At 45.4% G+C, this 41,319-nt stretch carries 41 protein-coding genes and 7 tRNA genes (1 of these 48 only partly in view); 39 read left to right on the top strand and 9 right to left on the bottom strand.

The features are described from left to right. Window position 1 precedes the first annotated feature (1 nt). The 11 genes from EC604_RS14125 to EC604_RS14075 all read left to right on the top strand — a co-directional run bounded on the left by EC604_RS14125 (window position 2) and on the right by EC604_RS14075 (window position 4,156). Window positions 2–87 (top strand) — tRNA-Tyr (locus tag EC604_RS14125). A gap of 6 nt (window positions 88–93) precedes the next feature. Next, window positions 94–167 (top strand) — tRNA-Trp (locus EC604_RS14120). Window positions 168–193: 26 nt separating this feature from the next. Continuing rightward, a tRNA-His gene (locus EC604_RS14115) sits at window positions 194–266 on the top strand. 14 nt (window positions 267–280) lie between these two features. Further along, window positions 281–355 (top strand) — tRNA-Gln (locus EC604_RS14110). A gap of 4 nt (window positions 356–359) precedes the next feature. After that, a tRNA-Gly gene (locus EC604_RS14105) sits at window positions 360–434 on the top strand. Between the two features lie 6 nt (window positions 435–440). After that, window positions 441–514, top strand: a tRNA-Cys gene (locus tag EC604_RS14100). A gap of 32 nt (window positions 515–546) precedes the next feature. Beyond that, window positions 547–625, top strand: a tRNA-Leu gene (locus EC604_RS14095). 393 nt (window positions 626–1,018) lie between these two features. Continuing rightward, entirely contained in the window at window positions 1,019–1,597 is a 579-nt protein-coding gene (locus EC604_RS14090; RefSeq protein ID WP_161556929.1) for a cupredoxin domain-containing protein, read from the top strand. A gap of 49 nt (window positions 1,598–1,646) precedes the next feature. Beyond that, window positions 1,647–2,222 (top strand): RNA polymerase sigma factor, encoded by a 576-nt coding sequence (locus EC604_RS14085; protein ID WP_123064751.1) that lies wholly within the window; start codon window positions 1,647–1,649, stop codon window positions 2,220–2,222. Between the two features lie 155 nt (window positions 2,223–2,377). Then, on the top strand, window positions 2,378–2,989 hold the full coding sequence (locus EC604_RS14080) for an anti-sigma factor (protein ID WP_161556928.1): 612 nt from the start codon (window positions 2,378–2,380) through the stop codon (window positions 2,987–2,989). Between the two features lie 264 nt (window positions 2,990–3,253). Next, window positions 3,254–4,156 carry a class I SAM-dependent methyltransferase gene (locus EC604_RS14075; RefSeq protein ID WP_151458077.1) on the top strand — a complete coding sequence of 301 codons (903 nt, stop codon included), beginning with the start codon at window positions 3,254–3,256 and terminating at the stop codon, window positions 4,154–4,156. Between the two features lie 145 nt (window positions 4,157–4,301). Here the strand turns inward: EC604_RS14075 and EC604_RS14070 are convergent, their stop codons facing one another. Beyond that, window positions 4,302–6,722, bottom strand: a complete 2,421-nt coding sequence (locus tag EC604_RS14070) for a helix-turn-helix domain-containing protein (protein WP_151458076.1) — start codon at window positions 6,720–6,722, stop codon at window positions 4,302–4,304. 508 nt (window positions 6,723–7,230) lie between these two features. Here EC604_RS14070 and EC604_RS14065 point away from each other — a divergent pair. The 12 genes from EC604_RS14065 (at window position 7,231) to EC604_RS14010 (ending at window position 17,785) form a co-directional block, all read left to right on the top strand. Continuing rightward, window positions 7,231–7,539: a LiaF transmembrane domain-containing protein gene (locus EC604_RS14065; protein ID WP_123064747.1), complete on the top strand. Its 309-nt coding sequence runs from the start codon at window positions 7,231–7,233 to the stop codon at window positions 7,537–7,539. A gap of 38 nt (window positions 7,540–7,577) precedes the next feature. After that, entirely contained in the window at window positions 7,578–8,249 is a 672-nt protein-coding gene (locus tag EC604_RS14060; RefSeq protein WP_123064746.1) for a PspA/IM30 family protein, read from the top strand. A gap of 4 nt (window positions 8,250–8,253) precedes the next feature. Beyond that, on the top strand, window positions 8,254–8,490 hold the full coding sequence (locus tag EC604_RS14055; RefSeq protein ID WP_123064745.1) for a PspC domain-containing protein: 237 nt from the start codon (window positions 8,254–8,256) through the stop codon (window positions 8,488–8,490). Window positions 8,491–8,507: 17 nt separating this feature from the next. Next, entirely contained in the window at window positions 8,508–9,002 is a 495-nt protein-coding gene (locus EC604_RS14050; protein WP_123064744.1) for a PspC domain-containing protein, read from the top strand. 1 nt (window position 9,003) lies between these two features. After that, window positions 9,004–9,711, top strand: coding sequence for a PspA/IM30 family protein (locus EC604_RS14045; RefSeq protein ID WP_090919700.1), 708 nt, complete (start codon window positions 9,004–9,006; stop codon window positions 9,709–9,711). Between the two features lie 162 nt (window positions 9,712–9,873). Continuing rightward, on the top strand, window positions 9,874–10,521 hold the full coding sequence (liaF, locus tag EC604_RS14040) for a cell wall-active antibiotics response protein LiaF (protein WP_123064743.1): 648 nt from the start codon (window positions 9,874–9,876) through the stop codon (window positions 10,519–10,521). A 36-nt stretch (window positions 10,522–10,557) separates the two neighbouring features. After that, on the top strand, window positions 10,558–11,673 hold the full coding sequence (locus EC604_RS14035) for a sensor histidine kinase (protein ID WP_123064742.1): 1,116 nt from the start codon (window positions 10,558–10,560) through the stop codon (window positions 11,671–11,673). Further along, complete coding sequence (locus EC604_RS14030; RefSeq protein ID WP_123064741.1) at window positions 11,615–12,283, top strand: response regulator transcription factor; 669 nt, start codon at window positions 11,615–11,617, stop codon at window positions 12,281–12,283. The genes EC604_RS14035 and EC604_RS14030 overlap by 59 nt, the downstream gene beginning before the upstream one ends. Before the next feature lie 195 nt (window positions 12,284–12,478). Further along, a complete protein-coding gene (locus tag EC604_RS14025; RefSeq protein ID WP_123064740.1) occupies window positions 12,479–13,309 on the top strand; it encodes a YwmB family TATA-box binding protein in 831 nt (276 codons plus the stop codon). A 178-nt stretch (window positions 13,310–13,487) separates the two neighbouring features. Beyond that, window positions 13,488–15,038 (top strand): glucose-6-phosphate dehydrogenase, encoded by a 1,551-nt coding sequence (zwf, locus tag EC604_RS14020; RefSeq protein ID WP_123064739.1) that lies wholly within the window; start codon window positions 13,488–13,490, stop codon window positions 15,036–15,038. Between the two features lie 368 nt (window positions 15,039–15,406). After that, window positions 15,407–15,805: a DoxX family protein gene (locus EC604_RS14015; RefSeq protein ID WP_053783291.1), complete on the top strand. Its 399-nt coding sequence runs from the start codon at window positions 15,407–15,409 to the stop codon at window positions 15,803–15,805. Between the two features lie 396 nt (window positions 15,806–16,201). Further along, complete coding sequence (locus tag EC604_RS14010) at window positions 16,202–17,785, top strand: peptide chain release factor 3 (RefSeq protein ID WP_123064777.1); 1,584 nt, start codon at window positions 16,202–16,204, stop codon at window positions 17,783–17,785. Between the two features lie 161 nt (window positions 17,786–17,946). Here EC604_RS14010 and sspI read toward each other — a convergent pair whose 3' ends face one another. After that, complete coding sequence (gene sspI / locus EC604_RS14005; protein ID WP_123064738.1) at window positions 17,947–18,180, bottom strand: small acid-soluble spore protein SspI; 234 nt, start codon at window positions 18,178–18,180, stop codon at window positions 17,947–17,949. A gap of 168 nt (window positions 18,181–18,348) precedes the next feature. Between sspI and EC604_RS14000 the strand changes: the two genes are divergently transcribed. The 5 genes from EC604_RS14000 (at window position 18,349) to EC604_RS13980 (ending at window position 22,149) form a co-directional block, all read left to right on the top strand. Further along, on the top strand, window positions 18,349–19,011 hold the full coding sequence (locus EC604_RS14000) for a potassium channel family protein (protein WP_123064737.1): 663 nt from the start codon (window positions 18,349–18,351) through the stop codon (window positions 19,009–19,011). Window positions 19,012–19,053: 42 nt separating this feature from the next. Further along, the gene (locus EC604_RS13995; RefSeq protein ID WP_123064736.1) at window positions 19,054–19,842 is read left to right on the top strand and encodes a TrmH family RNA methyltransferase; all 789 of its coding nucleotides are present in this window, start codon (window positions 19,054–19,056) and stop codon (window positions 19,840–19,842) included. 276 nt (window positions 19,843–20,118) lie between these two features. Next, window positions 20,119–20,367, top strand: coding sequence for a hypothetical protein (locus EC604_RS13990; RefSeq protein ID WP_123064735.1), 249 nt, complete (start codon window positions 20,119–20,121; stop codon window positions 20,365–20,367). A 440-nt stretch (window positions 20,368–20,807) separates the two neighbouring features. Beyond that, a complete protein-coding gene (locus EC604_RS13985; RefSeq protein ID WP_123064734.1) occupies window positions 20,808–21,395 on the top strand; it encodes a sigma-70 family RNA polymerase sigma factor in 588 nt (195 codons plus the stop codon). Beyond that, complete coding sequence (locus EC604_RS13980; protein WP_123064733.1) at window positions 21,382–22,149, top strand: DUF3600 domain-containing protein; 768 nt, start codon at window positions 21,382–21,384, stop codon at window positions 22,147–22,149. Before EC604_RS13985 ends, EC604_RS13980 begins: the two co-directional genes overlap by 14 nt. A gap of 62 nt (window positions 22,150–22,211) precedes the next feature. On the opposite strand, the gene EC604_RS13975 is transcribed toward EC604_RS13980, so the two are convergent. Further along, on the bottom strand, window positions 22,212–23,096 hold the full coding sequence (locus EC604_RS13975) for an AraC family transcriptional regulator (RefSeq protein ID WP_123064732.1): 885 nt from the start codon (window positions 23,094–23,096) through the stop codon (window positions 22,212–22,214). A 115-nt stretch (window positions 23,097–23,211) separates the two neighbouring features. Here EC604_RS13975 and EC604_RS13970 point away from each other — a divergent pair, with 115 nt between their 5' ends. Together EC604_RS13970 and EC604_RS13965 are read left to right on the top strand one after the other, a co-directional pair. After that, complete coding sequence (locus tag EC604_RS13970; protein WP_123064731.1) at window positions 23,212–24,372, top strand: Gfo/Idh/MocA family protein; 1,161 nt, start codon at window positions 23,212–23,214, stop codon at window positions 24,370–24,372. 326 nt (window positions 24,373–24,698) lie between these two features. Next, window positions 24,699–27,161 carry an S-layer homology domain-containing protein gene (locus EC604_RS13965; RefSeq protein WP_161556927.1) on the top strand — a complete coding sequence of 821 codons (2,463 nt, stop codon included), beginning with the start codon at window positions 24,699–24,701 and terminating at the stop codon, window positions 27,159–27,161. Between the two features lie 126 nt (window positions 27,162–27,287). Here the strand turns inward: EC604_RS13965 and EC604_RS13960 are convergent, their stop codons facing one another. Next, a complete protein-coding gene (locus tag EC604_RS13960) occupies window positions 27,288–27,608 on the bottom strand; it encodes a winged helix-turn-helix transcriptional regulator (protein WP_090919666.1) in 321 nt (106 codons plus the stop codon). A gap of 425 nt (window positions 27,609–28,033) precedes the next feature. Here EC604_RS13960 and zwf (EC604_RS13955) point away from each other — a divergent pair, with 425 nt between their 5' ends. From zwf (EC604_RS13955) to yunB, 3 genes are all read left to right on the top strand, one after another. Beyond that, a complete protein-coding gene (gene zwf, locus EC604_RS13955; RefSeq protein ID WP_123064729.1) occupies window positions 28,034–29,488 on the top strand; it encodes a glucose-6-phosphate dehydrogenase in 1,455 nt (484 codons plus the stop codon). A 371-nt stretch (window positions 29,489–29,859) separates the two neighbouring features. Then, entirely contained in the window at window positions 29,860–30,753 is an 894-nt protein-coding gene (gene gnd, locus EC604_RS13950; RefSeq protein WP_123064728.1) for a phosphogluconate dehydrogenase (NAD(+)-dependent, decarboxylating), read from the top strand. A 251-nt stretch (window positions 30,754–31,004) separates the two neighbouring features. Further along, a complete protein-coding gene (gene yunB / locus EC604_RS13945) occupies window positions 31,005–31,961 on the top strand; it encodes a sporulation protein YunB (protein WP_123064727.1) in 957 nt (318 codons plus the stop codon). A 128-nt stretch (window positions 31,962–32,089) separates the two neighbouring features. On the opposite strand, the gene EC604_RS13940 is transcribed toward yunB, so the two are convergent. Continuing rightward, on the bottom strand, window positions 32,090–33,163 hold the full coding sequence (locus tag EC604_RS13940; protein ID WP_430538779.1) for a M23 family metallopeptidase: 1,074 nt from the start codon (window positions 33,161–33,163) through the stop codon (window positions 32,090–32,092). A gap of 200 nt (window positions 33,164–33,363) precedes the next feature. On the opposite strand from EC604_RS13940, the gene lipA reads away from it, so the two are divergent. After that, entirely contained in the window at window positions 33,364–34,263 is a 900-nt protein-coding gene (gene lipA, locus EC604_RS13935; RefSeq protein WP_123064726.1) for a lipoyl synthase, read from the top strand. A 14-nt stretch (window positions 34,264–34,277) separates the two neighbouring features. After that, window positions 34,278–34,700 carry a YutD family protein gene (locus tag EC604_RS30520; protein ID WP_240036864.1) on the top strand — a complete coding sequence of 141 codons (423 nt, stop codon included), beginning with the start codon at window positions 34,278–34,280 and terminating at the stop codon, window positions 34,698–34,700. A gap of 58 nt (window positions 34,701–34,758) precedes the next feature. Here EC604_RS30520 and EC604_RS13925 read toward each other — a convergent pair whose 3' ends face one another. Beyond that, window positions 34,759–35,562 (bottom strand): NAD kinase, encoded by an 804-nt coding sequence (locus tag EC604_RS13925; RefSeq protein WP_123064725.1) that lies wholly within the window; start codon window positions 35,560–35,562, stop codon window positions 34,759–34,761. Window positions 35,563–35,665: 103 nt separating this feature from the next. Further along, window positions 35,666–36,907: a sporulation integral membrane protein YlbJ gene (gene ylbJ / locus EC604_RS13920; protein ID WP_123064724.1), complete on the bottom strand. Its 1,242-nt coding sequence runs from the start codon at window positions 36,905–36,907 to the stop codon at window positions 35,666–35,668. 556 nt (window positions 36,908–37,463) lie between these two features. Here ylbJ and EC604_RS13915 point away from each other — a divergent pair. Further along, window positions 37,464–37,841: a globin gene (locus tag EC604_RS13915; protein WP_090919642.1), complete on the top strand. Its 378-nt coding sequence runs from the start codon at window positions 37,464–37,466 to the stop codon at window positions 37,839–37,841. Between the two features lie 42 nt (window positions 37,842–37,883). Then, entirely contained in the window at window positions 37,884–38,615 is a 732-nt protein-coding gene (locus tag EC604_RS13910) for a DUF2225 domain-containing protein (protein WP_123064775.1), read from the top strand. Between the two features lie 17 nt (window positions 38,616–38,632). Here the strand turns inward: EC604_RS13910 and EC604_RS13905 are convergent, their stop codons facing one another. Together EC604_RS13905 and EC604_RS13900 are read right to left on the bottom strand one after the other, a co-directional pair. Further along, window positions 38,633–38,863, bottom strand: a complete 231-nt coding sequence (locus EC604_RS13905) for a hypothetical protein (RefSeq protein ID WP_090919639.1) — start codon at window positions 38,861–38,863, stop codon at window positions 38,633–38,635. Continuing rightward, window positions 38,860–39,030: a YycC family protein gene (locus tag EC604_RS13900; protein ID WP_090919636.1), complete on the bottom strand. Its 171-nt coding sequence runs from the start codon at window positions 39,028–39,030 to the stop codon at window positions 38,860–38,862. Before EC604_RS13900 ends, EC604_RS13905 begins: the two co-directional genes overlap by 4 nt. 114 nt (window positions 39,031–39,144) lie before the next feature. On the opposite strand from EC604_RS13900, the gene EC604_RS13895 reads away from it, so the two are divergent. Both EC604_RS13895 and EC604_RS13890 read left to right on the top strand, forming a co-directional pair. Continuing rightward, window positions 39,145–40,944: a M3 family oligoendopeptidase gene (locus EC604_RS13895; protein WP_123064723.1), complete on the top strand. Its 1,800-nt coding sequence runs from the start codon at window positions 39,145–39,147 to the stop codon at window positions 40,942–40,944. Between the two features lie 287 nt (window positions 40,945–41,231). Then, on the top strand, window positions 41,232–41,319 hold the beginning of the coding sequence (locus EC604_RS13890) for an O-methyltransferase (RefSeq protein WP_123064722.1). 323 nt of this gene lie beyond the right edge of the window; only the first 88 of its 411 coding nucleotides appear in the window; the start codon lies at window positions 41,232–41,234; its stop codon lies off the right edge, out of view.

The raw sequence follows: 41,319 nt of genomic DNA, 5'->3' as shown, positions 1-41,319 counted from the left end.
TGGAGGATTAGCGAAGTGGCCAAACGCATCAGACTGTAAATCTGCTCCCGTACGGGTTCGGTGGTTCGAATCCATCATCCTCCACCAGTTTTTAGGGGCATAGTTTAAAGGTAGAACAACGGTCTCCAAAACCGTTGGTGTGGGTTCAATTCCTGCTGCCCCTGCCAATTAATTTTAATAGTAGTTTTATATGGCGATCGTGGCGAAGTGGTTAACGCACCGGTTTGTGGATCCGGCATTCGGGGGTTCAATTCCCCTCGATCGCCCCTTTGTTATCTAATGGGGATTAGCCAAGCGGTAAGGCAACGGACTTTGACTCCGTCATGCATAGGTTCAAATCCTATATCCCCAGCCATTATGCGGACGTGGCTCAGCGGTAGAGCATCGCCTTGCCAAGGCGAGGGTCGCGGGTTCGATTCCCGTCGTCCGCTCCATAATAAGGCGCCATAGCCAAGTGGTAAGGCACAGCTCTGCAAAAGCTTTATCCCCAGTTCGAATCTGGGTGGCGCCTCCAGCATATTTTTACTATATGCTATAATCAAATAAGCCGGCGTGGCGGAATGGCAGACGCGCTCGACTCAAAATCGAGTGGGAAACCGTGGAGGTTCGAGTCCTCTCGCCGGTATTTATTTAAAGAGTTCATTAGAGTTTATCTCTAGTGAACTCTTTTTTGTATTAAGTTTTTTGAGTTTTAATACTGTACTCGTAATTTAAGTTGAAAATACGTCAAAACTGCCTAAAGATTTATTCTAAAGATAACGAATTATTTTAAAACAGTGCTTCCCAAGTAAATAAGAAATGATTGGTTAGTTAGGGGCCTGGGTTTCATTTACGCCCACTTCAATTCGATATGTAAGTGTATCTTGTATTCTGCGTATTAAGTACTTTTCAAGAAAATCAGCATGATGACTCTTTAAAATAAAAATTCAAGGATATCAAACCGATTAAGGATATAACTCGTTTCTTATGATTGGATACATTTATGCGACTATTTTTTATTCTAGGGAGGAAAGCAATAATGAACAAATCAGCAAAATATTTATCCTTACTTTTGGTAATGGGCCTATGTTTAACATTGCCACAGTTAGCGGGTGCAGAAGTATCAGCTCACCATCACATGACAGGAACAACAGAGCAAAAGGACGTAAAGCCATCGTCCAAGCAAACGGGTTCTACAGCTAACAAAACGACCAAACCAACTAAGCCAACCCAACCAACCAAACCAAAGAAATCAGCGCCTGCAACTACTACAGATAAGAAAAAGTCTACAAAGAAGAAGAGTGATGCATCCAAATCTTCTAAAGATACTAAAAAACCTACGGGTACCCAAGCAGAGAAAAGCAAGACTTATGTAATTGAAATTGCTGATTTTGCATTTCAAACTGCAGAGCTGAAAATCAAGGTTGGTGATCGTGTTGAATTTGTAAATAAGGATCAAGTTAAGCATTCCGTTGTTGCAGAAGATGATTCTTTCGATACAGGACTACTGGGCGAGGGAGAGAAGTCAGTGATTACGTTTAAGAAGGAGGGCGAGATCAATTATCACTGTGGGCCTCATCCAAGTATGAAAGGGGTAATTAAAGTTCTCTCCAAGTAGTCCTGTGATTGAAATTGCTCTACCTGACAGGAGAGGGGAAGACTTTTGAATGCAGGAGTATTCCGATTACCAGCTCATTTTGCTGATTAAACAAAAAAAGCAAGAAGCATTATCAGAATTATATGATCGGTATGCTTCTCTCATATACTCATTCGCCTGGAAGGCTCTTCAACAGGAGGACGGTGCTCGGGAAGTGGTGCAGTCCGTTTTTGTCAGGATATGGACAACAGAGGCGGAATTTGATCCCAATAAGGGCCATTGCCGGAACTGGATCATCACGATCACACGTCATTTGGCTATTGATTGGCTACGTAAGCAACGAAGTCTGTCGAGCCAGGTAGTGTCTTATTATACAGCCGAGAAGCTGGAGAGAATTGCAGAGCTTGCTGAACTATCGGTCGAAAGCCAAGTTGAAAAACAAATGTTGAAGGAGCAGATTAAAGGAATGCGTGAATTCCTGTCTCAGCAGCAACTTCAATTGCTCGAACATTTTTATTGGCAAGGATACAGCTTGAGTGAGTTAGCTGCGCACTACCAGGAGCCTTTGGGAACAGTTAAAAGCCGACTGCACCAGACACTGAAAATACTGCGTAAGCATTTGCTTGCGGGAGGGGAAGAGTGGTAATGTCGTCAATACCCGTCTGCTCATACATGCTGGAATACCTATCGGATCCTTGCTCAGAAGAAGGCAAAGCTTTCGAAAGGCATCTTAGTGACTGTGCATCATGTAAGCTTGAAGTAGAACAATTACGGCTAGGTTGGGAGGCGATTCCAACGCATATGAATCAAGTGGAGTTGCCATCTGATTTAAAACAACAGGTGATGGAAGCGGCATGGGGGAAAAGCAACGAAAGCACCTCGCCAGATCTTGTAGAACATCATCGAAGAAGTAGCAGATTCAAGCGGCTTACGAAGCGTTATAACAATCCAAAAGTGAATCTTGCAGTAGCTTCTTTACTTATCCTTCTTGGGGCCAGTTTGATAGGAAATGTAGTTTTAGTTCAAGAACGCATCGAACAACCTGTAACTTTAATGAATTCGATGGATTTGCCAACTTCTGAGATACAAAAGGTTATGAAGTTGAAATCACTTACTTCTGGAACGAGTTATGGAGTAGCTTGTATTGTAGGCACCGGAAAAGATCAGCAGTTTGTCGTCTACCTGTTCAATCCTCCACAGACGGAGAAGAACGAGGTTTATCAGGTATGGTTAAACAAGGAGCAGGCATACCATAACGCAGGCAAGCTGAAAGTAGAAAATCAGATGGGGCTTGCTGTGCTCGCAATTCCAATGGGCAACCAGGCATGGAGCTATGATTCCATTGCGATTACGCTGGAACCTGATTCAACGGGACTTGTTCCGCGTGGTCCACAGATGTTTCGTTCAAGTTAACAGATTACAGCGTGATACAGCTTTCTTTTCGCAATACATTGCTGGACACTGCCCCTCTAGAGGTTAGATAAGAGATCGTAGTCATTGAGTTGCCAGACTGTTAAAAAAACAACACAGAAGAGAGCTTCACATCCTTCTGTGTTGTTTTTCCGTTTGAACATAAGTAACATAAAGGTTGACGTGCGATTACATTCAATATATTGTAGATATATTAAGTCTATAATATGAAAGGACGTGAAGAAGCTGACAACTCAACCGAGTACAGTGAACGCAGCATTATTATTTGACCTGGGTGTCTGGGAAGAAGCATGGAGAAACCGCCCGAGAAGTTCAAGATATAAGCAAAAAAGTGCCCCTTTTGATACAGAGGAAGCATTCGAACGTTGGGCCCGGAATTATCATGCTCAGTCGTTTACGGAGGAAGGCAAGAACCGCTCGGCACGTATTATGGGCTGGATTGAAAATCAGGGTGTAACATTTGAAGGAGCCTCGGTGCTGGACGTGGGTGCGGCCTCTGGTATATTTACGATCCCTTTTGCAGAAAAGGGAGCCACGGTCACTGCAGTTGAGCCTTCTGCTCTGCTTGTCTCGTTAATGCAGGAAACCATTCCTGCTGAACTGGAGAATAACATTACGATTGTATCCGAGCGATTTGAAGAAATCTCTATACTGGATAAAGGTTGGGAGAAACAATATGATATCGTATTTGCCTCAATGTGCCCGGCGATGTCTGATTGGGAAACGATTGAGCAAGCCATTCACTGTGCCCGAAAGTATGTTTATGTTAGTACGATTGCCGGTGCCAAAGAGCATACACTGATGGATGAGCTCAGAACAGTGCTTGGCGTGGATGCTCCTTACAAGGCAGGGGACATGGCATACCTCCAGCAGTTGCTTTACCTCAAGGGATATTCATATACAATGATTATTACAAAAGAAGTGAATGATTTTGAGATTGAGACAGAAGAATTGATTCAAAAGCTCCCTGAGTGGCTTCACACCTATGAAATGCCTACCGATGCGGCAGCATTAAGTAAAGCTGAAACGTACATTCGTGACACCTATACGAACGGCGTAATTCCCTTTTCTCGCGGAGCAAGATTTGGTAAAATGCTGATTCAGCTAGAGCAAGCTCATATGAAAACCGTGTCAGCAGTCAAAAAGTAAACATGGAAACTAAACGAGAGTTACTTCGAAGATTAGATAAATCATGCTACAGGCAGGCCCAGTTATAGCAAGGCAGGCACTTTAGGTACCGTGGGCAAGCTGGCAGCCTACAAAAACGTCCTAAAGTAGCATCTGCATCTTAAACCTATCTTTTAACAGCCCGCTCGTGGTGCCTCTTACGCTCCCGGTATCTTCCGGGAGTCATACCCTCCCATTTTCGAAAAGAACGGATAAAATTTTGCGGATTAGTATAACGAAGCCGTTCAGCGATTTCTTTTACCGTCCAATCCCTCTCGTCCAGCCATCTTTTGGCGATATTCAGCCGGTACCTTGTCAAATACTCACTAAATGAAGCGCCAGTTTCTTTACGGAAAACGCTGCTTAAATAGTTAGCATTGTAATGAAGCCGCATCGCACATTCGTCAAGCGTTAGGTCTTTGTCGTAATCTTGCTGGATAATAGCAATCACTTTCTCTGAAATATGCTGAGATTGTGCCAACTGTCTTTCTTTAAAAATGTGAATCACAGGCAGAATCACCCGCTGGCTGAACCAATGCTCCACCTCAGCAGCGGATTGTAAAATATGAAGTTCTTGAAAAAGAGAGCGGTGGCTCTGACTGATCTGTGCAAGTCGAATGCCAGAGTCTTGTACGAGCTTCAAGATTTGTGTTAATAGCCGCATGAGAGCGTACTGATACTCTTCTGGAGTGCACTCCAGTGAAAATAGAGTCTCTAGCAGTTCGATCAGCTGTTGGGTAGCAACAGCCTCGTCTGCTTGCTGAATAGATTGAAGCAGAGAGTACTCTATTGCCTCGGGATAGGTCATGGCCCACGCTGCTGAAGTCAAATCATGTTGCTGGTATTGTACGATAATGCCTGTCCCAAGCCGCATCCGATGTTTAAGCGCATCTATGGCTTCGTTGTACGCCTGTGGAATATGATTCATGAATGGATGTGGCTGACTTAGACCGATACTGACCTTCAAATCCAAAACCTCATGGATCTGTTGCTGTAATCGTTCTGTTAATCGTGAAATGTGCTCCGAAAACAGCATTAGATCTCCTTCCGTACTGCCAATCACGGTTACAACATGTTGTTCCAATACAATGGGAAGTAGTTGCTGATCAGGCTGAAGCGTTTCTTCAAGCATGTTCTGGATGGCAAATAAGAGCAGAGAACGATCTTCCATTTTATATTTAGAGTGGTTTATTAGTTCAGGCTGTAGCGCAATGACGGCAATTAGTTGCCACGTAGAAGCGTGTGTGACGTACCCCTGTTCTCTTAATGTGCTGTGTAATGTTTTAAAGCTGGTTTTGCCTTGAAGCAACTGCATCATAGCGTAGGTACGTATCTGGTTCTGATGCTGATTTAAAGTGGATTCCAGTTGAGAATGTGCATCGGATAACTGAGAAACACCCATTCGAATCTGCTCCAGTTCATCAGGCATAATCATAGACTGTTTTGGTACCACGGAATAGCCTTTGTGGATGATATGATCGCCTAATTGAGTAAGAATCCGTCTGATAGGGGCGAGCATTCGTTGGGAGCCCAGCCACGCGAGCAGCAGCGAAAGCAAGAGTATGGCCATACTGATATATAGCGTATGGAATCCGATTTTAATATAGTCTTGAGTCAATGTATTCTCCGGAGAAATGAGAATATATGTCCATCCTTTTAATGTAGAAGGACTATAAGTTAACGAATAATCTGCATTGGCAAGTTGCACTTCACGCTCAGCATAAGCGTCTGAGTACATTACAGGTGGTAACGCCTGAATGTGTTCTCCGTTTTTCCGATCACGCAGGCCTATCGCAGACAAAGGTTGTCCAATAAAGGATGCATTCGGGTGGGCAATGATCCGTTGTTCCCGATTTATAATGATCAGACCTGAGGCTGAGGCTTCAGTTGTCGGGGATTGCGCCAGCGGATTTTGCATATAACATGCCGGAATTCCAGCGATCAGTGCTGCATTGGACGATGCACTTGCATCGGGAATCGTTCTTGCGAGCGTAATATGATAAATGCAGCCTTTATCTGAAAGACGCTCGCTTGAGATGCTTTGCTTGTCTTCATCTTCGTTACTAAATATGGTTGAGGGTGCGAGTTGCCATCCCGAGGTTAGTGTATCCGCAATTAGATCTTTCATGGGCAGTGATAACGGGAAGCGAGTGTTGGTATAAAAGCCGGCATGATTAATAAGCCAATCCTTGGATTGGTTCACCAAAATAATATCGAGCAGAGGTTCCCATGACTTCATATGCTGGAACTCTGTCTGCAGGTCGCCCGCTTGTAACTTGCTGACTCGTTGAAGTGAATTAGAGTCCGTAAGAGAACGAAGTGTAATCGGAGAGCGCACCGCTTGATCCAGCATGTAACTGACCGTAGCGAGTTTGTGCTCTACATTGGACTGGATTTGTTCGAGAAGCTGTTGATTCGCTTGTGTCCGGTGCAGCTCAGTCTGGTTGGAAGAATAAATAAAAGCAGCAATTCCCGTGAGCAGAATTGGCACTGTACTTAACAGAAGTCCGAAGATGATCATTTTATGTAGATAGCTTAGTGTTCGCACATGTCCACCCCTTGATGGAAAATAGATTTCATTACTTCTTTATTTTAGTAAACGCTTTCAATTAGAACAATCTAATTTTTGTTTATTTGGATAAAAAAGTAATTATAGAAACGAAAGCATGTAATTTACGTACTATAGAGATAACGGCTTTTTCCTATTAGACGGTGGGGCTTCCGTGAGATGTTTCCGTTATAAGGGTAATAACAGGTATCCGAATTGCGGTGTTTTGGTGAGAATGCCCTAAGTCCTGGCCGCGGACAGTCCAAGGTCCAAGCAGACCCCCGACCTGAGTCTAGGATCAAAAACCGTCCGCAGTCTGTTTTGAAAAGTTGCTGAATCCCCTAGAATAAGGACATAAGGTTAAACAAGAAACACGGAAACAAAAACAAGCAAGTTTTCAACAAACGAATTAAACGATTCATTGAACAAATGCAGGGATTAGGCTAACAGCGATTAAGTTGAAGTTCAAAACAAAAAAGTAAGTCGGGAAGGGCGGTGAACAACAATTATGAGAATGAACAAGGGAAATGGCTGGGCGATTGTGTTGATTGTACTTGGTGCATTGATGCTCTTCGGAAAGTTAACACCATTGCTTGGACATCTGATGGGTTATCTGATTCCGGTCCTGATGGTTGCACTGGGGTATTACGGAATTAAAAGAGGAAATGTAACGCTTGGATGGATCGTGCTTATCATCGGTATCGTATCTCTGATGGGCAAACTTGCTTGGATGATCGGGCCGATTATCGCAATCGGATTGATTATCTTCGGTATCTCGATGCTGAGCAACAATCGCAATTCACGTCGCCGTTATTAAGTAGGTTCACGATCAAGTAAAAGGAGGGACAGAACATAATGAGTGTATTTCGTCGAATGCGGGATATCACCGTAGCTAGTCTGAACGAACATCTGGAGCAAAGTCAGGACCCGGTTAAACTGATTGATCAGTTCCTGGTCTCGACCCGCCAAGACATTGGAGAAGCCGAGAAGCTTCGACACCAGTATGCAAGTCATACAAGACAAATGAAACAGCAGGCAGATCAAGCCGCCGCTATGGTTAACAAACGAGAGGAACAGGCATCTATGGCTTTGAAAGCCGGAGAGGAACATCTCGCCAAGCTGGCTCTGCAGGAGAAAATTCTCCACGAGGAAAAAATGGATCAATACACCGAATTGTACACACAAAGCGCTGCTGCACTGCAGGAACTCGATGAACAGATCAATCAGTTGAAGGCAGAGTATCAGAATGTGTATAGCAAACGCCAATATTACTATGCTCGAATGCAAACGATTCAGTTGCAACAACGAATGAATCAACGCGGAAACTACAGTGGTCAAAACGTACCCGGCATGTTTAACAAGCTTGATGACCAAGTCTCCGATCTCGAATATGAGGCGCAGAGTCTTCGGGAAATCCGGCGAATGGGTCAGGATGGTTCCGGCTTATCCGGTAACATGTCATCCTCTGCACTGGACAAAGAGCTGGAACGCTTGAAGCAAAAGCTCAATAACGATAAAAAGGAGTAGTCAAATGAATAAATTATACCGCTCAACGCGTAACCGTATGCTGACAGGTTTGATCGGCGGCATATCTGAAAATCTAGGATTTAGTACCACGCTGCTACGGATCATTTTCTTCATCAGTATCTTCGCAACGGGTGGTACATCTCTATTCATCTACTTCATCGCAGCGTTGGTTGTACCTAAGGAACCTAACTACGCAGATCCGTACGTATACGGTCCCGATCACAGTAGAGGTTACAAGTAAACGAAAGGAGCAAGCACATGAGCAAACTATACCGCTCAACGCGTGACCGAATGATGACCGGTCTAATCGGCGGCATATCCGAAGCAATTGGAATGGATTCTACGCTGCTACGGATCATCTTCGTCATCAGTATCTTTGCAACCGGGGGCACGACGTTGTTAATCTACTTCATCGCCGCTCTCGTCGTACCAAAAGAGCCTTTCACGCCATATGATCCATATGGTTACGGCCCGGGTGCTGGCAGAGGGTATGGTGGTTACGACCATCAGCCCCCAAGAGATCCTTTTAACAGCAACCCTAATCAACCGGGTCCCGGCTTTGGCCCTGGTCCAGGATACAACAGCAGACCGCAGTCCGGCCCGCGTTCCTATGACAACAACACGTATGGAACAGGAAGCCAGCACGAAAGTGAACTGGATTCCATGATGAAAGATATTGAGAAGAAGGCACTGAAAAAAGAAGTTGAAGAGCTTCGCCAAAAATTATCTCGTTACGAGAAGGGAGAAAAGTAAAATGGGAGTATTTAAACGGATTAAGGATATGACGAAGGCATCTGTAAATGATATGTTGGATAAAGTGGAAGATCCGATTGTAATGTTGAACCAGTACTTGCGTGATATGGAGGCCGAAATTCATGAGGCTGAGGTGACTGTAGCCAAACAAATGGCTAACGAGCGCCGCATGAAGCAACGTCTGGATGAGGCAGAACGTACTTCGGTACAACGGGAGTCCCAAGCTGAAGCTGCTCTGTCCAATGGTCAGGAAGAAGTAGCACGTAAATTGCTGGAAGAGAAAATTTATTTTGATCAAAAAATTGAGGAATACCGCGAACTGCACGCTCAATCTGAAGCACAAGCGAAAGATCTGTTGCAACAGTTGCATGATATGAAAGATGAATTCTACAAAATGCGCAACAAACGTAATGAGCTGGTATCCCGTGCACAGATGGCTAAAGCTAAGAAACAAATGTCTTCGATCAACAGCTTGCATTCCATTGAGAGCGGAAGTGCATCCCTTGGATTCCACCGCATGGAAGAGAAGATTATGCAACTTGAAGCTGAGGCAGATGTTGCCCGTGCACCATACCGCAATACTGGAGCTTCCTACACCAATCCGGTTGATCTGGAGAAACAATTCAAAGTAGATCAACAATTGCAGGCTCTGAAAAATAAAATGGGCAATGGTTCCAAGAACGAAGCAATCGATACTTCTAAAGAATAACTGTTCGCTTGCTGGACAATATGATATTCTATAGATCGTGTAACCTATACGATTCGTAGAGCAAAAGTTAAGCCATACAGGACTTCATTGCCTGCTATGGCTTTTCCGTCGAACGAAGAAAATCCAGATCGTAGTTGAACTTACAGAGGAGGTGCGGCAGAGATGAGTAAAAAAAGTCACTGGATTGCAGTCATTATTATTGTGGTTGGTTTTCTGATGCTCTTTAACCGGAATATGAACTTGCTGACGGCTGCCGCACTTATTTTGTTAACGGTCGGAATGCTTCAGATTCGAAAAGGAGAAACAAAAAAAGGGTATCGTTATCTTGGTGTTGGCGCAGCCTTGCTGCTCTTGGATAACTTGATGATTGTCTTTTTAATTGTACTCGCATCATTAGCTTATTTTTATTCCAAGAACAAAAAGATTCATCTACATGATGATGTCATGAAAAAACAAAATTTTATGGCCCGTTATTACTGGGATCAATCCTCCTGGAGGCTGCGCAGTATGAGTCTATGGCATGCCATTGGCGAGGTCAACGCGGATCTGTCCCTCTCTATTCCTGAAGAGAAGCAAACGATTGTGCTGTTGCAAGGGGTTATGGGCAATGTACGTCTAACGCTGCCTGAGGATTACGGGGTTGAGATTGAGGCATCTGTGCTGTTTGGCCGAATCAATCTGCTGGGCGAGCAGGATAGTGGCATGATGAATCGATTAGTATGGAGAACTCCTGGATATGAATCCAGTGAATATAAAGTAAAATTTGTTATTTCGTATATTGTTGGCGACTTAAATATTCATAATCCGTAGTACTAAGAAGTGGATGAGGAAAAGGAGGAGTCCCGGATGAAGGACAGAAAACATACCGATATGGTTACCCGAAGTATGCGTGAAGGGATCCTCCTTGTTTTCATTGTGTTTGCTGTTATTTTATATGTATTGTATACATATGGTTATCTGGCCCCATTTGCAGGCTGGCGTCATCTTATACAGTCCGGGCTGGCTCTGTTGCTGCTTCTGATCGGAATTGGGGCGGTATTTGGATTTTATCAGAGTTACAGGGTGAAAAGGCGGCTAGAATTGTTAACGGAAACGTTGCTGCAATGGGAAAAAGGTTCACTCTCCCGTACGGTACCCGACCTCGGTCAGGATGATGTCGGCCGGCTTAGTGAACAGCTGGGTCGCATCGGCAAAAAGTGGGAGGATCAGGTATCATCCCTGCAAAGGTTATCTACGAACAATGCACAGCTTGCCGAACAGGCCAGAATTACAGCCATTGTAGAGGAGAGACAAAGGCTCGCAAGGGAATTGCATGATGCGGTATCACAGCAGTTATTTGCGATCTCGATGACAGCAACGGCGGTAGGCCGGAAGATGGAGAAGGATTTTGAACGGGCACAGCGGCAGGTTGCTTTGATTGAAGAAATGGCTTCGGTTGCTCAGTCCGAGATGAGGGCACTGCTGCTCCATCTGCGGCCAGTCTATCTGGAGGGTAAACATCTCGAGCAGGGTTTGCGTGATCTGGTGATGGAATTAAAAACGAAAGTGCCGATGGAGATTGTACTGGAGATGGACGAAGATATTCATCTGGTAAAGGGAATTGAGAATCATTTATTCCGAATCATTCAGGAAGCGATGTCCAATACATTGCGTCACGCAAAAGCGGAGAAAATGGAGATCAGGTTGCAACGCCGAATGGATGCGGTGCGTGTACTGATTCGAGACGACGGGCAGGGCTTCGATCTGGATGAACAGAAGCAGGCTTCATATGGTTTGGCGAATATGCGTGAACGGGTTACGGAGATCGGGGGAGCCATCCAATTTGTGACGGCACCTGGCAAAGGAACACGGATTGAGATTACCATCCCTTTGATGAACGATGAAAGCGAGGTAGAACATGTCAATGGAACCGGAAGTCGAAACGGAGACGGAAGCGTCGATCAGAGTATTGCTCGTGGATGATCATGAGATGGTGCGTATAGGTCTTGCCGCGGTTCTTGATACGGAAGACGGCATTGAAGTAATCGGTGAAGCCGGAAGTGGAGAGGAAGGCATCCGGCTTGCACAGGAGTATAAGCCGGATGTTGTGCTGATGGACCTTGTCATGGAAGGTATGGATGGCATTGAAGCGACACGTCAGGTGCTCAAAATGAACCCGGAATGTAAAGTCATTGTGCTGACCAGTTATCTGGACGATGAGAAAATGTATCCGGTCATTGAAGCAGGAGCTTTCAGTTATCTGCTGAAAACGTCCAGAGCCAATGAGGTAGCTGATGCGATTCGTGCCGCTGCCCGCGGACAATCTGTTCTGGAATCACAGGTAGCATCCAAGATGATGAATCGGTTCAGACAGCCGCAAGCGGCAGCACCTTTACACGAAGAGTTAACCGATCGCGAGATGGATGTTCTGCGGTTGCTGGCGCAGGGCAAGTCCAATCAGGATATTGCGGATGAACTGATCATCGGTATTAAGACGGTTAAGTTCCATGTAACCAACCTGCTGGCCAAACTGGATGTGGATGACCGGACACAGGCTGCTATCTACGCTTATAAGAATGGATTAGCCGAGTAAGATGATGATGTAACCGCAAGGTGTGTGTCTGCAATGGAAAGAAATATGAACAGAAAGCTCGTTCTGCCCTAACGTGGTGGATGGGCTTTTTTTGTGCATCCGTAGAGAGAATATGGTAGAAGGTATAGGTCAAGTCTGAAGAGGGCATGCTGTTGATAGATTCATAGATTGGCAGAGCGAACGGGGGGAATTCACTTGGTAAAACGTTGGATGAATACAGGGGTTGTTGCCATAGCCATTATTATTTTAATCGGGGTTACACAGGTATATGCAGAGAATGCAGAAGTAGAAAAGAAAGGTTCTGGTACCGAAGTGGCAGGACTGGAGCAATTGTTACATACAGCAGATGCAGTTATAAAACATGCAGATCAATGGGTGATCAAATGGCAAGTCGCAGGCCACGGGTATGCTCGTACGCAAGCTGTGAAGCTGGCAGCAGATCTGGGACTTGAAGCACCCGTTCAAGATGTTCGAACCGGACATGATGTCTATCGAAGCGAAGGGGAAGTTGGCATGTCTGAATCTTCAATAGGGTTGTTGCTTAATGTGGCGAGTACAGAACAGGATGAATATTATGTGATCGTGCAGCTGGCAGGAAGAGCAAAACTGGATCGTCAGGCATTGCTTGCTTTACATGGTCAGGTGGAGGAGGCAATGACTGAAAACGGTTTGAAAGAAGCAAGCTGGAATATGTCCGTACAGGGCAAGTTAAGTGAGATGAGTGAAGGAAATGGAGAATCATCCACAATAGACGTATCAAATATAGCTCAGGCTAGTGTGGGGATTAAGCCCGGTGAACAGTTAGCAGCGCTGGAAGCCAAGCTCTTTGGTGAACTGGATATGACGGAAGTTGAGCGTTATGAGGATGTAGCTACAGCCAGTGTTTCGTATCAGGCGACAGAGTTACCGCTAAAGATTCTGAGCGGCTCACACCTATTAAATATGCAACTTGCGGTACATCAAGTTAGTGGGCAGGATGATGCGCGTGTTACTGTCGGTTTTCCGGTGATCACGATTGAATATTAAATGATGGAGGTAATGATATTGTAGCTGAATCCTGGCAGGTGATATGCTAAAATAGCATCACATCCAAGTTGGGACTTGCTGGTAATTGTCATTTAGTTTAATGAGATCGACTGAACTGAACACTATTACATAGCTCGGGAAGCGGATTAGAAGATCTTCCCGGAGGAAAGAGGGGCCTATGGACAATAAACAAATGCAAAATGAAGTACAGACACCAGGTGCAGTATTTTTCATTTTTGGAGCAACGGGAGATTTGGCCCGCCGGAAGTTGTTTCCGGCCATCTACAGTTTATACCGTGAAGGCAAGCTTGCTGATGACTTTGCGGTCATTGGCGTAGCTCGGCGTCCGAGGTCCAAGGAACAGTTTCGGGACGATCTTCTGGAATCTATCCAGGAGTTCTGCCGTTACCCGGCGGGGGATTCGCAGGAGTGGAACGCTTTTGCTGAGCATTTTGAATATAAATCACTGGACATCAACAACGTGGACGGGTTCCGGGAACTGCGGGAGCAGACGGAACAGTTGGAGGCTAAGTTCAAAACACCGGGAAATCGGTTGTTCTATCTGGCACTGGCACCTGAGTTGTTTGGCAGTGTGTCGTACAGTTTAAGAGATGGCGGCATGCTGGAGAGCAGTGGATGGAATCGTCTGGTGATTGAGAAGCCGTTTGGATATGATCTGCCATCGGCCGAGAAGCTGAATGAACAGATCCGCGAGGTGTTTAGGGAAGAGGAAATCTATCGGATTGACCACTATCTTGGTAAGGAAATGGTGCAAAATATCGAGGTAATTCGCTTCGGGAACGCCTTCTTTGAACCACTATGGAACAACAAACACATTGCGAACGTTCAGATTACACTGGGTGAGACAGTTGGTGTAGAGGAACGCGGAGGATATTATGATCATTCCGGCGCCCTGCGTGATATGGGGCAGAATCATATGTTGCAGATGCTGACGATGATCGCGATGGAGCCGCCAAGTCGTCTGTTCCCGGAGGATATCCGGGATGAGAAGGTGAAGGTGCTCCGTTCCCTGCGAGAGTTTACGTCAGATGAAGATGTGCGTAACAACGTTGTACGTGCCCAGTATACGGAAGGGGAGTACCGCGGTAAACAGCTTCCCGGATATCGTCAGGAAGATAAGGTTGATCCGGAATCGAATACGGAGACGTATTTTGCTGCACGCGTATTTGTAGATAACTTTCGCTGGGCTGGTGTGCCATTCTATATTCGGACAGGCAAACGTCTGCCGGTGAAAACAACGGAAATTGTAGTTGAGTTCAAATCAATGCCGAATAACGTATACCTCGGTAAAAAATATAAGCTTGAGCCGAATCTGCTTGTGATTCGGGTGAATCCGATGGAAGGCATTTATATCAAAATTAATGCCAAAAAGCCGGGCTCGGATTCCGAGATTCAGCCCTTGGCGATGGACTTCTGCCAGAGTTGCATGATCGGAATCAACTCGCCCGAAGCTTATGAGCGCCTGCTGCATGATGCAGCAGAAGGCGATTCCACATACTTCACCCGCTGGGATGAAGTGGCGACTGCTTGGTCTTTTGTCGATCGGATCGCGGCCGCTTGGGGACGTAATCAGGGTGAGTTGTACACGTATCCGGCAGGAACGTGGGGCCCGGAGGCAACAGCCAAGCTGCTGGAGCAGGATGGTTTCCATTGGTGGCCGGTGAATGGGCAGGATGAGGACAGCGTCATTTGGCATGTGAATGGTTAGCAAAGGGCCTTGGAAGATCGCATGAAAGATGCGGTCTTTCGGGCTTTTTTCAGTTGATGCCCCATCGAAGTTACGGACAAAGAAGTAGATCCTAAGTGGCTCCATCAAAAGGAAATAAATAATTTAAATTAAGTTGTTGACAAAAAGTAAGTGAATAACTTATACTCAACACATGAGTTAAAGAGTTAAGCAAAAGACCTGCTGCGTTCGGTCAAAACGTGATATAGAAATTCCGACACAGAGGAACGTTCATGAGTAAACCAGTTGAAGGGGTTTGCGGGCAGACAGAATCATGAAAAAAAATTTCGCATAATATCTTTAATCTAAGAATACTATTTTGTATATATCGAATGGAGGAAAAGAAAATGATGTTGGATGTAGGATTGTTGTTGATTCGTTTGGTGATTGGTTTGTCGTTCATGGCGCACGGGGCACAGAAGTTGTTTGGATGGTTCGGAGGATATGGAATCAAAGGTACAGGCGGATGGTTTGAATCCATGGGCATGAAACCTGGTGCACTCGTTGCTTTGCTGGCAGGACTTGCTGAATTCGGCGGCGGATTGCTGCTCGCGCTGGGTCTTCTGACACCGGTAGGCGGAATTCTGATCGCACTGACTATGGTGATTGCCATCGTTAAGGTACACGGTGCTAACGGTTACTGGTCTACACAGAACGGATTTGAGTATAACCTCGCCATCCTTGTGGTGGGTGTGGCTCTGGCTCTGACAGGCGGCGGGCAATATGCGCTGGATGCACTGATCTTCTAAAATCGAATGATCTGTAAGACATGAGAGGAACCCGAATGCCAGTTACATGGCGGAAGGGTTCTTTTTTTGTGAAGAAAAGTGTTGAATTGGTGGAAGCTAATCGGTTATTTTCGGCACAGATTATGGTACAATAGGAGAGTTGAATTGAGAACGAGGGAAAAAGCATGAATGGAAGCACTGATCTGAAAGGATGAACTCCATTGTAAATGTGTAAAATGAATTTATCGTGTACCTCTGATGATGAGGATGACATGCGAGTTTATAATCAACCGGCTTAGCCTTGGTGGCATAAAGTTTTAGAGCTTACAACTAGGTTTGAAAGTTTACCGAGTGAATCTATGGATGACCGGCGCTGACCGGATTAACGTGAATGAACGGATGAAAGGGATAGACGCTATGAGCAAAGCTGCAAATAACATTCTTCAAAAGGAAGTGGACAAACGCCGGACGTTTGCCATTATCTCTCACCCCGATGCGGGTAAAACGACTTTGACCGAGAAGCTGCTGTTGTTCGGGGGAGCGATTCGCCTTGCGGGAACGGTTAAAGCCCGGAAAGCGAGCAAACACGCGACAAGTGACTGGATGGAAATTGAGAAACAACGGGGGATCTCGGTTACGTCCTCTGTAATGCAGTTCGATTATCTGGATCATCGGGTGAACATTCTGGATACTCCTGGTCACCAAGACTTCAGTGAGGACACGTATCGTACACTTACAGCTGCCGACAGCGCGGTGATGTTGATTGACGTGGCAAAAGGTGTCGAAGCACAGACAATTAAATTGTTCCAGGTGTGTGCGAAGCGCGGCATTCCGATCTTTACGTTTATCAACAAGCTCGACCGTGAGGGTCAAAGTCCGTTTGATCTGATGGAAGAACTGGAGAACGTGCTGGGTATTCGCTCCGTGCCGATGAACTGGCCGATTGGAACAGGCCGCGATCTGTGCGGTGTGTATGACCGGATGAAAAATCAGGTGGAACTGTTCCAGGGCGACGATCATTCGACGATCAAAGTGCAAAAAGTCGATGGATACAAAGATCCGATTATCCGTGAGATGGCGGGCGAGTATCTGCATGATCAGCTGTGTCAGGAGCTTGAACTTTTGGATGTCGCGGGTGACCCGTTTGATATGGAAAAGGTACAGCGTGGCGAATTGACTCCGATCTTCTTCGGTAGTGCAATTAACAATTTCGGTGTGCAGACGTTCCTGGAGAACTTCCTGGAACTGGCTCCGAAGCCAGAACCGCGCCGCAGTACCGCAGGCGAAATTGAACCAACGAATGAGAAGTTCACTGGTTATGTGTTCAAAATTCAGGCGAACATGAACCCTGCGCACCGCGACCGGATCGCGTTCTTGCGGATTGTATCGGGCAAATTCGAGCGAGGGATGAGCGTTAAACATAATCGTGTGGGCAAGGAAATTAAACTGTCCCAGCCGCAGCAATTTCTGGCACAAGATCGGGATATTGTTGAAGAGGCTTATGCAGGCGACATTATTGGTTTGTTCGATCCGGGCATTTTCCGGATTGGGGATTCGCTGAGTCAGGGCAGTGAAGTGGTATTCGATGAATTGCCAACGTTCTCGCCAGAGATTTTTGCGAAGGTAACGGTTAAAAATGCCTTGAAACACAAACAGTATCAAAAAGGGATCGATCAGCTTACGGAGGAAGGTACCATTCAGGTATTTAACACGGTGAGCTTTGATGAGACCATTCTGGGCGTAGTTGGTCAGCTCCAGTTCGAGGTATTCGAATACCGGATGAAGGGTGAATACGGGGTAGATGTGCAGCTGCAACGGATGCAGTATCAGTTTGCCCGCTGGATCGTGGACGAGAACTTAGACCCGAGTAAATTCCGGATCAACTCTGCCCTGGTAAAAGATAAAAAAGGAAACTATGTTGTACTCTTCGAGAATGAGTATGCGATGAGAACGGCGATCGATAAAAATCCAACGGCGAAGTTCCTGGAAACTGCGCCTTAATGTTACCGAGATATAATGAAATCCCTCCGCCGCGTGGTGGAGGGATTTTTTGCTTATCCTTACCTATTTGGCAGCATTATTCTAACTGCCGGGTTAGGGGGACTTTTTTTTGCAGACAGAACAAACGGTTTGATGGTTCCCTTATCCCGCTAATACTTCGGTTATCGAAGTGGTTGAACGGGAATGGTGTGCAGATGCTCCTGCGCGATTTGAATCATTTCATCCTGCTTGGCAGGTTCGGTGTTCTTCCAGATCATCTCGAAAATGGCACCAAGTCCAGGCAAAGCTGCTTCAGGTCCATCCACTGATCCTTCGATCATCTCCCGGAGCTGGTCATCACTCTTGTCATGGACCTTATGAACAATCGCTTCACGCAAGCTTAATGTAATGGGCATCGCAATTCCCTCCTCGTGTTATTCGGCTGCTGTATTACTGTTCCCTGTGGAGGATGAGCGCATTCAAGTTTTTCTGTCTTTGTGGTATACTACGAAGGATTATTTACGTTGGCATCGTACCGGAATTGGTACGTCTTGCCGTAATGCAGCGGGAGGTTAAATACCCTGATGGCGAAGAAACAATATGCTGTAATCGGTATGGGACGATTCGGGTCAAGTATAGCGCATGCACTGAGCGGTATGGGGTTTGACGTGCTGGCGATTGATGCGAACGAGCAGCGGACGCAGGAAATGTCCAATGTGGTGACCCATGCGGTATCGGCAGATTCAACGGATGAAGAAGCGCTGCGAGCGCTGGGAATACGTAATTTTGACGTTGTCGTTGTAGCGATTGGCGAAGATATACAAGCGAGTATTTTGACCACTTTGATATTGAAAGATATGGGTGTACCCGTATTGATTGTAAAAGCTCAGAATGAATTGCATGGCAAGGTGTTGCAGAAGATTGGTGCGGACAAAGTGATCTACCCTGAACGGGATATGGGTCTGCGTGTAGCGCATCACTTAACATCCCCCAACATTCTGGACTATATTGAGTTATCTGAGGATTACAGCATTCTGGAGATGAAGGCCTCTGAGCAGATGATTGGCAAAAACCTGCTGGAGCTGAACATCCGGGCACGTTTCGGCTGTAACGTTATGGCAATTAAAAGCGGGGGTTCGATGAACATCTCTCCTTATGCCGAGGATCGGATTGCAGATGGAGATGTGCTGGTTATTGTCGGGCACAAGGATCATCTGACCAAGCTGGAGCTGGCCTATCCAAAGTGATTAAGGAATAATAATGAGCCCGAAAATGGGAAGGATGGAACGATGGATATTGTATCACCGCAAAATACACGTGTAAAAGAATGGGCACAGTTGCTGGAGAAAAAGCATCGAACCCGTCAACATAAATATATAATCGAGGGTATTCATCTCGTACAGGAAGCATTGCGTGCCGGAGCTGATCTGGAGTGTATCGTGTACGATGGTGAGCAGGGAGTGCCTGTAGAACTGGCTGGACTGGAGAATCCACTGAAGCGAGTCGAGTGGGTCAGTGTGTCTCCTGCCGTGATCGCCAAATGTACGGATACGATGACACCTCAGCCGATATTTGCCATCGTGCGAAAAAGCAAAGAGTCGCTGCAAAGTCTTATCGCAGAGCCACAAGGATTGGTGGTTGTGCTTGATGGTGTGCAAGACCCTGGCAATGTGGGTACGATTATTCGCAGTGCGGACGCTGCCGGAGCCGCAGGTGTCGTTCTTGGCGCTGGTTGTGCGGATGTGTATAACCCGAAGACGATTCGATCAACGATGGGCTCTTTGTTTCATCTGCCTATTGTGGAGGGCGAGTTGCAGTCGTTGCTTCCTGAAGCAAAAGCCGCAGGCGTGAGGCTGGTTAGCACCTCTTTGCAGGCAGCGTATTCGTGTTACAGTTATGATTTTACCCAGCCTGTGTGGCTTGTTATAGGAAATGAGGGCAAGGGCATCTCAGACACCACGGCACAGCTCGTTGATGACGCAATTACGATTCCGATGCAGGGACAAGCTGAGTCGCTTAACGCCGCGATGGCAGCAACGATATTGTTGTTTGAAGCGATGCGGCAGCGGATGGTTTAACAAATAAAAAAATCCTGCTGTCCAATTTTATTTTTTAACGTTTTCCCAACCATTGTTCAAGTATTTTTCTCTATCATTCTATAAGTGTATTTACTTAACCCAAAGTATTAACTATAATAAAGACAATTAAATTGAATATCTCAAATCGGAAGCACCGATCAACCTTAAAGGGTTAGATTGGTGCTTTTTTATTTTTTAAGGGAATCGAGGAAGAGATAGCCAAAGTGCAGGATCAAAATAAACATACGTTTGATTTTGGGGAAGGGGAAAAGTGATATGGAGAAAGAAGAAGAGTTACTCCTGGTTGTTCGGCTAATGGTTGGAGGAGGATTATTGTTTTTGAGCCGAGGCATTTATCAACTGTATGGTCACGATCTGCTAAACAGAACTTTTATGGAAATTGTATTCATTTTCATGTTTGTGGTGATGATGCGGTTGTTTCGTAAGTTGTCACTTTTTCAACTCGCCTTAGATGTATTAAGGGATGTTTATCGCTTATATAGAAAGAGTCGGAATAGTGACTAAGACAGCTCTTTTAACCGGTTATCAACCTATTTTCTAGAGTATTGCAATGGGATCGTACGCAGTGGCTCTTGTCGATTGTCTGAACTTTCCTTGTTAACTATCCCAAATGAGGTAAGATTATTGGTATCTTCAAAAGAATGTGCCACGCTCACGTTAATGTACAAGATGCTGCCAGCGGTCTTTGGTATTGGTACGTGATCAGGGCGACCTTAAAGGGAGTTATCTGGATGCTACAGGTTCAATTATGTTTTGTATATGCTATGGTCAAAGGACTACGGCTTGGTTATCTCATTCCAATTTTTCTATGTATGAGCCTATTCCAACTTCAGCCCGAAGTTTTTGGAATAGGTTTTTATTATGTTTATAAAAAATTTAAAATTAAATCGAACGATATCATAGACCTAAACCAATATATAGTATCAGCAGAAAGGGGATGGAAAATGAGTGAACAGAATGAGTACATAATATTGGTGAAACTTACCTTGGCTGGAGACCATGAGGCTTATGGAGAGTTATATGAGAAGACGGTAACGGATGTGTATCGTACGGTTCGTTTTCTGGTGCATGATGCGGCGGATGCCGAGGATCTGGTGCAGGAGATTTATATTCAGGCTTATCGATCTCTGGCACGATATGATCCTGGACGTGCTTTTCGGCCTTGGTTAATGGGGGTTAGCATGCGACAGGTCAAAAGTTACCGACGTAGGAAAATGATGCAGTTTCGCTTTAAGCAACGGATGGAGCAGATGGATACAGGTATGGAATATGATTTTTCACCACATCTGATTCGTAAGCTGGCCAATCTTCCCTTACTGGAGCAAGTGCAGCGTCTGCCTTACAAGTTGCAACAGGTAGTGACTTTACACTATCTGAACGAATATACCCAGGAAGAAGTCGCTGATATTTTAGATATCCCGCTGGGTACGGTCAAATCTCGAATTCATGCGGCACTCACCAAGTTGAGACAGAAGCAGCAACTGCACTCTGAATTTACGAGAAAGGTGGACAATGCCAATGAAATTGGATGAACAGTTACGGTCGGCATATCAGGAGAAAACGAAAGATTGGATCATCTCGGATCGTGTCAAACATAATGTAATGAATGGGACTCTGAGAAAAACGACTAATGTACAACGAAGCAAAACATGGCGGGTGACCATACTGCTGCTGGCAGCGCTTCTTATCCCTACAGGTGCTTACGCGGGGTATACATATCTGGCTGACAGTATATATGGTTCACGGGAAAACATCACCCCGTTAGGTGGGACAGCAGCAGATTACGAGCGATTGGAAGCAAAGCTGCAGCAGGCCAAGGCTCATTTTACGGAAAGTGAATTCGGGCTTTATATGGGACTGCTCAAACAATTTGGACAAATGGCATTGATCCATGCTGATGCCCAGGGGAAAATGAATCCGGATAGCTGGAGTATAGAGGAGCAGGAAAAGTACAAGCAGATTACAGCAAAGCTTGAGCCCTTTTTTGATAAAATAAATTCGTTAGAGAACAAGTCGTCAAAATCTATACCTGTTTCACCGAGGCTGATGGATGAGGATGAATTTTGGACGGAACAGTTTACCAAGGCTGAAAAGTTGTTTACGAAGGAAGAATATGCCGACTTTAGATCCGTATATGAACAAATGAAGACGTATAAAACGAAAGTAGAAGATACAGACGGGAGTTACCACATGGAGCGTTTATCCAAGGATCAGCGAGCTAATCTGGATCAATTGACAGAGTATATGAGTGCGTATTTGGAAAAACTGGGGCTGGATGTACGCTGATTCATACGGTTCATCTATTCCATATTATCTCATATGTACGTTCTAAGGGAAACGTCAAAACGTCATCTCATTCCACTCCTCATCCTTAACCGATACTGATGTGGTGTGGTGCCGGTAGCTTTACGAAATACTTTGCAAAAATAAGATGGACTGGACATGCCGACACGGTGGCCGATCTCAGGAATGGATAAAGATGTACGACCGAGCAGTACGCAGGCTTGACGAATACGGGTGGCTTGAGCATATGCAATAATGCTGGTGCCGGTTGCCTTTTTAAACACATGGGACAGGTGATAAGCAGAGAGATGCAGTTCATCTGCAATATGGGCTAAACGAAAAGGTTTCGCGAAGTGTTGCTCAATCCACTGCATGGCTGCTCCGGCGTGGGGATCGATGATTTCTGAACGCCCTGTTGGTTGGTTTGACGAATACTGATCTAGGGGACGGGCTGTTATATTCCAGATGTAGCGTAATTGCGTCAGTGCATCCAGTACAAAAAGACAGGCATCTTCCGCAGCTTCATGAGGTAATAATTCAGGGTATTGTTCACCGAAAAGTTCCATTCGCTGAATGAGTGGTGAATCCGGTAGGAGAAAGATCGGTTGTATAGAATGCTGCTCATTGAGAAGGTGTTCGGTAAATTGATGAGTGGCTATGAAGTGTGGCCAATAGGCATGTAGTAACTCTAGCTCCACCATAAGCACCGTGCGTATAAACGGGTGTGCTTCAGATAACTGAATTTGCACATGGTGCATCTGAAAAGGCCGGAAAATCATCAGTGTACCCGGTTCAAGTGGAAATACCTGTCCCTCGGTAATCAATTGCCCGTAACCGTCATGAATATAGGTTAATTCTAGCTGTGAATGAGCATGAAAGACCTCGCGAAAGGCTACATGGGATGTACGGCGACATGCCAGGCTGAATTGCCTATCACTTATATGTGACATAGAAATCAGATGACCTCCCTTACCATCGCAAGATAGTTATATTTTATCACAGAATACATGCATAAAAGCGCTTTATTCCGAGGTATTGTGAAAGAACTAAGGGAGGGATAGAGTGATGATTAAAGTAGCTATTATTGGTGCTGGTGCGATTAGTAGTGCGCATATCTCTGCGTATATGAAGTTCCGGGAGCGATGCCGGATTGTAGCTGTGGTCGATGTGTATGTGGAAAAAGCGCAAAAGCGAATCCTTGAGTACGGACTACATGATGCTGTTGCTGTAAGGGATTATCATGAACTGCTACAAAACGATATTGATCATGTATCGATCTGTACACCTCCGTATACCCATGCTTCCATCGCGTGTGATTTCATGAAGGCTGGCAAGCATGTATTGGTTGAAAAACCGATGGCTTCTTCATTGGAGGAAGCGGATCAGATGCTGAAAGCAGCGCAGGATAGCGGCAAACTGCTGTCGGTTGTTGCCCAGAATCGGTTTACCACTCCCATGATGAAGCTTAAAAGTGTAATAGACAGCCGTCAAATGGGGCCCATTCTCCATGTTCAAGTGGACTCCTACTGGTGGCGAGGATATAGCTATTATGATCTGTGGTGGCGTGGGACTTGGGAAAAAGAAGGAGGCGGCTGTACGCTTAATCATGCGGTACATCATATAGATGCCATGCTCTGGATGATGGGGGCGCCCATCGAGGTGCAGGCTATGATGGCCAATACGGCACATGATAATGCCGAGGTGGAGGACATATCCATGGCGATGCTACGCTTCAGCCAGGGAGCAGTGGGTATGATTACAAGTTCCGTGGTACATCACGGAGAGGAGCAGCAGTTAATTTTTCAAGGAAAAGAAGCCCGCGTGTCGGTTCCCTGGAAAGTAGTCGCATCCACTTCGCAAAGTAATGGATTCCCCGAACCTAATCCGGATCTCGAACGGCAGCTTCAGCAGCAGTATGATGCATTGCCGGAAGTTATTCATTCAGGTCACGCCGGACAGGTAGAGAATGTGCTGGATGCTATAGAGAAGGGGACATCGTTAGTTGTTGATGGAGAGAGCGGACGTGATACGCTGGAGCTAATTGTTGGGATATATAAGTCTGCAAGTACTGGGGAGAAGGTGGTTTTTCCTATACCATCGGACGATACATTTTATTCCAGAGAGAGTATGATGCGGCATGTTGTTCACTTTTATGAAAAGAAGTCGTCTGTTGAAAATTTTGAGGATAGGGGCATTACGCTTGGACGCAGATTGGATGCAGAGTGAACAAAGATAAGATAACGTTTAAGTAGTACCTCATTATGCAGGAAACAGAAAAATATAAAATGAGAAAGAAGCCGCTTTATCTACGGATAAAGCATTTTTTTTTATTCAAATACGATCGTGATCCTCATCATGTAGTTTTGGTAATAATGAGCTGGATACCAAACAACAACAGGGCAGACCAAGATGCAGAAAAATGTGGAGTGTGAAAAAAAGAATCCTATTGCATGAAAATATTGTTAGTTTTTAATTTATATGATACTATTTTACGGGATTGGAACCAAAGTAATAGGTCTTTGGAATCAAAACAGAGGAGGAGACAGAGTATCGTGAAGAAGTGGGGAAGTTTATTTTTATCAGGAGTTTTGTTATTTGGGAGTATGGGCACAGCAGTTCAGGCTGAAACTGTAACCGATGCAGTGTATGATCGTGACGGGAAAGCAACTGTTGCCGTAAAAACGTTTAAAGACTTAAACGGGAATTGGGCACAGGAAGTCGTTGAAAAATGGGCTGGTAGAGGTATTGTACAAGGAAATAAACAAGATCTTTTCTTACCTAAGGAAGAAATTACACGTGCCGAGTGGGCGGCTATGATTAATCGTGTTTTCCAGTATGAACAAGTTGGTCATTCAACTTTTACCGATGTATCTCAATCTGATTGGTATGCTCAAGATGTCGCTAAAGGCGTTCAAGCAGGATATATTCAAGGATACAAAGACGGTTCTTTCCACCCAAATGCTACACTAACAAGGCAGGAGGCAGCAACTGTAGTATCACGAATTTTAAACTTGCAGGGTAGTGGAGAGACCAGTTTTACAGATCAGATAGATATTAAAAGTTGGAGTAAAGAGGCTGTAAGTGCTGCTGCTGAGAAGCAGATCGTCGTAGGCTATAGCAATGGTAGTTTCAAACCGAATAGTGCAGTCACCAGAGCTGAAGCAGTACAGATTCTAGACAGGGCTTTTAGTACATATGGAAGCTGGTACGGACAAGAAGGCCAGTATGGTTCTAAGGACAAGAAAGAAGAGATTCAAGGAAACGTAGTCATCGGCGCTTCGGGCGTAACTCTTCAGAATATGACTATTACAGGTGATCTGATTATCAGCAAATCTGTTGGTCAAGGAGATGTATTCCTCAAAAACGTAACAGTTCAAGGAAAAACTTACGTATATGGCGGTGGAGAGAATAGTGTACATCTGGAAGATTCCGTTTTGCTGACGGTTATTGTCAACAAAAAAGATGGCACAGTTCGTTTGGTTGCTTCGGGAAAAACGGAAGTACATGAGATGACAATTCAAACTTCTGCAAACATTGAATCTAATGGAACTGCAAAAATCGATAAGCTCAAGCTATCCGAAGCACTTCCCGAAAAGTCCAGAGTATATCTTAAAGGGAATTTTGATACCGTAGATGTTGAAGCTAAGAGTATAAATATTCAAGTTCCTTCTGGAACGGTTACGGAACTAAATTTTGCTGATTCGGCCGAGGGAACCGAAGTTCAGATTAGTAAGGAAGCAAAAGTAATAACAGCTATCCTTAATGCAGCAGTCAAGATGTTTGGGACAGGCACCGTGGAACAGGCTACAGTTAATGCTGTGGGTGTAACTATGGAAAAGGCACCAAACAAAGTGATTTTAGGTTCTTCGGTACCTTCAGGTACAACCGTACAAATTGACGGTACGAGCAAGCCCGTCACTTCGATTCCAACTTCAAATGTACCCTATGGAAGCACTGGATCATCTTCAGGTTCAACTGGTGGAACGGGCAACTCAAATTCTGGAAGTCCAACCCCGGGAAGCCCGAATCCGGGAAATGGAGGTTCTACCCCTTCACCAAGCGGTCAATATGGCAGTTATGAGGGAGGCTCCTTTTTTATACTAGGTACAGAAGAACAAGCGATTACAGCAACGGAGTCAGTATATGTGTACAGTCCTCGGAGCGGTAATGTTTATGCTACTACTCAGAATATTGATGGCAAAAATCTTATTCTACTCGATGAAGCAGTAAAAGCTGGAGCAGCTATTAAATTCCCCATTGTGGCAAATGAAAGAACAGAAGTTCCAACAGCTGAGCTAATTAATCACTATGGCGGATTAAGAATTTTTGTATTGGATGCAATGAATAATAGTTCTCAAGTTAATTATTATAATGTCATGGATGGTCCAGATAAACCTTTGGTTCAGAAGTCAACAAGTATGAGTGGAAGCTGGGTTTCCATTCGGGAATCTTATTCCATTAGTTTTAATCGGATGATTATGGAGTCTGAACTAGGAAAATTAAGAGATTATATTCTCGTTTCTACAGGGTCCCAAACACCCAATTTTGTTCCTCTTGATCCAGAGGATGAAATCTCAATCAAATACAACAAAATTGAGATCAATCCCAAGAAGGCAGTTCTGGGAAAAAGCACCTACTTTAAGGTGTTAGAAGGCGCGGTTTCTACAACGGATAGTGTTTATAAAAATGAAGTTTATACCACATCGAAATTTATTTCATATACTCGTCCCGTATTTGTAGATCATCCAACTGAATGGAGAATACAGGAGCCTGTTGGCACTGTGATTAAATTTACTTTAGACTATGGTGGGGGCACGGTTTACTTTGTTTACGAGGATACCTATGGTACTATAGCCAATTTTGAAAAAGAAGTCAGGGATGGTCATGGAATGAAGTTAGAAATCCCGCAAGATATCGAAGGAAAGGTTTTTGAATTCGACACCAAAGATTTACAGCCAGGAAAATATCGATTCTATATGGCTAATGGATACACGATTTACGTAACCCTGAAATAAACATAATTTTCAAAAAACGGAGGGATGAATTCCCTTCGTTTTTTTGTCTCTCATTTGTTGAACTGCGGCAGAATATGATTAATGAACCATTGTCCTGTATGGTCCTGTAAAACAGGACCATAACGGTTACAGCCACTTCTCCGCCCATCGCTCGACAGCGCTTAACGCGCGCCCGAGTTCGCTTCCTTTGCGGGACAACATATATTCAGTCCGAACGGGACGTTCAGTAACGACATGCCGTACGACCAGTCCCTCTTCTTCCAATTCCTTCATACGCTCATTCAATACACGTTTGCTCAAATCGGGAATATAAGCATGAATTTCACTGAAGCGTTTGGGTTCTTCCATTAACGCATGGATAATTAATGCTACCCATTTTCGGCCAATGATCTGATAAGATTGTTCCACTTTTGAGCACATTTGTTTGGCATTCTCATCATCGTTCATAACTGTACTCCTTTGGTTTAGTATCCCTTGTAATATACTTAGTATACTTATTGTAACCTTCTTGTCCACAGGGGATATGTATAAAATGTCACAATCCAATTGCTATTAAACTTACCACATAAAGCGTTAACATTCAACAAAACCCCTGTAAACACTGGAGTTCACAGGTTCGACACGAATGTTGACGAATTGTGACGACAGGTGTAATATGGGTAACGTTAATTCTAAAGGTTACAATTTATAACCTGATCAAAGATGATTAAGGTTGTGGAGAGAAGGAATGTTCCCATGGTTGGATTGAGGCAGCGTTAATAAACGGAGGCAAGGCGGGCGATGTGCCCACTTATTCCGTCTTTTGTCATGCTTGGATTTGACCATTTTGCAACATCATATACTATACTGCACAGATCATAGGAGGCACTCCAATGGATGCAATGACATTTGTCCTGTTCGGGGCAACAGGCGATTTAGCCAAACGTAAAATTTACCCTGCATTATACAATCTGTACGTAGATCAGAAAATGCCGAAGGCATTCTCCGTCATCGGTTTGGGCCGTCGTGAACTGTCAGATGCAGACTTCCAGGCGAATGTGGAAAAGTCACTGCAGGAATTCTCCCGTCAAAAGCCGGAGGAGGCATCACGGGTACGTGATTTCATCGGAGCTTTCCGTTACTGTTCGCTGAACAATACGAAGCTTGAAGATTACACCCGGTTGCTTGAACTGGTACAAGAACGTGAACAAGAATTGAATATCCCTGAAAACCGCATGTTCTATATGTCGGTTGCACCTGAATTTTTCGAGCCAATCGCACTGAATATTCAAGAAAGCGGTCTGGGCAACACGAAGGGCTGGAAGAAACTGATTATCGAAAAGCCATTTGGACATGATTTGCAATCTGCTCGTGAGCTGAATGAGAAGTTGAGCAATACGTTTGCGGAAGAAGAAATTTATCGGATCGACCACTTCCTAGGAAAACCAATGGTACAAAACATCGAAACATTGACGTATGCCAACCCGGTGATTCAGGCACTTTGGTCTAACCGTTACATTGCGAATGTGCAAATCACAGCCAGTGAAACCGTAGGTGTTGAGGAACGCGCTGCGTATTATGATCAAAGTGGTGCGCTTCGCGATATGTTCCAGAACCATATGCTTCAACTGCTGATGATGATTGCGCTGCATCTGCCAAAACGCTGTACACCGCAAGAAATTCAGTATAAAAAGAAAAAAATTGCTGAGTCGCTGCGCCCATTAAACAAAGAGAATGTAGCATCAGAAGTGGTTCGCGCCCAATATGGTGCAGGCGAGCTTCAAGGCTCCGCAGTCGTTGGTTATCTGGACGAGCCTGGTATCCCTGCTAACTCACAGAATGAAACCTATGTGGCTGCAAGACTGTGGCTGGATGACCCGTTCTGGGACGAGGTTCCATTTTATATCCGTACAGGTAAACGCATGGCTGAGAAATCGACACGAATCGTCGTTGAATTCAAGGCGCCGCTCAAAACAGGGCATGAGTCTGAAAACACGATGGCTCCAAACCTGTTGACGCTGGAGATTGGTCCTGGCGAAAGTATCTCTCTTCAATTAAATGCGAAGAACCCACTGAACCATGGTGAGGTAGAACCGATGCACATGACCTTTAACTCAGGAGAACGTAACGTTCCTGAAGCGTACGAGAACTTGATCTTTGACGCGATGCGTGGAGACTCCACATTCTTTGCACACTGGAACGAAGTTGAACTGGCATGGCAGTGGGTACAACCGATCCAGGAAGCCTTTGAGGCAGGTACCATTCCACTGGATACGTACAATGCAGGTTCGAATGGACCTGAATCAGCCGATCGCTTGACTGCGGAGAATGGATTCCGTTGGTGGTAAGAGAGGAAACATTCCTCAACTATTTTCAAAATATTTCATTGCTTTAAATTATACCGTTCCAATTTTGCATAAGCCCTTCTAGCTTATCCAGCCAGAAGGCCGCAAACATTTTATATATAGATGATTGTTCCTTTTAAAGTGTTTCGTTTGACAGCAAAGAGAGTGGAGGGGACGAAATCGATTCCGAAGAAGCGAAGCGTGCGCCTTTATCACCGGATTTTCTCCTTATCAAAGGAGATCAAAAAAATCTGGGGATAACAGCGCTCGAAGGAACGATTCGTAACCGTAACGGGAATTTGCTGCATGGCCAGGAACTACTTTCATTGAACAATTTGAATACTAAACATTTGCATAAATAGGAGGATTTTATCATGAAACTTGGACTTATCGGACTCGGAAAAATGGGCTTGAACCTGGGTAGAAACCTGATTGATCACAAACACGAAGTGGTTGCCTTTGACCTGAATGCAGAAGCGGTTAAAGAAATGAAAGAATACGGCGCTCAAGGCGTTTCCTCATACAAAGAAATGGTTGAATCCTTGGAATCTCCACGCGTGCTGTGGATCATGGTTCCTCACAATGTAGTGGATGCTGTACTGGCTGAAGTAAGCCCGTTGCTGTCCAAAGGTGACATTATCATCGAAGCAGGGAACTCTCACTACAAAGAGTCCATTCGTCGTTACGAACAGCTGAAACCACAAGGCATTCACTACATGGATGCAGGAACTTCAGGCGGTATGGAAGGTGCGCGTAACGGTGCATGTTACATGATCGGTGGAGATCCGGAAGCTTGGGCGATCGTTGAGCCGGCTTTCAAAGACACTTCCGTAGAAAACGGTTATCTGTACGCGGGTAAAGCAGGCAGCGGTCACTTCCTCAAAATGGTGCATAACGGAATCGAGTACGGCATGATGGCTTCCATTGGTGAAGGCTTCGACGTATTGGAGAAAAGCGGATTTGACTTCGACTTTGAACAAGTTGCGCGTGTATGGAACAACGGTTCCGTAATCCGTTCTTGGCTGATGGAGTTGACAGAGCGTGCGTTCTCCAAGGATGCTAACCTGGATGAAATCAAAGGGGTTATGCACTCCTCCGGCGAAGGCCGCTGGACTGTTGAAACAGCATTTGACCTTCAAACGGCTACACCGGTTATCGCCCTGTCCTTGCTGATGCGTTATCGTTCCCTGGAAACCGATACGTTCACTGGTAAAGTCGTTGCAGCCCTGCGTAACGAATTCGGCGGACATGCGGTTGAAAAAAATTAATCTGTTCATTAGACCAAACCTAAAGATTCCTCATTTGTGAAAAGTAAAACCTTTCGCCTGTGCAGATGGCATATCTGCCACGGGCGGAAGGTTTTTTTGTGCCCGGAGCAGCCTGATTTGTACAACCTGCGGATGTACCGATCAGACTACTCCGTCGTGCATTACAGAGTGCTGTCCTTCTTTTTCAGGACAACATTGCATATGGATAACATATAAGCCTATGGCTCATCCCGCAGGGGAGGGACGCTCCGATGATGCGAAAGAGATGGCGAAGCCGTAGACGGCGGTCTAAGCCGCCAAGCGGCAAGCGGAAAGTATGGTTAATTGCTTTGCTCGTAGCTATATTTTGTTTGATGCAAGGCTTTGCATACGTGGACAAAAAGATGAAGCCGCCTATTATGCACTTGGCCAAGATCAGGGTGAAGCAGATTGCAACTGAAGCGATTAATAAAGCAATTACGGCTCAGGTTGCTGAAGGCAAGACAACGGAAGGTTTGATTGATTGGAAAACTGACACGGCGGGCAAAGTTTCAGGTTTCATGCTGAACTATAACGAGCATATGCGCATCACGGCAAGTACGATGAATGTCGTGCAGTCTACCCTTCAGAACGTGCATATGTTAAAAGAAAAAATTCCCCTGGGGCAGGTGCTGGGCAGCCCGGTTATGGCTTCATTTGGCCCAAGCATCCCCGTTCGTATTGAACCTCAGGGGGCTGTAAAGGTTGACCTGAACACCCGTCAGCAGAATGCAGGTATTAACATGATTCTGGTCGAGGTATATATCCACATCATTGCTGAGGTTGCCGTTGTAGTGCCTTTTGACATGGAACCTGAGACCGTAGATACCGAAATCCCTATCTCATATTTACTCGTTGTTGGTGATGTACCGATGTATTATTACGATAATCAGGGTAGGCCTGTCGGAAGCAATGGCAGTAATGCTCCCGCAATCGCGTTGCCTTCTGGGCAGACAGGTGTATCTAGCGGCGGTAATGGTCACACGGGGAGTGGGAGTGGTACAAACAATGGTAATGATAATGGGAATGGAAATGGCGCGCGCAATAGTGGTGAGACACCAGGTAATCAGCCACAGATTCCAAGTCCGCAGCAAGCGCCGGGAAGCAATACACAGTCAAACGGGCTTGAACTTGAACTGGACCCGCCTGATCTGAACGGGAGTTTCCAGTCCGGACAAAATGGGCATTGAGCCGCTGAATTTCTTGCTTGCAATATCTCCTCAAGCTCAACCATAGACAGAGAAAGGGGAACCTCGCGTGAATCGCAGAGGTTCCCCTTTCTGAGCACATATTCAACAAGATGTATGCTGCCCGCCTTTTATTTACTCTTCTTGTTTCTCTGGCTTCGTTCTTCCTGTTCCCAGTGTCTAAGTAACGGATAGGGATCGAAAGACCATTCATGCAGACCACTGTCCCGGTAAATGCCGTAATGAAGATGCGGAGGGAATTTACCTTGAGTTCCCGGCTTGCCGTAGCCAGAGCTGCCAACCCAGCCTACAACCTGACCAGGAGTAACCACATCACCGATCCGAACCCCTTTATCAAAGCCGGACAAGTGAGCGTAATAATGATAATGATTGTTCAAATCCCGAATACCAATCCGCCATCCGCCGAATGGATTCCAGCCTTTAATCTCCACAATGCCGTAACATGTACTGCGAACAGGCAGACCATGTGGAGCAAAAATATCGGTACCTTCATGAATGCGATATCCACCCCAGCTGCGTTTGGTTCCCCATGTGCTGCGATAGGAATAATTGGTACCCAAAGGAACAGGAAAGGCATGTCCGAATAGATCGAGGTTGTCAAAATGCTCATATAATTTCGCAAATTGCTGAATTCGTTGCACGGCTCTCGAATTGTGATAGTACTCCCATAGTCCAATGCCAAAGTCCTCCGATTTGTTTCCGTATTGCTGGATGATTGACGCCATGCTGTAGAGTACATCCAAATCATTGTTCGGGTCCGCAATCCCGTCTCCTGAACCATCTCTGCCTTTTCCGTTGAAAAAAAGAATCGATTGGGGATGCTGGTCTGTCTCATCCGGATTCAACCACCCTCTCCAAGCCGGAGAGGTCAAGAAAATACCAGTCAAACGTTCAGGATGTTTGCGATCCTTGGGATGTGCTCGTGTAATCGTTCGTTCATACTGATCAATGGCGGCCAGCCTGTACCATGGAACTTGGGTCATCTGACCAATGCTTTCATACAGATGCCGACGTGCAGCGAAAATGTCGGCTGCTTTGGGCTCTGAAGCTTGGGTTTGGTTCGTTGTTTTCTGGACAGACTCTCCGTAAACATCAGCAGGCAGGAATGGGAGAAGCATCGCGCCTGCGAGTAACGTTTTGATGCAAAAGCTGTGCGTATTACGGAGTATCCACTGATGTTGCACAGGGAAGCAGCCCCTTTCCGTTAAGATGATGCGCTTATGCCCGATAAATCAAGCTATATCTTAGCGTTCTTCAAACGTTCTGTTTTTATCCATTTCGTTGTGTAAGCACAAGATGTGACAAATGGGGGTTTTTCCAAGCCTTTCATGGTATAATATGTTCCGAGCAACAGCCTAACTTCAGTAGAAAGAAGGTTTATGCATTGGCTAAACGTGTTAAAGAACCGAAACCGGACTGGATTCGGATCAAATTGACAACCGGAGATAACTATCAGGAAATTAAAAACATGATGCGTTCCAAAACATTGCATACCGTATGTGAGGAAGCACGGTGTCCGAATATTTATGAATGCTGGGCGAATCGAACAGCGACTTTTATGATTTTGGGCGATATTTGTACAAGAGCATGCCGATTTTGCGCGGTCAATACCGGTTTGCCTACCGAACTCGATTTACAGGAACCGGAACGTGTGGCTGAAGCAGCTGAGCAAATGAATCTGCAACATTGTGTCATTACAAGTGTGGCCCGGGATGATTTGAAGGACGGAGGAGCGACCATTTTTGCCGAAACGGTGAAAGCCGTACGCAAGCGTCTGCCACTATGCAGTGTGGAAGTGCTTATTCCGGATTTTATGGGGGATCGGGATTCACTGCAGATCGTTATGGATGCTAAGCCGGATATTTTGAACCATAACATCGAAACCGTTGAACGGTTGTCAGACAAAGTGCGTGCCAAAGCCAAGTATAAACGTTCACTGGAATTGCTCGCTCGTGCCAAAGAGATGCAACCTAACATCCCAACGAAATCGAGTATTATGCTCGGTGTAGGTGAAGAATATAACGAAATTTTGGCAACGATGGATGATCTTCGTGCGGTGAACTGTGACATTATGACGATCGGTCAGTATTTACAGCCATCCGAGAAACATCTGTTTGTTGAGAAGTATTATCCGCCTGAAGAATTTGCGGCATTGAAACAAGAAGGATTGAAGCGTGGATTCAGTCACGTCGAATCCGGTCCAATGGTACGCAGTTCTTATCATGCCCATGAACAGGTAAAATCAGCGAATCAGCATACGGAACAGGCGGCAACACACGCGTGATGGAGGAATCCGGATTGGAACAGAACAAAAACACGGAAGAACAGCTGGAGAACGAGCAACAGACCGAGCAACAGCTGCCGGAAACGGAACAGCAGTCTGTACAGGAGCAGGAAAAGCCTAAGGCACCAGTCATTGTTCAAGTCGGCGGCAAAAATTATGAAATTGTACAGAACCACAAACAGGGTTGGAACCCCGAAGTGTTCCGTGACCGGTACAGCGAAGTGCTGGAGCGTTACGACTATATTATTGGTGACTGGGGATATAGCCAGCTTAGACTTAAAGGCTTTTATCGAGACAATCATCCCAAAGCAACGAAGGATTCAACCATCTCTTATCTTGTGGATTACATCAACGAGTATTGTAATTTTGGCTGTGCCTACTTCGTACTTCAGAAGTGCAAAGAGCAGCCACAAGCCAAAGCAAAAAGCGGTTCCTGAGAAGGACCGCTTTTTTGGTGCGCATACATCATTTTTGTTAGTCAGCCGACATGTTGGCCTAATCAAGAAAGGCAGTGCGAACCCGGTTCCAGAACGGATATGGGCGAAAACGCGCAAAGCTGACCTTCTGCTCAGAGACCTGGCAGCGAACGGAGATCAGATCCTCAACCATGACATTGACGTGATCAATGGTTAGCAACAGACGCTGATCTTTGCGTGAGAAAATGTCACAATGGTGATGCTTGGGCAAAATGACAGGTGAACCGAGCGTCCGGTAGACACGGTTATTAATGGAAGCAATCTCAGCAATCTGAATGGCTTCGATCGTTGGATGCACCATGGCTCCGCCGAGTGCTTTGTTGTACGCCGTACTACCTGAAGGAGTGGAAACACAGATCCCATCCCCCCGGAACATCTCAAATGTAACGTCATTGATGTCCACTTGTGCCACAACGGTACCGTCTACCCCTTTTAACGTAAATTCATTCAGAGCGATGTACGAGGCATTGCCTGACTTTTTACGAATCTCCAGTTCGAGCAATGGATACTTCACAATACGCGGTTTAAGGAGATCAGGATCACCTTTACCACTCATAAGTCGAATCAATTCCCTTAATTCTTCCTTCTTCCAATCGGCATAGAAACCGAGATGGCCCGTATGAACCCCAACAAAAGCAATATCCGGAATGCGGTCGATGAAATTGTGAAAAGCTTGAAGCATCGTTCCATCGCCTCCGATGGAGATGACAATCTCCGGCGATTCTGCATCCAGCTTGAATCCTTCTTCCTTCGCCAGCGCATGAAACTGCTGACTGAGATCAATCGATAACTGGTCTCCGCGGTCTTGAACATAGTATCTCAAGATGAAAGCTCCTTTGTGGTCATTATACTACCGATGATAATCAATTCCGCGCCAGAACACAACGTCCGATTCAAACTTCTGGGTATACGATCTGGACAAAGCCCTATTTTTCGCTCCGTTTGGGCATCAGGTAAGAACGAATCCAGGCAAGACATAAGAGGATAGCGAGCATACCAACGAACACCTTAATTCCGGTTATTCCAATGACATTCCATCCGGGTGTGTGTGTAGAGATCGAAGGGACCAACGTATTTTCCGAAAATGCAGGCGAGGCTGATTTGCTCATGATCAGCGGCCATAACAAAATGACAAGGAGCGGTGCCACTGCCGCATGAATTGTTCGAGCCAGTAGAAAAGGCCCGTATCGCATTGGTGTATTGCTTAACACGCTCATAATTTGCGCATGCACAGATAATCCGCCCCAGGAAAGTACAAACGCAGCCGTAGCAACTTTGAAAACGAGAGGAATGGAAGTGGATGCCGTTCCGGCTTCTTTGGCTCCAAGCGTCACCTCAAATAATCCGCCGACGAGACTGTGGGACAGGGATGGGAGTAAACCGGCAAGTTGAAGTCCTTGCTCCGTTAGGGTGTATAGTATGCCTAGCCAGCCGGTCTGTACCAATAATTCCATAATGACGGAGAAGAATACAACGAGCCCGCCTACGATAATAATAAGCCGGAGGGAAGAGGAGATGGCGTGCCGAAGCAATTCCCCTAAGGTCCGTCCATCGGCTTGTCTCGCTTCGTGCATCGCATAGATGGCATTCAAGAAACGGTTGCGATGCAATCCGTGAGCGGGAGGGGACTCGGACGGTAGAGCTGCAGTGGGACGACCGTGAAAACGCATGAGCACCCCTACAAGAATAGCTGCCAAGTAATGGGATGCCACGAGAATTGGCGCGATAGAGGTATTATGGAAAAATCCTACAGATACTGCTCCGATCATAAAGATCGGGTCAGATGAGGTAGTGAAAGCAACCAGGCGCTCGCCTTCCTCTCGTGTGACCAATTTCTGTTCCCATAATTGTGCTGTCAGTTTAGCCCCTGTAGGGTAACCTGAAGCACAGCTTACGGCAAAAACAAACCCACCGCTTCCAGGAACGCGGAATATTGGGCGCATAAGTGGATTAAGCAATGTACCTAGAAAATGCACAATACCAAAACCGAGAAGCAACTCGGATAATACCAGAAATGGAAACAGGGAAGGGAATAGCACATCCCACCAGATCGATAGTCCCCTCACACTGGCATGCCAGGTTTCGGATGGATACAAAGCCATCAGAACACAAAAGAAAAGGAGAGCAAGGATAACCAGGAGTTGCATGATGCGCTTTGGAACATTCATGAATTTCTCTCCTTTAAGGGTTAAGATGCAGGAATCGCAGTCCATGATGGAGCTTTTGCCATAAATATATGAAAAAGATCGGACAAACAGTACAAAATAATCTTGGGAAAGCGCTTGCAAAAATGGCTGTGTTTTTGAATGATGTATGCTAAAATGGTAAAAACGCCTGAACGTCACCTAATTGCCATAAAGGTGGAATCAATAAGGATGGAGTGATGATCATGAGTCTTGTCGCCGGAGTCCTGGTCTGTGCATTTGTGTATGTGATACGTGCCTCGCTGGTGCGTACTGAAGAGGAAGATTGGCGAAGTTATTAACGTAATATGTGATGCGCCAGCCTTTAAGGTTGGCGCTTTTTTTGTCATTTTGTTCCGAAACTCCTTGGTACGTAAGGCTCTAGTCAAATCTGATCTTTCATGTGATATAGGACTTTTTGGTTTTTTTTGATAGAATAAAGATGCTGGCCTTTAGGGCCAGCTTGTTGATCTGTTGTTCATCATGTTCATGTAGAATGTGTTATATTACAAAATTCGACATATTAAAGGAGGGAAGAAGTATGAATTCCAGTTTGAGTATTTATGACAATCTTGGTGGTGAACAAGGTGTTCGGGCACTGGTGGAGGCTTTTTATCCAATCGTATTGCAAAATGAACAACTAGCACCTCTCTTCCCGGAAGATATTACGCCGGTAATGGACAAACAATACATGTTCCTATCTCAATTTTTTGGTGGTCCTGCATTGTTCTCTGAGGCTTACGGACATCCCATGATGCGTGCTCGTCATATGCACTTTGAGGTGACGGTCGAGCGAGCAGAGGCATGGCTTGCATGTATGAATCAAGCGTTGACACAAATTGGCGTGGAAGAACCGTTGCATTCGTTTATTTTGCAGCGTTTATCCGGGCCCGCTCACCATTTTGTGAATACGCCATAGTTCCAAATATACGACAAGCCTTACGGGAGAGGGATGGAACAAGTGGAATTAGAGCCGCTGTATAAGGTGAAGGTGACATGTCATTACTGCGAGAATGAATTTGAAACGTCACGAGTAAGACCGAGCTTGAAACGGCCTTACCGAACAGATTCTGATTTTTGTGCTTATTACAAACAGGAAAATCCAGATTTTTATGTTGTCCGAATCTGTCCTTCGTGTGGATTCGCCTCTACCGAAAATTCTTCAGCTAATCTCAATGAGATGCAGCGCAAGGCGTTCATTGAGCAGATCGGGAATCGCTGGGTTAAGCGAGATTATAGTGGAGCAAGAAATTTGGAACAGGCACTTGCTACGTACAAATTGGGTCTGCTGTGTGCTCAGGTGATTCAGGAAAAGGATCGTGTCGTTGCTGGCCTGTTGCATCATATTGCCTGGTTGTATCGGTATATGGAAGATCAAACACAGGAACATCGTTTTCTCGAATTCAGCCTGGAGGCTTATATCAAGGTGTTTGAACGGGAAGGAACAGGCGGTAATGAGGCCAAGTTGCTGTATCTGCTTGGAGAACTGAATCGCAGAGTAGGAAAGTTTCATGAAGCGGTTCAATGGTTCGGCAGAGTCATTCATGACAAGCGCATTACAGATGCGGCGATGATTCGTGCGTCCAGAGAACAATGGGCGTTGCTACGCGAACAGATGATATCAGGAAAAATGGAGCTGCCTCAAGAGATGCTGGAAGCAGACAAAGAGGCTGCGAAGCGCAGCCCTCTCTAAGTTTATTGCAGGCGTATTTATCGAACTGGACGACTGGACAACAGGTAATCGTTATCGGTGTCAATGACGGTCATGCTGCTATTGCAGCAGGGAAAGACAAGCAATTTCTTTTTTCCTTCACGGATACGGATGAGTTCCTTGGGTTTGAGGGGAAGCAGCACATTGTTTGCACCGCAAAAAGGGCATTGCTGTACATAGATATCCCCCATAATGACATCGTATGGCCAACTGTTCTCGAAAGGAATCATTCGGACTTGTCTTCCTGATCTGAAGGTTTAGCTGCCTCTTCCTTGGCCAGTTCTGCAATCTTCTGCATGAGAATATGTTGGGGCATATGCATTAAATGTTCCAGAGGCACGCCCAGAGATGCTGCTAATTTGACGGCTGTCTCAGCCGATACTTGTAAAGGTTTCATACACTTACCTCCTGAAAAAGTTGCTCATTATTTCTCTAGTATAGAGATACGTTGCGTATAAAACCAGTTTTTAATTCAATTCACCCGAATCTATAGAAAGAGGTGCCTTATTAGATGAAAATGCCATTACATCCTGTATGGGATCTGGAGTCCATCTTTAGTGGAGGTTCTTCTTCCGAAGCATTCGCCGCATATCTGAATGAACTGGAAACGGATGTGCGAAAGCTGCAAGAAACATTGAATCAAACGGCGGCTCCAGCAACATTGAAAGATACTGAGGTCTTTGACCCTATTCTTGAACTGTTGCAGCGTTGTTATGTTCGAATCTCTGAAGGGTCTGCGTTCGTATCCTGTCTGTCCGCTCAAAATCAGCAAGATAAGAAAGCGGCTCAGCTTCAAGGGACTGTAAGTTCCATTGCAGCGATGCTGAACAGCAGTAAATCCAAATTCGACAATACGCTTAGCCAGATGCCAGAGGATGTATGGACGGAGTGGCTTGAACTTCCGGAAATCCAACCATTGTCCTTCGTGTTAAATGAAAGTCGTAGACAAGCGAAAGAAAAATTGTCACCGGAGCTGGAGGGGCTTGCTCTGGATCTCGCTGTGGATGGTTATCATGGTTGGGGCAAATTCTACAATACAATTGTAAGTAAAGTAAATATCCCGTTTGAACAGGATGGGGAGACGGTTATGCTGTCCGCAGGACAGGCTGCTAACAAGCTTAGTGACAGTGATCGTGAAGTACGTGAGCAGGTATTTGCGTCATGGGAGCAGGCCTGGACAGATGTGGAGGATTACTGCGCAGACACGTTGAACCATCTCGCGGGTTTCCGTCTGAAATTGTATGAGAAGCGTGGCTGGCATGATATCTTGAAGGAACCTCTCTCCATCAACCGGATGTCACGCCAAACGCTGGATACGATGTGGGAGGTCATCAACGGAGCAAAGCCGGTACTTGTACAGTATTTGGAGCGAAAAGCCCAATTGCTGGGTGTTGATAAGCTAAGCTGGAGTGATGTAGAAGCACCGGTGGGCAAGTCTGTTGGAAAAGTAACGTATGACGGGGCAGCTCAGACAATCGTGGAGCAATTTGCCAAGTTCAGTCCTAAACTGTCGAGCTTTGCAGAGATGGCTTTTGAGAAACGATGGATTGAAGCTGAGGATCGCCCAGGCAAACGCCCAGGGGGCTTCTGCACCTCATTGCCGCTGAGTAAAGCGACTCGGATCTTTATGACCTTCTCTGGAACGGCGTCGAATGTATCCACACTCGCGCACGAACTTGGTCATGGATACCACCAGCATATCATGGAAGAACTACCTGCATTGAATCAGCGTTACGCGATGAATGTAGCTGAGACGGCTTCTACATTCGCAGAGATGATCGTTGCCGATGCATTAGTGCATACCGCAAGTGATGAGCAGGAGAAGCTCGCGTTGCTTGAAGATAAAATACAGCGTAGTGTTGCGTTTTTTATGAACATTCATGCCCGTTTCCTGTTTGAGAATCGTTTCTATGAGCAACGTAAGAAGGGCCTGGTAAGTGCCGACGAGTTGAGCAGATTAATGGTAGAGGCTCAAGAAGAGGCTTACTGCGGCGTTCTTGCGTCAAATCATCCTCATTTCTGGGCATCGAAGCTGCATTTCTATCTGACAGGTGTACCTTTCTATAATTTCCCGTATACCTTCGGATACATGTTTAGTGCGGGAATCTATGATCGTGCGCAGCAAGAAGGTACCGCTTTTGCGGGGAAATATGATGATTTGCTGCGTGATACTGGACGAATGACTGTGGAGGAATTAGCTCAGAAACATCTGAATACAGATCTGACGCAGCCGGACTTCTGGCAAAATGCTGCGGATTTAGTTATTGCCGATATTGAGCAATTTTTAGAGATGACCTCAGATGTAAAATAGTGTTGCCAACTTATTTCCATAAAAAGAGAAGCCATAATGAATTGTCTGAAAGACATCTATTATGGCTTCTTTTATTTTGTGATGCTTCTTTTAAGTGGATTGTATTTTTTGTCGTAAATAAATGAAAAAACTCGGTTTAAGGAGGAGTGGTGGCAATTAATTGCGCAAAATATAGGGATAATTACCCAAAAATGTTTATATTTGTTGAGTAAGGACATATGATGTCATATAATGAGTCGTAAGTCCTTGCTGTATAGGACTAAAAGCATATTAGGAGGAGTGTTAACGTGAAAACGGAGCAACTTTCATTAGCAAGACAGTTAGATTTGGTATTCAAAGAGCTTGATCAGGAGCTGTCAGGATTAAATTCAGGAG

Origin of the sequence: Paenibacillus amylolyticus, from assembly GCF_003719335.1 — a bacterium.
GTDB classification, from domain to species: Bacteria; Bacillota; Bacilli; order Paenibacillales; family Paenibacillaceae; genus Paenibacillus; species Paenibacillus amylolyticus_D.
This window is presented reverse-complemented; position numbering and strand designations above follow the sequence as displayed.

Coding starts and splice junctions, on each gene's coding strand:
- EC604_RS14090 (WP_161556929.1), top strand. CDS start 1,019: ATGAACAAATCAGCAAAATATTTATCCTTACTTTTGGTAATGGGCCTA.
- EC604_RS14085 (WP_123064751.1), top strand. CDS start 1,647: ATGCAGGAGTATTCCGATTACCAGCTCATTTTGCTGATTAAACAAAAA.
- EC604_RS14080 (WP_161556928.1), top strand. CDS start 2,378: ATGAATCAAGTGGAGTTGCCATCTGATTTAAAACAACAGGTGATGGAA.
- EC604_RS14065 (WP_123064747.1), top strand. CDS start 7,231: ATGAGAATGAACAAGGGAAATGGCTGGGCGATTGTGTTGATTGTACTT.
- EC604_RS14060 (WP_123064746.1), top strand. CDS start 7,578: ATGAGTGTATTTCGTCGAATGCGGGATATCACCGTAGCTAGTCTGAAC.
- EC604_RS14055 (WP_123064745.1), top strand. CDS start 8,254: ATGAATAAATTATACCGCTCAACGCGTAACCGTATGCTGACAGGTTTG.
- EC604_RS14050 (WP_123064744.1), top strand. CDS start 8,508: ATGAGCAAACTATACCGCTCAACGCGTGACCGAATGATGACCGGTCTA.
- EC604_RS14045 (WP_090919700.1), top strand. CDS start 9,004: ATGGGAGTATTTAAACGGATTAAGGATATGACGAAGGCATCTGTAAAT.
- liaF (WP_123064743.1), top strand. CDS start 9,874: ATGAGTAAAAAAAGTCACTGGATTGCAGTCATTATTATTGTGGTTGGT.
- EC604_RS14035 (WP_123064742.1), top strand. CDS start 10,558: ATGAAGGACAGAAAACATACCGATATGGTTACCCGAAGTATGCGTGAA.
- EC604_RS14030 (WP_123064741.1), top strand. CDS start 11,615: ATGGAACCGGAAGTCGAAACGGAGACGGAAGCGTCGATCAGAGTATTG.
- zwf (WP_123064739.1), top strand. CDS start 13,488: ATGGACAATAAACAAATGCAAAATGAAGTACAGACACCAGGTGCAGTA.
- EC604_RS14015 (WP_053783291.1), top strand. CDS start 15,407: ATGTTGGATGTAGGATTGTTGTTGATTCGTTTGGTGATTGGTTTGTCG.
- EC604_RS14010 (WP_123064777.1), top strand. CDS start 16,202: ATGAGCAAAGCTGCAAATAACATTCTTCAAAAGGAAGTGGACAAACGC.
- sspI (WP_123064738.1), bottom strand. CDS start 18,180: ATGCCCATTACATTAAGCTTGCGTGAAGCGATTGTTCATAAGGTCCAT.
- EC604_RS14000 (WP_123064737.1), top strand. CDS start 18,349: ATGGCGAAGAAACAATATGCTGTAATCGGTATGGGACGATTCGGGTCA.
- EC604_RS13995 (WP_123064736.1), top strand. CDS start 19,054: ATGGATATTGTATCACCGCAAAATACACGTGTAAAAGAATGGGCACAG.
- EC604_RS13990 (WP_123064735.1), top strand. CDS start 20,119: ATGGAGAAAGAAGAAGAGTTACTCCTGGTTGTTCGGCTAATGGTTGGA.
- EC604_RS13985 (WP_123064734.1), top strand. CDS start 20,808: ATGAGTGAACAGAATGAGTACATAATATTGGTGAAACTTACCTTGGCT.
- EC604_RS13980 (WP_123064733.1), top strand. CDS start 21,382: ATGAAATTGGATGAACAGTTACGGTCGGCATATCAGGAGAAAACGAAA.
- EC604_RS13975 (WP_123064732.1), bottom strand. CDS start 23,096: ATGTCACATATAAGTGATAGGCAATTCAGCCTGGCATGTCGCCGTACA.
- EC604_RS13970 (WP_123064731.1), top strand. CDS start 23,212: ATGATTAAAGTAGCTATTATTGGTGCTGGTGCGATTAGTAGTGCGCAT.
- EC604_RS13960 (WP_090919666.1), bottom strand. CDS start 27,608: ATGAACGATGATGAGAATGCCAAACAAATGTGCTCAAAAGTGGAACAA.
- zwf (WP_123064729.1), top strand. CDS start 28,034: ATGGATGCAATGACATTTGTCCTGTTCGGGGCAACAGGCGATTTAGCC.
- gnd (WP_123064728.1), top strand. CDS start 29,860: ATGAAACTTGGACTTATCGGACTCGGAAAAATGGGCTTGAACCTGGGT.
- yunB (WP_123064727.1), top strand. CDS start 31,005: ATGATGCGAAAGAGATGGCGAAGCCGTAGACGGCGGTCTAAGCCGCCA.
- ylbJ (WP_123064724.1), bottom strand. CDS start 36,907: ATGAATGTTCCAAAGCGCATCATGCAACTCCTGGTTATCCTTGCTCTC.
- EC604_RS13915 (WP_090919642.1), top strand. CDS start 37,464: ATGAATTCCAGTTTGAGTATTTATGACAATCTTGGTGGTGAACAAGGT.
- EC604_RS13905 (WP_090919639.1), bottom strand. CDS start 38,863: ATGATTCCTTTCGAGAACAGTTGGCCATACGATGTCATTATGGGGGAT.
- EC604_RS13900 (WP_090919636.1), bottom strand. CDS start 39,030: ATGAAACCTTTACAAGTATCGGCTGAGACAGCCGTCAAATTAGCAGCA.
- EC604_RS13895 (WP_123064723.1), top strand. CDS start 39,145: ATGAAAATGCCATTACATCCTGTATGGGATCTGGAGTCCATCTTTAGT.